31 protein-coding genes (1 of these 31 only partly in view) are annotated in these 48,449 nt (G+C 71.5%); 19 read left to right on the plus strand and 12 right to left on the minus strand.

Annotated elements, in window-relative coordinates:
* Positions 1 to 728 carry the 5' portion of a type VI secretion system baseplate subunit TssK gene (tssK, locus tag H0E84_RS19690; protein WP_180680361.1) on the minus strand. Its footprint begins 682 nt before the window's first position, so the window shows 728 of its 1,410 coding nt (coding positions 1-728); it begins with the start codon at positions 726 to 728; its stop codon lies off the left edge, out of view.
* Positions 729 to 845: 117 nt separating this feature from the next.
* Positions 846 to 2,030 (minus strand): TraB/GumN family protein, encoded by a 1,185-nt coding sequence (locus H0E84_RS19695; protein WP_180680362.1) that lies wholly within the window; start codon positions 2,028 to 2,030, stop codon positions 846 to 848.
* Positions 2,031 to 2,125: 95 nt separating this feature from the next.
* Here H0E84_RS19695 and H0E84_RS19700 point away from each other — a divergent pair, with 95 nt between their 5' ends.
* The 5 genes from H0E84_RS19700 (at position 2,126) to tssH (ending at position 10,085) form a co-directional block, all read left to right on the plus strand.
* Positions 2,126 to 2,797: a response regulator gene (locus tag H0E84_RS19700; RefSeq protein WP_180680363.1), complete on the plus strand. Its 672-nt coding sequence runs from the start codon at positions 2,126 to 2,128 to the stop codon at positions 2,795 to 2,797.
* Positions 2,798 to 3,101: 304 nt separating this feature from the next.
* Positions 3,102 to 4,151: a phosphate/phosphite/phosphonate ABC transporter substrate-binding protein gene (gene phnD, locus H0E84_RS19705; protein ID WP_180680364.1), complete on the plus strand. Its 1,050-nt coding sequence runs from the start codon at positions 3,102 to 3,104 to the stop codon at positions 4,149 to 4,151.
* A gap of 147 nt (positions 4,152 to 4,298) precedes the next feature.
* Positions 4,299 to 6,134 (plus strand): type VI secretion system baseplate subunit TssF, encoded by a 1,836-nt coding sequence (gene tssF / locus H0E84_RS19710; protein ID WP_180680365.1) that lies wholly within the window; start codon positions 4,299 to 4,301, stop codon positions 6,132 to 6,134.
* A gap of 2 nt (positions 6,135 to 6,136) precedes the next feature.
* Positions 6,137 to 7,363 carry a type VI secretion system baseplate subunit TssG gene (gene tssG, locus H0E84_RS19715; protein WP_180680366.1) on the plus strand — a complete coding sequence of 409 codons (1,227 nt, stop codon included), beginning with the start codon at positions 6,137 to 6,139 and terminating at the stop codon, positions 7,361 to 7,363.
* Between the two features lie 70 nt (positions 7,364 to 7,433).
* On the plus strand, positions 7,434 to 10,085 hold the full coding sequence (gene tssH / locus H0E84_RS19720; protein WP_219339850.1) for a type VI secretion system ATPase TssH: 2,652 nt from the start codon (positions 7,434 to 7,436) through the stop codon (positions 10,083 to 10,085).
* Between the two features lie 163 nt (positions 10,086 to 10,248).
* Here the strand turns inward: tssH and aspS are convergent, their stop codons facing one another.
* The 3 genes from aspS to H0E84_RS19735 all read right to left on the minus strand — a co-directional run bounded on the left by aspS (position 10,249) and on the right by H0E84_RS19735 (position 13,458).
* Entirely contained in the window at positions 10,249 to 12,009 is a 1,761-nt protein-coding gene (gene aspS / locus H0E84_RS19725) for an aspartate--tRNA ligase (RefSeq protein WP_180680367.1), read from the minus strand.
* Positions 12,010 to 12,115: 106 nt separating this feature from the next.
* Positions 12,116 to 12,475, minus strand: a complete 360-nt coding sequence (locus tag H0E84_RS19730) for an FmdB family zinc ribbon protein (RefSeq protein ID WP_180680368.1) — start codon at positions 12,473 to 12,475, stop codon at positions 12,116 to 12,118.
* A gap of 299 nt (positions 12,476 to 12,774) precedes the next feature.
* Positions 12,775 to 13,458, minus strand: a complete 684-nt coding sequence (locus tag H0E84_RS19735; protein WP_180680369.1) for a hypothetical protein — start codon at positions 13,456 to 13,458, stop codon at positions 12,775 to 12,777.
* Between the two features lie 433 nt (positions 13,459 to 13,891).
* Between H0E84_RS19735 and H0E84_RS19740 the strand changes: the two genes are divergently transcribed.
* From H0E84_RS19740 to H0E84_RS19785, 10 genes are all read left to right on the plus strand, one after another.
* On the plus strand, positions 13,892 to 15,595 hold the full coding sequence (locus tag H0E84_RS19740; protein ID WP_180680370.1) for an alpha/beta hydrolase-fold protein: 1,704 nt from the start codon (positions 13,892 to 13,894) through the stop codon (positions 15,593 to 15,595).
* Between the two features lies 1 nt (position 15,596).
* A complete protein-coding gene (locus tag H0E84_RS19745; protein WP_180680371.1) occupies positions 15,597 to 16,343 on the plus strand; it encodes a hypothetical protein in 747 nt (248 codons plus the stop codon).
* A 91-nt stretch (positions 16,344 to 16,434) separates the two neighbouring features.
* A complete protein-coding gene (locus H0E84_RS19750; RefSeq protein WP_180680372.1) occupies positions 16,435 to 17,004 on the plus strand; it encodes a sigma-70 family RNA polymerase sigma factor in 570 nt (189 codons plus the stop codon).
* A complete protein-coding gene (locus H0E84_RS19755; RefSeq protein WP_180680373.1) occupies positions 16,979 to 17,959 on the plus strand; it encodes a FecR family protein in 981 nt (326 codons plus the stop codon). Before H0E84_RS19750 ends, H0E84_RS19755 begins: the two co-directional genes overlap by 26 nt.
* Before the next feature lie 75 nt (positions 17,960 to 18,034).
* Positions 18,035 to 21,370 carry a TonB-dependent receptor domain-containing protein gene (locus H0E84_RS19760; RefSeq protein WP_180680374.1) on the plus strand — a complete coding sequence of 1,112 codons (3,336 nt, stop codon included), beginning with the start codon at positions 18,035 to 18,037 and terminating at the stop codon, positions 21,368 to 21,370.
* Positions 21,371 to 21,471: 101 nt separating this feature from the next.
* Positions 21,472 to 23,478 (plus strand): S9 family peptidase, encoded by a 2,007-nt coding sequence (locus H0E84_RS19765; protein WP_180680375.1) that lies wholly within the window; start codon positions 21,472 to 21,474, stop codon positions 23,476 to 23,478.
* Positions 23,475 to 25,301 carry a DUF885 family protein gene (locus H0E84_RS19770; RefSeq protein ID WP_180680376.1) on the plus strand — a complete coding sequence of 609 codons (1,827 nt, stop codon included), beginning with the start codon at positions 23,475 to 23,477 and terminating at the stop codon, positions 25,299 to 25,301. The genes H0E84_RS19765 and H0E84_RS19770 overlap by 4 nt, the downstream gene beginning before the upstream one ends.
* Before the next feature lie 122 nt (positions 25,302 to 25,423).
* Positions 25,424 to 26,863 (plus strand): M28 family peptidase, encoded by a 1,440-nt coding sequence (locus tag H0E84_RS19775; protein ID WP_219339851.1) that lies wholly within the window; start codon positions 25,424 to 25,426, stop codon positions 26,861 to 26,863.
* On the plus strand, positions 26,860 to 28,239 hold the full coding sequence (locus H0E84_RS19780) for a metal-dependent hydrolase family protein (protein ID WP_219339852.1): 1,380 nt from the start codon (positions 26,860 to 26,862) through the stop codon (positions 28,237 to 28,239). Before H0E84_RS19775 ends, H0E84_RS19780 begins: the two co-directional genes overlap by 4 nt.
* Complete coding sequence (locus H0E84_RS19785; RefSeq protein ID WP_180680377.1) at positions 28,215 to 29,540, plus strand: gluzincin family metallopeptidase; 1,326 nt, start codon at positions 28,215 to 28,217, stop codon at positions 29,538 to 29,540. Before H0E84_RS19780 ends, H0E84_RS19785 begins: the two co-directional genes overlap by 25 nt.
* Before the next feature lie 99 nt (positions 29,541 to 29,639).
* On the opposite strand, the gene H0E84_RS19790 is transcribed toward H0E84_RS19785, so the two are convergent.
* The gene (locus H0E84_RS19790) at positions 29,640 to 31,652 is read right to left on the minus strand and encodes an ABC-F family ATP-binding cassette domain-containing protein (RefSeq protein WP_180680378.1); all 2,013 of its coding nucleotides are present in this window, start codon (positions 31,650 to 31,652) and stop codon (positions 29,640 to 29,642) included.
* Positions 31,653 to 31,952: 300 nt separating this feature from the next.
* On the opposite strand from H0E84_RS19790, the gene H0E84_RS19795 reads away from it, so the two are divergent.
* The 3 genes from H0E84_RS19795 to H0E84_RS19805 all read left to right on the plus strand — a co-directional run bounded on the left by H0E84_RS19795 (position 31,953) and on the right by H0E84_RS19805 (position 37,130).
* On the plus strand, positions 31,953 to 34,355 hold the full coding sequence (locus tag H0E84_RS19795) for a TonB-dependent receptor plug domain-containing protein (RefSeq protein WP_180680379.1): 2,403 nt from the start codon (positions 31,953 to 31,955) through the stop codon (positions 34,353 to 34,355).
* 300 nt (positions 34,356 to 34,655) lie between these two features.
* The gene (gene ybaL / locus H0E84_RS19800; RefSeq protein ID WP_180680380.1) at positions 34,656 to 36,356 is read left to right on the plus strand and encodes a YbaL family putative K(+) efflux transporter; all 1,701 of its coding nucleotides are present in this window, start codon (positions 34,656 to 34,658) and stop codon (positions 36,354 to 36,356) included.
* A 6-nt stretch (positions 36,357 to 36,362) separates the two neighbouring features.
* A complete protein-coding gene (locus H0E84_RS19805; protein ID WP_180680381.1) occupies positions 36,363 to 37,130 on the plus strand; it encodes an SIR2 family NAD-dependent protein deacylase in 768 nt (255 codons plus the stop codon).
* Between the two features lie 49 nt (positions 37,131 to 37,179).
* On the opposite strand, the gene H0E84_RS19810 is transcribed toward H0E84_RS19805, so the two are convergent.
* Complete coding sequence (locus H0E84_RS19810; RefSeq protein ID WP_180680382.1) at positions 37,180 to 38,082, minus strand: TIGR01777 family oxidoreductase; 903 nt, start codon at positions 38,080 to 38,082, stop codon at positions 37,180 to 37,182.
* Between the two features lie 163 nt (positions 38,083 to 38,245).
* Here H0E84_RS19810 and H0E84_RS19815 point away from each other — a divergent pair, with 163 nt between their 5' ends.
* A complete protein-coding gene (locus H0E84_RS19815) occupies positions 38,246 to 39,502 on the plus strand; it encodes an MFS transporter (protein ID WP_180680383.1) in 1,257 nt (418 codons plus the stop codon).
* A gap of 137 nt (positions 39,503 to 39,639) precedes the next feature.
* On the opposite strand, the gene clpB is transcribed toward H0E84_RS19815, so the two are convergent.
* The 5 genes from clpB to H0E84_RS19840 form a co-directional block, all read right to left on the minus strand.
* A complete protein-coding gene (clpB, locus tag H0E84_RS19820) occupies positions 39,640 to 42,225 on the minus strand; it encodes an ATP-dependent chaperone ClpB (protein ID WP_180680384.1) in 2,586 nt (861 codons plus the stop codon).
* 540 nt (positions 42,226 to 42,765) lie between these two features.
* Positions 42,766 to 43,302, minus strand: a complete 537-nt coding sequence (gloA, locus tag H0E84_RS19825) for a lactoylglutathione lyase (RefSeq protein ID WP_180680385.1) — start codon at positions 43,300 to 43,302, stop codon at positions 42,766 to 42,768.
* Between the two features lie 4 nt (positions 43,303 to 43,306).
* Positions 43,307 to 43,924: a DUF4166 domain-containing protein gene (locus H0E84_RS19830; RefSeq protein WP_257644322.1), complete on the minus strand. Its 618-nt coding sequence runs from the start codon at positions 43,922 to 43,924 to the stop codon at positions 43,307 to 43,309.
* A 45-nt stretch (positions 43,925 to 43,969) separates the two neighbouring features.
* Positions 43,970 to 45,577 (minus strand): SulP family inorganic anion transporter, encoded by a 1,608-nt coding sequence (locus H0E84_RS19835; protein ID WP_180680386.1) that lies wholly within the window; start codon positions 45,575 to 45,577, stop codon positions 43,970 to 43,972.
* Between the two features lie 144 nt (positions 45,578 to 45,721).
* Positions 45,722 to 47,986, minus strand: a complete 2,265-nt coding sequence (locus H0E84_RS19840; protein WP_180680387.1) for a TonB-dependent receptor — start codon at positions 47,984 to 47,986, stop codon at positions 45,722 to 45,724.
* Positions 47,987 to 48,449: the final 463 nt, after the last annotated feature.

Below are 48,449 nucleotides of genomic sequence, written 5' to 3' on the forward strand. Positions count from 1 at the left end.
TGCGCGCTGGTGGACGCTGCGCGGATGCCGCGCTGGCGCTTGGTCGCGGCGAAGTCCTGCCCGCGGGAGACCAGCAGATCGCGCAGGCCGCGCGTCCAGCGCGCCAGGTTGGGCGAGGCCTGCAGCGCCAGCAGCGGTGGGACGTAGTCGCCGGACGACTTGAACTTGCCCGGACCGGCCGGCACGATCTCGGCGAACTTGTAGGCCTCGCACGAACGCACCAGCGCCTCCGCGTTCTCGTCCAGCGAGGTGACGATCATCGGCTGGTACAGCAGGAAATCGACATCGGCCGCCGGGGCCTGCGGATCGAACGGGTCCTCCAGGCTGTCGCTGGCCAGCAGGTGCCGCTCGCTCAACCGGCCCGAGGCGCCGAGGCCGTGCACGGTGCGCTCGCGATTGAGCACCAGCCACAACGCGATCGGCGCGTTGTCGCGCGGCGCCAGGTCCTGCAGCGCGCGCTGCTGCACCCGGGTGTTGCCTGCGGGCAGATCCGAGCCGCCGCACAGGCGCTCGCCGTCGCGGGTGAACAGCACCAGCTTCTCGATATCGACCATGCCGCTGCCGAGCGCATCCTCGCGCAGCTGCAGCACCTCGAAGCCCCAGGGAAAGGGCGTGACGCGGCGCTGCACGCCCTGCCGCAGCGCCTGGTGCCAGGCGTCCTGCGCCTGCAGGTGCTGGGGGCTGAGAAAGGCGCCCTGGCCCCAGAAGACCTGCCTGTCACCGATCATCTCGACCTCCGGCCGGGATCGCTGCGGACCGGGCCGCTTCCCGCCCGGCACCGGCTCCCCGTGCTCGCAAGCGTGGGAGGGATCGTGGCCAACGCCGCGATGTCCGCTTCGTGCCGGTCATAGTTCCTGGGCCTCCACCCGATAGCCGGCGCGCACCAGCGCAGCCAGCAGTCCATGCTCGCCGACGAGATGGAGCGCACCGACGGCGAGGTAGCAGCCGCCACCGTCGAGCAGCGGCAGCAGCGCGGGCAGCCAGCGCGCGTTGCGCTCCTCGATCAGGCATCGGCGCGCGCGCGTCTCGATCGCCTTGCCCTGCTCGCCCAGGCCGACCATCCGGTCGAGGTCGGCGAGCCAGGCGCCCAGATTCCGCTCGCGGTAGTGGCCCAGCGCACGCTCGGACATCTCGCGGACGATCCACGGCGCCTTCAATCGCTCGTCCAGCACCAGCGCCTGCGCCTCCACGGGCACGCAGTCGAGCGCGCGCAACTGGTCCTCGGGCGTTTCCAGGTGCACCACCCGCAGGCCGCGCGCTTCGGCCAGGCGCTGCAGGCGCAAGTCCAGGGTGTGCTCGCCCGTCCGTTCGCCGCGCGCCTCCAGCAGCGCCAGCACCATCCACGGCTTCATGCGTTCCAATACCGGGGCGGGGACCTCCGGCAACAGCGAGCGGGCCATCGTGAAGCCGTCGGCGCTGATCAAGGTCGAAAGCGGCTGCTCCGGCGGCAGCCAGCGATAGCGATCGAGCAGCGTACCCGGCAGCGGCATCGGGTCCGTCTCGTTGACCAGCGTGGTCGCCGGCGACAGGGATGCGGCGAGCGACTCCTGGGACACGCCCAACTCCTCGTCGCTGCCGAAATGAATGGTGCCGAACAGATAGCTGGGCGCGGGCGCGGAGAGGGAGTGCGGCACGTCGGCTCCGACGGCCACGGTCGCCTCCTCCGCCACGGGCGCAACGACACGGAACAGGATTCCGCGCGGCGACGCATCCATCCCGGTCCGGTCCTGGTCCGGCACGGCGATTCCCGTCCCCGGGTCCGCCGTCTCGCCCGTCTGGGGGTCGGCAGTCGCGGGCGCCGCTTCGGCGGCGGGCACGACCGGTGCGGACTGCGGCACCGGCGGCACGGTCTCCGGCTGTCCGACCGTCCACACGGCCGGCAACGCCGCCGCCGGCGCGACGGGCGCGAGCGCGCCCACGCCGCAGGCGCACACGAGCAGCGCGGATCGTGACCAGGACAACAGCGGCATCATCGCGACCGGGAAAGCCAGGGACACCGCATCTTTCGCGAGCGTCGCGGCGGCGGCCATACCACGTTGGAGCTAGACCGTTCGTGCAGCATGCGCTATTGCCCGGGCGACGCACGCGGACTATCGTCGCCATGCGCTTCGCCGAGAGGTTCCACATGAAAGTCCTGATCGCCGACGATCACCGCCTGATCGTCGAGGGCGTCAAGACCAAGCTGTCCGAGCTGGGACCGGACGTCGAGTTCGTCGTGGCCATGGACATCGGCGAGCTCGACGCCCTCGTCAGCCAGCCCGACGGCGCGCCGGACCTGGCGATCATCGACATCGCCATGCCCGGCGCCCGCGGCCACGACCACATCTCCGAGATCCGCCGCGCCGCCCCGAACGTGCCGGTGATCGTCCTCTCGGGATCGGAGGACACCGGGCTGATCCGCACCCTGCTGGATCTCGGCGTACAGGGCTTCATCCCCAAGGCGTACTCCCCCGACGTCATGCTCTCGGCGGTGCGGCTGGTGCTGTCGGGCGGCGTCTACGTGCCGCCGATGCTGCTGGCGGGGGTGCAGGCGCAAGGCTGGACGCCGCCGCCGTCGGCGAGCCTCCGCGCCGCGGCCCCGGAACCTTCGCTGGACGGTCTGCGCCAGATTCTCACCGAGCGCCAGATCGACGTCATGCGCCTGCTGTCGCAAGGCAAGCCGAACAAGCTGATCGCACGCGACCTCGGAATCAGCGAGGGCACGGTCAAGATCCACCTGGCCGCGATCTTCCGCGCGCTGAACGTGCGCAACCGCGTCGAGGCCGTCGTCGCTTCCCGACGCCTGGTCGAATCCTGAGCGTCTGCGGGATCTTCCGCCACGGCGGCCTTTCCGGGATCTTCTGCTGCGGCTGCCCGCGATCCCGTGGAGTCGAGCCCGGCCCGGCTGGTCCTGCCCGCAAGAGGGCGAAGCCGGAAGATCGGCCGGGCGCGCTCGGCGCTACGGGACTCGGGAATGCCCAGGCACCTGCCCTCGCCTGCCGCGGGAGCCGCCGCGAGTGCGGGCCCACGCCCCTGCGTCGCAGATCGGCGAGCCCGAGGTGACCCGGGGCGCACGCTCGGTGCTATAACCGAACCCCGCGCGTCTCTTCCCCTCGATCGCGATGCCCCTGCAGTCCCCCATTCACGCCCTCCCCCGCGCGGCGCGCACGCTGGCGTCGCTGCTGGTGCTGCTGTGCGGCAGCTGCTTCGTGCCGGCGCGCGCGGCGGACACCGACGCCGCGCCGCCGCTGCGGTTCGGCATCCTGCCTACCGGCGGCCCGGCCGAATCGCGGCAGGATTGGCAACCCCTGCTCGACGACCTGGCCAAGGCCCTGGAGCGCCCGGTGGAGGGCGTCTCGGTCAGCACCTACGAGGGCATGTATCGCGCGGTGGCCGATCGCCGCGTCGATGTCGCCTTCCTGTCCGGAAAGCTGGCGCTGGATGCCGTGCTCAAGAACGACATGCAGGTCGCCGTCCAGCTCGAACGCACCGACGGCTCGCCTGGATACCGCGCGGTGCTGGTCTCGCGGCGCGGCGGTCCGGTCCGCACCCCGCACGACGTCTTCGCCAATCCTGGGCGCTGGACCTATGCGCGCGGCGAGACCCTGTCGGTGTCCGGCTACCTGGTGCCGGAGGCGCAGCTGTTCGCACGCCGCGGGGTCAACTCCGACCTGCACTTCAAGGCCGTGCACATCGACAACCACCAGAACAACGCACTCGCGGTCGCCAACGGCGAAGTCGACGTCGCCAGCAACAACAGCGCAGACCTCGAGCGCTTCGCCGTGCGCTTCCCGCGTCAGTTCGCCGAGCTCCACGTCCTGTGGCGCTCCGATCCGATCCCGCACGCGACACTGGTCGTCGCGCGCGAGCTTCCGGACGAGGTCAAGGCCGACATCCGCCGCTTCCTGCTCGACTACGGCCGCGGAGCCCAGGCCGGAAGCCAGCGCCGCAACCTGCTGAAGATCCACGAACTGTCGGGCTTCGTCGCCGCGGACGACCGGGCGCTGCTGCCGTTCGCCGAAATCGAGTACGCGCTGGCGCGGCAACAGGCGGAGTCGGCGCGCTGGGTCGATGCGGCGGCCAAGCGCGCCCGCATCGAGCGCCTGCGCGCCCGCCACGAACGCACGAAAGGACAGCTGGCGCGCAGCGCGGCCGACGGCGAACGGCCGTGAACGGCCGTGAACGGCCTCAAGGCGACCCGTCGGGCGCCGCCACGGCGCATCCGTAGGGCATAGCCCGTTCGGCGAATGGCCCGCAAGGCACGGCGCTCCTAGCCTGGGGGTCCAGTCCGCCTGCGGCGGAGATCGCGCGCACCCGCCATGCTCGACGAGCTGCTGCCCTACTACGAGAACGAACTGACCTACCTGCGCAGGCTGTCCAGGGAGTTCGCCGGGCGCTATCCCAAGATCGCCGCACGACTGATGCTCGAGGGCGAGGTCTGCGAGGATCCGCATGTCGAGCGGATGATCGAATCGTTCGCCTTCCTCACCGCCCGCATCCACAAGAAGCTGGACGACGAGTTCCCGCAGGTCACCGAGGCGCTGCTGTCGGTGCTCTACCCGCACTTCCTGCGGCCGGTGCCCTCGATGTCGATCGCCGAACTGCGCCCGAGCGCCGGCGCCGAACTGAGCGCGGCGCAGCGCATCCCGCGCGGGACCATGCTGCTGACCCGGCCGGTGCAGGGCGTACCGGTGCGCTATCGCACCGCCTACCCGGTCGAAATCTGGCCGCTGCGCGTAGCCGATGCGAGGCTGGAGCCGGCCGAGCGCTCGGCGTTCGCGCTGCACGGAGCCGGAAGCGTGGCGACGCTGCGGATCCGCCTGGAGGCGGAGGGCCAGGCACCGCTGTCGCAGCTGGACGTGCGCAGGCTGCGCTTCTACCTGGACGGCGAGAGCCCGCTGGTGCACGCGCTGTACGAGATCCTGCTCAACTCCACGAGCACGATCTCGCTGCGCGCGCCCGAGGGTGCGCCTGCGGCCGAGCCCGCCATGCTGCCGGCCGGCGCGCTGCGCGCGGTCGGCTTCGGCGAGGACGAGGGCCTGCTCGACTACGACCCGCGCTCCTTCCTCGGCTACCGGCTGATCCAGGAGTACTTCGTGCTGCCGGAAAAGTTCCTGTTCTTCGAACTCGACGGCCTGGACTTCTCGCGCTTTCCGAGGGCTGCCGAGCTCGTGTTCGAGATCCGGCATTTCGGCCGCCCGGAACGGCTGCAGCGCCTGGAGCAGGCCGTATCGGCCGACACCTTTCGCCTGAACTGCACGCCGATCGTCAACCTGTTCAAGCAGCAGGCCGAGCCGATCCGCCTGACCCAGGAGCGCCACGAATACCCGGTGGTCCCGGACGTGCGCCGCCCGCTGGCGCTGGAGGTGTACTCGGTGGATTCGGTGCGCAAGTTCAGCCGCACCGCCGAAGGCGCCGACCTGACCGGCTTCGCGCCGTTCTATTCCATCCGTCACGGCCTGCACGACGAAGGCGACGGCTGCCACTGGTACGTGCAGCGGCAACCTTCGGTGCGGCGCAACGACGAGGGGACCGAACTGTCGATCGCCCTGGTCGACCGCGACATGGGCCCGAAGGTGCCGGCGGTGGAAACCCTTTCGCTGTCGCTCACCTGCACCAATCGCGACCTGCCCTCGCAACTGCCCTTCGGCGGCGACGAGAGCCTGCTGCAGGTCGAGCACGGCGGGGTGATCGCCCAGGCGCGGCTGCTCAAGAAGCCGACCGCGACCTGGCGCGCGCCGATGCGCATGGCCAACCAGTGGCGGCTGATCTCGCACCTGGCGTTGAACCACCTGTCGATCGTCGACGGCGGCCGCGAAGCGCTACTGGAGATCCTGAGCCTGTACAACTACGCCGATTCGGCCAGCCTGCGCAAGCAGATCGCCGGCATCGTCGAGGTCGGCGGCCGTCCGTCGGTGACGCGCGTCGGCCGCGCGCCGCGGCAGGCCTTCGTGCGCGGCACCGACGTCGAGCTGACGTTCGACGAAAACCAGTACGTCGGCGGCGGGGTGTACCTGCTGGCGCGGGTGCTCGACGTGTTCTTCGGGCTGTACTGCACCGCCAATTCCTACACCCGCCTGAGCGTGCGCTCGCGGCAGCGGGAGGGCGTGCTGGCCGGCTTCGCACCGCGCGCCGGCGCGATGCCGCTGGTATGAGCATGAGCGAAGGCGCCGCGACCGAGGTCCACGCAGCGCCGCACGTCGTGCCGGGCCGCGAGCCGCCGACCGCCGCGATCGAGCGGTTGCGCGCGGATCCGCAGGCGTTCGGATTCTTCCAGGCGGTCCGCCTGATCTATGTCGCGCACGGATTCGATGCGCGCGGAACGGCCGCGCGGCCGGGGCCCCTGCGTTTCGCCACCCAGGCATCGCTGAACTTCCCGCCCGCCGAACTGGACACGCTCGAAGGCGACAGCGACGGCGGCTGGCGCATGAGCGTGCGCTTCTTCGGCCTGACCGGGCCCTCCGGCGTACTGCCGCGGCACTACACCGAATGGCTGATCGCCCGGCGACAGCGGCGCGACCGCGCCGCGCAGGATTTCCTGGACCTGTTCAACCACCGGCTGATCACGCTGTTCTGGCGCGCCTGGGCCAAGTACCGGCCCGATATCGGCCAGGAGTTCGGCTTTCCCAACTCGCCGCTGCGCTACATCCACCATCTGGTCGGGCTCGGTACTCCGGCGCTGCAGGCACGGCTGCGGGCGAGCGCGGGCGCCTCCCGTCGGCAGCCCGGCATGCCGACCCCCGCGCCCGCGGACCCGGCACGGGGGCCGGGCGGGGCGGAAACGCCGAGCGATCCCGGGCCGCCGTCCGCGCGCCGCGGGAGCGAGCGGCCGCTCCCGGGCGCGGCGCTCGCCTATTACGCCGGACTGATCTCGCAGCGTCCGCACGGCGCCGGCGCGCTGTCGCAGGTGGTCGGCGACGTGGTCGGCGCGCCGGTCGCGGTCGATGGCTGCCTGGGCACCTGGCAGCGCGTGCCGGCGGCCGATCGCACGCGGCTGGCGCGCGCCAGCGCAAGGCTGGGCGACGGCTGCCTGCTCGGAGGGCGCTACTGGGACCGCCAGACCACCCTGCGACTGTGCATCGGTCCGCTGGACCGCGCCCGCTTCCGCGGCCTGCTGCCGCGCGGCGACCCCGGATCGAACGGCGGGCGCACCCTGCTCCCGGACGTGGTCGAGCTGACCCGGTTCCTCACCGGGCTGGCGCTGGACCTGCACGTCAAGCTGGCGCTGCGCGCGGACGCCGTGCCGCCGCTGGCGATCGGCGACCGCGGCCGGGACCGCCCGCGACTGGGCTGGAACACCTGGCTGTCCGGGCGCCGCAGCGCACGGCCCGCCGACGAGTGCGAGTTGCATTTTTCGGCCATGGGAGGCCAGTCGTGGCGCTGAGGAAACCACCCGTCCCCGCAGGGGCGGCTCCAGCCGCCCGCGCACGTCGTCTGCCCAACGGAGAGCCGTCATGGCACTGAACCTGCGATCCCTGGTGGGACGTCTCGACACCACCTGCCGCGGTGCGATCGAGGGCGCAGCCGGCCTGTGCCTGTCGCGCACCCACTACGACGTCGAGATCGAGCATCTGCTGCTGAAGCTGCTGGAGGTCGACAACAGCGACGTGCAGCGCATCCTGCGCCAGTTCGAGATCGCCCCGGAACGCGTCGAGCGCGCGCTGGCGCAGGTGCTCGACGGCCTGAAGTCGGGCAACCAGCGCACGCCGGCGCTGTCGGCGCACGTGCCCCTGCTGCTCGAGCGCGCCTGGGGCTGGGCGTCGATCGAGTTCGGCGAATCCAGGGTGCGCAGCGGCCATCTGCTGGTGGCGCTGCTGGCGGATGCCGAGCTGCGGCGCCTGCTGGGCAGCGTCGCGTCGACGCTGGAGCCGATCAACCTGGAAACGCTGCTGCAGAACTTCCACGCCATCGTCGCGGCCTCCGTCGAGGCGCGCGATGCGCGCGCGCTCGGCGATACCGCCGCCGCGCCCTCCCCCGGCGATGCGTCGTCCGCCCCCGACGGCCGGCCCAGCGCCACGCCGAACCTCGATCAGTATTGCCAGAACCTCACCCAACGCGCGCGCGAGGGCCGACTCGATCCGGTGCTCGGCCGCGACGGCGAGATCCGGCTGATGATCGACGTGCTGACGCGCCGCCGGCAGAACAATCCCATCCTCACCGGCGAAGCCGGCGTCGGCAAGACCGCCGTGGTCGAGGGCCTGGCCGCGCGCATCGCCGCGGACGACGTGCCGCCGCCGCTGCAGGGCGTGGAGCTGCTCTCGCTCGACCTGGGCCTGCTGCAGGCCGGCGCGAGCGTCAAGGGAGAATTCGAGAACCGCCTCAAGGGCGTGCTGGAGGAGGTGAAATCCAGCCCCAAGCCCATCGTGATGTTCATCGACGAGGCGCACACCCTGATCGGCGCCGGAGGCGCGGCCGGGCAGAACGACGCCGCCAACCTGCTCAAGCCGGCGTTGGCGCGCGGCGAGATGCGCACCATCGCCGCCACCACCTGGAGCGAATACAAGAAGTACTTCGAGAAGGACCCGGCGCTCACCCGACGTTTCCAGGTCGTCAAGGTGGACGAACCCGGGGACGACAGGGCGGTGGCGATGCTGCGCGGCGTCGCCCGGGCGATGGCCGCGCACCATCGCGTGCGCATCCTCGACGAGGCGGTGCGCGACGCGGTCAAGCTGTCCTCGCGCTACATCGCCGGCCGCCAGCTGCCGGACAAGGCGGTCAGCGTGCTCGACACGGCCTGCGCCAGGATCGCGATCGGGCAGAGCTCGACGCCGGCCGCGGTCGAGGACGCGCGCAGGCGCCTGGAGGAGCTCGCCGCCGAACGCACGCAGCTCGAAAGCGAGGCCGCCGGCGGCGGCGATCACGCCGCCCGCCTGGCCGAGATCGCGGGCGAGGAAGAATCGCTGCAGCAGCGGCAGGCCGCGCTCGACACGCGCTGGCAGGGCGAGAAGGAGCTGGTGGAGAAGATCCACGCCGGACTCGACGCGGCCGAGGCGCAAGCCGCCGACGCGCCAGGACGCGCCGCCGCGATCGCCGCGCTCGATGCGCTGCGCGCCGAGCTTCGCACCCTGCAGGGCGACTCGCCCATGGTGCTGCCGGTCGTCGACGGCACCGCGGTGGCGCAGATCATCGCCGGCTGGACCGGCATCCCCGTCGGGCGCATGGTCGCCGACGAGATCCAGACCGTACTCAACTTGCGCGAACACCTCGAGCGGCGCGTGATCGGCCAGGGCCATGCGCTCGAGGCGATCGCGCAGCGCGTGCGCACCTCGCGCGCCAATCTCGAGGATCCGGACAAACCGAAAGGCGTGTTCCTGCTGGTCGGCACCTCGGGCGTCGGCAAGACCGAGACCGCGATCGCGCTGGCCGAGATGCTGTACGGCGGCGAGCGCAGCATGATCACCATCAACATGAGCGAGTACCAGGAGGCGCACACCGTCTCCAGCCTGAAGGGCTCGCCGCCGGGCTACGTGGGCTACGGCGAGGGCGGCGTGCTGACCGAGGCGGTACGGCGGCGTCCCTACTCGGTGGTGCTGCTGGACGAAGTGGAGAAGGCGCACCCGGACGTGCTGGAACTGTTCTTCCAGGTCTTCGACAAGGGCCGCATGGAGGACGGCGAGGGGCGCGAGATCGACTTCCGCAATACCGTGATCATCCTGACCTCGAACGTCGGCACCGATTCGATCATGGTCGCCTGCCGGGACGGCGCCGCGCTGCCGTCGGTGGAGCAGCTCAACGAACTGTTGAAGCCCGAGCTCAACCGCGCGTTCAAGCCCGCCTTCCTCGGCCGCACCACGGTGATCCCGTTCTATCCGCTGCGCGACGCCGACATGCGCAAGATCGTGCGCCTGAAGCTCGGCAGGATCGCCAGGCGCATCCAGGCCAATCACGGTGCGCGCTTCGACTACGACGACGCGCTGGTGGACGCGGTGGCGACGCGCTGTACCGAGGTCGATTCGGGCGCCCGCAACATCGATCACATCCTCACCGGCACCCTGCTGCCGGAGATCGCCGCCGAGGTGCTGGCGCGGATGGGCGACGGCGGCGGCATCGCCCGCATCCGCGCCGGCATCGGCGACGACGGCCGCTTCGCCTACACCGTGGAGTAGGCAGCGGTCTCGACTGCCTCCCGGAGGAATCCGGACGCATGGGCCGCGTCGCGGCGGACCCGGACAGCCCACGTCCGGGACTCCACTCGCGGCCGAAGGCGGGGCGAGGCCTTGCGGGCGACGGCATCCGGAGACATCGCCGGTCGGCGCATGGCGTCGGCGGCTACTGCTTCCTCCGCACCTGCACGTGCACCTCGGCCAGCTGCGACTCCGGAACGGTCGACGGTGCGCCGGTCATCAGGCACTGCGCGGTGGTGGTCTTGGGGAAGGCGATGACGTCGCGGATCGAGTCGGTGCCGGCCATCAGCGCGGCGATCCGGTCGACGCCGAAGGCGATGCCGCCGTGCGGCGGCGCGCCGTACTTCAGCGCGTCGAGCAGGAAGCCGAACTTGGCCTGCGCCTCGTCGGCGCCGATGCCGAGCAGCTCGAACACCGCCGACTGCATGCTCGACCTGTGGATGCGGATCGAGCCGCCGCCGATCTCGTTGCCGTTGAGCACCATGTCGTAGCCGCGCGAAACCGCGCTGCGGGCGTTGGCGCGCAGCGCGGCCTCGTCGTCGACCGCGGGCGCGGTGAACGGATGGTGCAGGGCCACGTAGCGCCCGGCCTCCTCGTCCCATTCGAACATCGGGAAGTCGGTGACCCACAGCGGCGCCCAGCCCTCGGCCACCAGGCCGAACTCGCGCCCGGCCTTGAGCCGCACCGCGCCCATGAAATCGCTCACCGTCGCGTAGTTGCCGGCGCCGAAGAACACGAGATCGCCGCCGCCCGCGCCGACGTGCGCCAGCAGCGCCGCGAACGCGCCATCGGCGAAGAACTTGGCGATCGGCGAGGACACATCGCCGTTCTCCGCGAGCTTCGCCCAGGCCAGTCCCTTGGCGCCGTACTTGGCGGCGTGGGCGGCGTACTCGTCGATCTGCTTGCGCGAGAGCGACGCGCCGCCCGGAACGCGCAGGGCGCAGACGCGGCCGCCGTCGACGCCGGCCCAGTCGGTGAAGACCTTGAACTCGGAGTCCTTCACCAGGGCGTCGACGTCGACCAGCTCCAGCGGGATGCGCAGGTCGGGCTTGTCGGAGCCGTAGCGGCGCATCGCCTCGGCGTAGGTCATGCGCGGGAACGCGCCCAGCTCGACGTCCGCCACCTCGCGGAACACCGCGCGGATCATCGCCTCGGTGGCGTCCTGCACGTCGCGCTCCCCGACCCAGGCGCACTCGATGTCGAGCTGTGTGAACTCGAGCTGGCGGTCGGCACGCAGCGCCTCGTCGCGGAAGCAGCGCGCGATCTGGTAGTAGCGGTCGAAGCCGGCCATCATCAGGATCTGCTTGAACAGCTGCGGCGACTGCGGCAGGGCGTAGAACTCGCCCGGGTGCATCCGTGCCGGCACCAGGAAGTCGCGCGCGCCCTCCGGCGTGGCCTTGGTCAGGATCGGGGTCTCGATGTCCTGGAAACCGGCCTCGTCCAGCCAGCGCCGCAGCGCCCGCACCAGCTTCGTGCGCACCCGCATGCGCCGCTGCATTTCCGGCGTGCGCAGGTCGAGGTAGCGGTACTTGAGGCGGACGTCCTCGCCGGCGTTCTCGTGGGAATGGAACGGCAGCGGCTCGGCCTTGTTCAACACCTCGATGCGGCGCGCGACCACTTCCACCTGCCCGGTCGGGATCTTCGCGTTCGGCGCTTCGCGCCTGCGCACCTCACCGGTGACGCGCAGGCAATCCTCGTAGCCCACCGCGGCCGCGGCCGCGATCACCTCCGCGTTGCCTTCCGTCGCTGCCTCCGGCTCGGCCACCACCTGGACGATGCCCTCGTGGTCGCGCAGGTCGATGAAGCACAGCCCGCCCAGATCGCGGGCGACGTCGGCCCAGCCGCAGAGGGTGACGGTCTGGCCGATCAGGGCCTCGTCGACGAGGCCGCAATAGTGGGTACGCATGGACGCTCCGTGGGGTGGTGCCGCCCGGACGCGGACGGAACCGCGCATTTTACCGGTTGGCGCACCGACATTCCCGGAGCGCGCGCGAAGCCGCCCCCGGCCGGCGTCAGGAGGCGGCGGCCGGCTTCTCGGCAGGCTTAGCCTTCGCCGGAGCCGCGTCCGGCGCGGGCTTGGCGGCCGCGTCTGGCTTGGCGCCGCCCGCTGGGGCAGCATCGGACTTGGCGGTCTCGGCCGATTTGGCGGCGCCCTCGCCGCCCTCCACCAGGTTGCGCTTCTTCTCGCCTTCCTTCTTGAAGTCGGTCTCGTACCAGCCGCTGCCGGCCAGGCGGAAGGACGGCGCGGTCAGCTGCCGCTGCACCGCCGCGGCGCCGCAGGCGGGGCAGGCGTCCGGATCCGGATCGGCGAGCTTCTGCAGGCGGTCGAAGGCGTGGCCGCAGGCGGCGCAGCGGAAGGCGTAGATGGGCATGGTGGCCGAATGCTCGGGAGACTGCCGCATTGTGGGGGCGGCGGCGCCCGATGCAAGCGGCGAGCGCTCCGATGACGGCCGGCTCCGCATTCGCGGTGGCCGCGAAGGCCGGCGCGCCGCTGCGGCCAGCCGCGCGGTAAACACCGGCATCGGCCGACCGCGCCGGCTTTCGCGTGCATGGCACGCTCCTACGGGGAGCCGGATCGTCTGTCCTGTGGGAGCGGCTCATGGCCGCGAAAGCCGCGGGCGGCTCAGGCCGCCGGGAAGGCCGCGCGCCTGGAGACCCCGAGCAGTGGGGCTCAGTAGCCCCAGGGGGTCGGCGGCGGGTCGATCGGCGCGGTCAGATCGAACTCGACCTGGAACAGGCGCCCGCCCGGCCGCGACAGCTCGTACAGGAAGCGCTGGCCCGGCTCGATCTCCATCGCCCAGGTATTGGTGACCGAGGCGGCCAGGCCCTCGCGCTCGAACATCGCGATCGATTCGGCGTCCACCGGGAATTCCTGGCGCCGCTCGGTGCCCGCGTCGGCGGTGTCGCCGCCGTACATGGTCACCGGGTCGTCGCTGCCGTCCTCCAGGCGATGGTCGTGCTTGAGCCGCAACCCGTCGCCGGTGCGGGTCAGCAGCCAGGTGCGGGAGTGGTTGTCGCCGACATGGAACGGGACCTGCAGTTCGCGGGCCGGGTCGTCGCAGCCGCGCACGTGCATCACCAGTTCCTGGCCCTCGAAGGCATCCGGTTCGGGCGATGCCGGCTCGTTGGCGACGATGCGTCCGGCGAAGGCCTGGCCGCAGTGCTGCGCCAGGCGGGCCAGGAACGCGTCGGCCGGGGCCGAACCCTCCGCGGCGCCCGCGTCGGCGACTTCCTCGGCGGCGGCATCGGCGCGCGCGGCGGCGCCATCGTCGGAATCGGAGTCGCCACCCACGCTGCAGGCGGAAAGGGCGAGCAGCAACGCGGACGGGGGCAGGCAGGCGAGGAGTCTGTTCATCGCGCCACCGTACCCGCACCGCCGCGGTGCGGCAAGCGAGGGCCCGCCGTCGCGACCCGCAACCATCCTCCAGGCTCTGGCTTGAATGGCTCGACGGCACGTGGTGCCAGCGGCCCGACTTCACCGCACCTCCAGAAGAGCAAAGCGCCCACGCGGCGAGACCTGCCCGCACCCTGCGCTCTCCGGCCCGATCGCCGCGCCGTTTCTAGGCGGGCCGGGGGATGCGTGACAACCAAGCGAGTATCGGGGAGCGACTTGTCACGTATCCCCCNGGCCCGCCCCCCCCGACGCACCACTGCCCCGCCGGCCCCTCGGACGCGCCCCCTGCCCCGCCACAAGCTTGGACGCCGGATGGCGGATTCGCCGCCCACCCGCCTCGTAGATGGGGAGGAGCCGGCAGAACCGGCCGCCGTTCCAGCCCCAGGAGCCGCCCATGCCCGGACCGCCATCCGCCCGCAACGTCCGGTCGCGCCCCGTCGCCCCATGGTTGCTGGCGCTGGCGCTGACGGTGCTGGCGCCCGTGGCCGCGGCCACCGGCTTCCGCGTGGCGCTGGATCCGGCTGTCGCGGACGGCCCGGTCACCGGGCGCCTGATCGTGGCCGTGGCACGGACCGACCAGCCCGAACCACGGCTGGCGATCGGCCTGAACGGGCCGCTCGTCCTCGGGATCGACGTCGAAGGCCTGGCCCCGGGCGGAGAAATCGCCATCGGCGCGGACGCCGCGATCTACCCCCTGGACAGCCTCGACGCGCTGCCTCCCGGCGAGTACCACGTGCAGGCGGTGCTGGTGCGCTACACCCGGCTCGACCGCGCCGACGGCCATCGCCTGTGGCTGCCGTTGACCCACCGCCGGGTTCCGTTCCACGCCAAGCCGGGCAACGTGTACAGCGCGGTCCAGCGGGCCGCGCTCGGCCCGGGCGCGGCCCCGGTCTCGCTGCGCCTCGCCTCGACGGTGCCGGAGCTGCCCGAACTGGAGGACACGCCGTGGATCCGCCGCGTGCGCATCCGCAGCGAGATCCTGAGCGACTTCTGGGGCGTGCCGATCGACATCGGCGCCAGCGTGCTGCTGCCGTGGGGCTTCGACGACGACCCGGATGCGCGCTACCCGGTGGTCTACGTCTTCGGGCACGGCGATGCCCCGTTCGGCTTCGACCCGGACCCGGACAACCATCACGAGGCGGCGGTGGCCAGGGCCCGCGACGCCAACGTCGAGACCGGCTACGCGTTCGCCCGGGCCTGGCAGGGCGAGGATTTCCCGCGCGTGGTCGCGATCACCTTCGAGCATCCGAGCCCGTATTTCGTCGAGTCCTACGCGGTCGATTCCGCGAACAACGGCCCGTACGGAGAGGCCCTGACCACCGAGATCATGCCGGAGCTGGAACGGCGCTTCCGCGGCATCGGCCAGCCCCACGCGCGCATCGTCGAAGGGGCCTCCACCGGCGGCTGGGAAGCGCTGGCGCTGCAGCTCCACTACCCTGACTTCTTCGGCGGCGCCTGGGTGTTCAACCCCGACCCGATCGATTTCCGCAACTACCTGCTCAGCGACATCTACGCCGACGAGAACATGTTCAGCGTGCCGGTCAACGACTGGCTGCGCAGCGAACGCCCGTTCCGCCGCACCCGCGACGGCCAGCCGCTGCTGGACCTGCGCCACCTGGCGGCGTTCGAAGCGGTGCTGGGCTCGCGCGGCCGCTCCGGCTACCAACTGGACATCTGGCAGGCCACCCACGGCCCGGCCGGCGAGGACGGCTATCCGCGGCTGCTGTTCGACAAGCGCAGCGGCGCGATCGACCGCGAGGTCGCGGCGTGGATGCGCGACAACGGCTACGACCTGAGCGCCTACGCGCACGACAACTGGGACCGGCTGGCCCCGCGCCTGCGCGGCAAGCTGCATCTGTTCGCCGGCGAGATGGACGACTTCTACCTCAACCTCGCGGTCTATCGCTTCGAGCGGATGCTCCGCGAGGTGGCCGGCGACGGCTATCCCGCGCGCTTCGAATACGGCCGGCCGATGAAGGGCCACAACTGGCACCACACCGACTGGGCCGGGGTGGTGCGCGAGATGGCCGCCCACGTCGACGCCAACGCCCCCGATGCGGCCGCGCCCGCCCCTGCCGACTCCAGCGAAGGACCCTGACATGACCATGACCCCCCGCGACCGGCTGCTGACCGCATGGCTGATCGCCGTGACCGCGCTCTCCGGCTGGACCGCCTGGGACCGGATCGCCGCCGGCGCGGCCGCGCCGGGCCCCGCCCCAGCCGGCGAGTTCGAGGAACTCACGGTGCAGCGGATCAACGTGGTCGAGCCGAACGGGCTCAACCGCCTGGTGATCTCCAACGCCGCGCGTTTCCCCGGGCTGTTCATGGAGGGCACCGAGTACCGCCACCACAGCCGCAAGGGAGGCGGGATGCTGTTCTTCAACGACGAGGGCGACGAATCCGGCGGCATGACCGTGGCCAGCGCCAGGCAGGACGATGCCCACGCGGCGTCGGCAGGGCTGTTCTTCGACCAGTACAAGCAGGACCAGACCGTGGGGATGGTCTACAACGACCAGAACGGCCGCCGCGTCGCCGGGCTGCGCGTCTGGGACCGCCCGGACTATTCGATCGCGCCGCTGATGGAGATGAGCGATCGCGCCGCAGGCGCGGAATCCGACGCCGAGCGCGACGCCATCCGCAAGGAGATGATGGACTACGCCATGGCGCGCGGCGGCGCCGGCGCCGAGCGGCTGTTCGCCGGCAAGGCGCTGGAGGACGCGGTGGTGCGGCTGGCCGATCCGGAGGGCCGGCCGCGGCTGCAGCTGATGGTCGATGCCGCGGGTGAGCCGCGGGTGGATTTCCTGGCGGCGGACGGCACCGTGCTGCGCAGCATCACCGCGAAGTGACGGGGGTCGCCGTGCGGGCAACGGGCCGGCAGCCGCAGGACGTGCTATGAAACAACGGTGATGGACATGCGCAGCGCCATGGATTCCGCCCGTGGAACATGAGAGCCGCATCCGCTGGTTCGCGCGCGAGGTGTTGCCGCACGAAAGCGACGTGCGCCGCTGGCTGTCCTCGCGCATCCGCGGCCTGGCCATGTGCGACCTCGACGAGGTGGTGCAGGAAACCTACGCCCGGCTGTGGGCGGTGGACACCGACGGCATCAACGACGCGCGGGCCTATCTGTTCGTGATCGCCAGGCGCGTGGTCGGCGAGACCGTCAGGAGGTCGCGGATCGTGCCGATCGAGACGGTGGCGGACATCGACGCGCTGCACGTGGCCGACGCCGGGCCCACCCCGGAGCGGCGCCTGAGCGGCCGCGAGGAGGTCGAGCGGCTGCACGCGGCGATCGCGGCGCTGCCGGTCAAGTGCCGGCAGGCGTTCGTGATGAAGAAGTTCGAGTCGCTGTCGCAGCGTGAGATCTCGGAGCGGATGAACATCTCCGAGAGCACCGTGGAAAAACACCTGGCCAAGGCCCTGAAGACGATCATGCGGGAAATGAGCAAGACGCCGGCCCTGCCGGCGCGGAGCAGCGGAAACGATGAGCGCCGGCAACGACAGCGCTGAGATCGACGGCATCGCCGCCGGCTGGGCGGTCAGGGCGTCCGAGGGCGCGCTGGCCGAACGCGACCGCGGCGAGCTCGAAGCCTGGCTGGCGCGCGATCCGCGCCATCGCGGGGCGTTCGTGCGCGCGCAGGCGGTCTGGCACGACCTGGATCGCGTCGCCGCGATGGCGAAGGGCGGCGGCAAGGAGGCCGCAGCGCCGCAGCGCCCCGCCCGCATGCGCGCGTTCGCCATCGCCGCCTCGCTGCTGGTGGCGGTGCTCGCCGGAGTCGGCATCGGCTACGACCACTATTCCGGGCGCCACGTGGCCGGCGTCGGCCAGATCGTGCGGCTCGCGCTGGATGACGGCTCCATCGTGGTGCTCAATACCGATTCGGAGATCCGCGTGCGCTACGGCGATTCCCGGCGCCGCATCCGCCTGCAGCGCGGCGAGGCCACCTTCCAGGTGGTGAGCGATCCGTCGCGGCCCTTCGTGGTCGAGGCCGGCGATGTCGCCGCGCGCGCGGTGGGGACCGAGTTCGCCGTGCGCCGCCTCGGCGACGCCGTGGCTGTGACCGTGCTCGAGGGCGTGGTCGAGGTCGAACGCCCCGGCTCCAAAAGCCTGGAGCAGCCGCGGCGGGCGCTGCGCAACGACCAGGTGGTCGCCGCACGCGCCCGGCCGATGGTCGAGAGCGCACTCACCGCCGAGGAGGTCTCGCGGCGCCATTCCTGGCGCGAGGGCTACCTGACCTTCGACGGCGAGCGCCTGGAAGCCGCGATCGCCGAGATGAACCGCTACTCCTCCATTCCGATCCGCATCGTCGATCCCGAACTCGCGGCAGAACACTTCGTCGGGGTGTTCCGCATCGGCGACACGCGCGCCTTCGCGCGCTCGGCGGCGGCGACCTTCGATGCACGCGTGGTCGAGGAATCCGGCGCGATCGTCCTGACTCGCGATTCTCCCCCGCGCAGGCAATAGAGGATTCGCGGCGCACGCGCCTCGTACTCTGGGAGGGCATGCATCGCGCATGCGATACCGGGGAGTACGGGGACCGTGAACAGCTTCGGATCACGCAGGATTCCGCAACGCAGCGGGTTGTGGCTCGCCATCGGCCTGGGCTGCGCGCTCGCCGCCGCGCCGGCGCTCGCGCAGGACCGCAGGCAGTTCGACCTGCCGCCGCAGGAGGCCGCCCAGGCGATCCGCGCGGCCGCGGAGCAGTCCGGGCTGCAGATCATGGCCCCGGAAGGCGACCTGCGAGGGGTCCGCACCCGCGCGGTGCATGGCGACTTCGACGCGATCGAGGCCGTCCGGCTGATGTTCGAGGGCACCGGCCTGGAAGTCGTGGCCAGCGGCGACGACACCGTCACCGTACGTCGCCCGCGCGCCCCGGCGCCGCAGCCGCGACCGATCGCCCGGGCGGCCGCGCTCCCCGACGAGACCGTGGAGCTGGGCCGCATCGAGGTCACCGGCACCCGCATCAGTCGCACCGGGTTCGACACCCTGCAGGCCGCGCTGGTGACCAGCGCCGAGGAGATCGATCGCCGCGGCTATACCAACATCGGCCAGGCGCTCGAGGACACCCCGGGCTTCGGCACCTCGGCGTCGAGCCCGGTGGGCGCCGAGCAGGCGACCCTCGGCATCGCCCAGACCTTCGTCAACTTCTTCGGCCTGGGATCGCAGCGCACGCTGACCCTGGTCAACGGCCGGCGCTTCGTCTCGTCCAATACCGTGGCCGGCGCGGGCGGGGCGGCGGCGCCCGGATCCCAGGTGGACCTCAACGTCATCCCCGCCGGCCTGGTCGACCGGGTCGAGACCGTCGCCATCGGCGGCGCGCCGGTGTACGGCTCGGACGCGATCGCCGGCACCGTCAACGTGATCCTCAAGGAGGATTTCGAAGGCGCCCAGGCCTCCGTGCAGTACGGCATCACCGACCGCGGCGACGGCGAGAGCTACAGCGTGCGTGGGCTGTTCGGCGGCAACTTCGCCGACGGCCGCGGCAACGCGGTGATCGGCACCGAGTATCACCGCCAGCACGGCTTGCGCCTGTCGGACCGGATGCCGTTCCGCTACGACCAGGTAGCCAACCCGGCCGACACCGGCCCCGACGACGGCATCGCCGCGCGGATGGTGGTCGACAACCTGCGCTACGCACTGTTCACCGAAGGTGGACTGCACTACGACACCCAGCTGGCGCCGATCCTGGGCTTCGACCTGCCCGGAGCGGTCCTGCCGCCGATCTACACGCGCGGCAACTACATCTACGATTCGAGCGGCACCCCGCTCCAGTTCGGCGCCGACGGCGAACTGGTGCCCTACGTGCCCGGTCGGGTGGTCCAGGAAGCGCTCGGTGCGCCGATCCTGACCGACGGCGGCGACGGCATCGATCCGGCCGACCACTTCGGCCTGCTGAGCCCGACCGAGCGCACCATCTTCAACGCGCTCGGCCATTTCGACCTGATCCCTGCGGTGCGCGCCTTCGTCGAGACCACCTATGTGCGCACCGAGGGCGTCGAACAGAGCCAGCTGTACCAGTACGCGGCGCCCCTGCTGGGCGGACCGGCGCTGAGATTCTCCGCCGACAACCCCTACCTGAGCGATCGCTCGCGCGCGATCCTGGCCGAGAACGGACTCGATGGCTTCAACCTGAGCCGCAACCTCAACGACGTGGTCGACCGGACCCCGGGCGAGACCCAGCTCGACCTGTATCGCTTCGTCGGCGGCCTGAAGGGCGATTTCCAGGCCTTCGACGACACCTGGTCCTGGGACCTGTCGTACAACTACGGACGCAGCGAGAGCGTCTCTTCCGAGACCCACATCGATCCCGTGCGGCTGCTGCGCGCCATCGACGCGGTGCGCGACGGCAGCGGCAACGTCGTCTGCGCCTCCGGCGGCGACTGCGTGCCGATCAACCTGTTCGGCGCCGGCAACGCCAGCGCGGAAGCGATCGACTACATCACCGACCGCGGCCGCGCCATCAGCCTCAACACCCAGAAGGTCCTGACCGGCAACCTGACCGGCGCGCTGCCGGTCGGGCTGGCCGAGCCGCTGCAGTTCAACCTAGGCGCGGAGCGCCGCACCGAGAGCGGCTCGTTCGAACCAGACGCCACCCTCCAGGCAGGCAACGTGCTGGTCGGCACCGGCGTCGGCAGTTTCGCCGGCATCGAAGGCAGCTACCGCACCACCGAGTTCTACGGCGAGGTGGTGGCCCCGCTGATCGCGGAGTCGCAGGAGCTGCGCTTCGCCAAGGCGCTGAGCCTGGAAGCCGCCGCGCGCCATGTCGACAACTCCCTCGCCGGCAGCGACCTGACCTGGTCGGCCGGCGCACGGTTCGCCCCGCGCCTGCCCGGCTGGGGCGATGGTCTGGTCTTGCGCGGGGTCTACACCCATGCGATCCGCTCGCCGGCGATCACCGAGCTGTTCCTGGGCTCGGCCCCGGTCTCGGGCTCGATCAACGACGTGTGCAATGCGCAGAACTACAACCGCGGGGCCAATCCCGCGGTACGCGAGGCCAACTGCCGGGCCGCCCTGGCGGCGGTCGGCGTCGACGACCCGGCGGCTTTCGCGTCCACCACCGGCGCGGTCTCGGCGTTCGGCACCCGCTCCGGCAACGTCGACCTGATGAACGAGACCGCCGACTCGTGGTCGCTCGGGTTCGTGTACCAGCCGACCGCCCTGCCCGGTTTCCGCCTGGCGATGGACTGGTCCGAGATCTCGCTCGAGAACGGCATCCAGAACCTGGGCATCGGCGCGCTGCTGGCGGCCTGCTACGACAGCGCCAACTTCCCCAACGAGCCTGCCTGCGCCAACTTCGAGCGACTGACCGCCGAGCAGGCGGCTGCGCAGCCCGGGCCGGCGCGCACCGCCGGCGACATCGCCAACGGCTACCGCACCGGCTTCGTCAATACCTCGACGCTGGACTTCTCCGGGCTGATCGGCGCCGCCGAGTACCGTTTCGACCTCGGCGCGGGCAGCATGCGCGTCGGCAGCAAGCTGTCCTACACGCACAGGTACGAGTTCGTCTCGCAGCCCGGCGTGCCGGCCCAGGACAACGTCGGCAGCGTGGGCGTGCCCGAGTACCGGGCGAACCTGTCCACCGGCTACACCCGCGGCGACCTGGAGCTGGACCTGCAGGCGCTGTGGACCAGCTCGGTGGTCCGCGACCTCAACGCAACCGAGGAAGACCTGCCGCGCGAAGCCAACCACATCGGCGACTACTGGCGCTTCAACGCCACCGTCGGCTACTGGTTCGGCAGCCATGTCAAGGCGCAACTGGCGGTGAACAACCTGTTCGACCGCAAGGTGCCGTATGCCGCCCAGGTGGGCCGCAGTTTCGGCGCGTACGACCCGATCGGCCGGACCTACCTGCTGCGCCTGAGCGCGAGCTTCTGAACGCCGGCGCAAGCCGCCGGGCGCCGTCCCCGGCGGCGCGCGATCGCCAGCGCATTCCCACCGGCCAGCCGATCGCCCCGGCCGCATCGAGGAGTTGCATATTGAAGTCCCTGTCGTCCATGGCCCCGCCGCCGATCGCCCCGCTGTCGATCGTCCTGGCGTTCGTCGTCCAGCTGTCGCTGCTGCCGGGGTGCTCGCCGGCGCCGCCCGGGGCGGCCGTCGCCCCCGCGGAGACCGCGGTGGCCCCGCCGCCGCGCCACGACATCGAGCGGCTGATGGCCTTCGACGAGATCGCCGGGCCGGACTTCTCGCCCGACGGCGAGCTGCTGCTGTTCACCAGCAAGCGCAGCGGCGTGGCCAACCTGTACGTGATGCCGGTGGCCGGGGGCGCCGCGGAAGCGCTGACCGACTCGGACGAGACGGTGCTGGCGATCGGCTGGTTTCCCGACGGCGAACGCGTGCTCTACGCCAGCGACCGCGGCGGCGACGAGCTGTACCGCCTCTTCGTGCGCGAGCCGGATGGCGCCACCCGCGACCTGACCCCCGGCGAGCGGCTGCGGGCGAGGTTCGTCGCCTGGGCACCCGACGGCGCCTCGTTCTTCGCCACCACCAACGAGCGCGATCCACGTCACTCGGATCTGTACGAATATTCGACCGCGGACTACACCCGGCGGCGCCTGTTCACCAACGACGACGCGTACCAGGTGCACGCGGTGAGCGCCGACCGCCGCCTGGTGGCGCTGAGCCGGATCCACGACAACGCCCACACCGACTGCTTCGTCTACGAGGTCGGCAGCCGACGCCTGCGGCGGCTCAACGCGCAGGGCCGCAGGATCGCGTGCGTGCCGCAGGAGTTCTCGCGCGATGGCCGGCACCTCTTCCTCACCAGCGATGAGGACCGCGAGTTCGCCCGCCTCGAGCGGCTCGACCTGGCCAGCGGCGAACGTACAACGGTCCTTTCCCTGGACTGGGACGTCACCGGGGCGCGCCTGTCATCCGATGGCGGGCGCCTGGCCGCGTTCGTCAACCACGATGCGCGCACCGTGGTCCATCTCTTCGACGCCGCTACGCTCGAGCGGCAGCGGGTGCTGGATGCTGCGCCGGCCACGGTCGCGGATTTCGCGATGTCCTCCGCCGGGGCGATCGCCACGGTCGAGAGCGCGGGCGACATGCCCGGCGACCTGCGCCTGTATCCCGCCGGCGCCGGCGCGCCGGCCCGGCTGGTCGATTCGCTGCCGCCCGGCATTGCGGCGGGCGACCTGGTGCAGGGACGGGTGGTGCGCTTCCACTCCCACGACGGGGTAATCGTACCCGGCATCCTCTACGTGCCCAGGGGCATCGGCGAGGGCGAGACGCGGCCGGCCGCGGTCTGGGTGCACGGCGGCCCGGGCGGCGAAAGCAGGATCGGCTTCAAGCCGATGGTGCAGTACCTGGTCAACCACGGCTACGTGGTCTACGAGATCAACAACCGTGGCTCCTCCGGCTCCGGCAAGACCTTTTACCATCTCGACGACGGCCGCCACGGCGAGGCCGATCTCGACGACGTGGTCGCCTCCAGGCAGATGCTGATCGACACCGGGCTGGTGGATCCGCACCGCATCGCGGTGATGGGCGGCTCCTACGGCGGCTTCATGGCGCTGGCGGCGCTGGCGTTCCGGCCCGACGTGTTCACCGCCGGGGTGAACGTCTACGGCATCTCCAACTGGACCCGGCTGCTGGCGAACACGCCGGCATGGTGGGAGGACCTGCGCCGCCTGCTCAAGAGCGAGATGGGCGACTGGGAGGCCGACCCGAAACGCTTCGAGGCGATCTCGCCGGCCTTCCACGCCGGCACCATCCGCAGGCCGCTGCTGGTGCTGCAGGGCGCCAACGACCCGCGCGTGCTGCCGGTGGAGTCGGAGGACATCGTCGAGCGGGTGCGGGCCAACGGCGTGCCGGTCGAGTACCTGGTATTTCCCGACGAGGGCCACGGCTTCCGCAGGAAGGCGAACCAGGTCGTCGCCTACCGCACCATTCGCGAATTCCTCGACCGTCACGTGCGCGATGCGGCGCCCCCGGCGGCCGCGCAACCGGACACGACGGGCGGCGAGACCGCGGAACGGCCGTGACCGCATCGGGCCCCAACCTCGGCCGCCGTGGTTTCCTTGCCGGGGCCGCCGCGGGCGCCGCGCTCACGGCCCTGCCCGCGCTCGGCGTCGGCACGGCCGAGCAGCCCCGGCGACTGACCGAACTGTTCGAGCGCAGTTTCGCGCGGCGCCTGCGCCGGAGTCCGCTGCTGCAGGCGGCGCTGGGGCTGAACACCGATTGCCACCGTTGGGACGATGTCGGTGCGCAGCACCGGCAGGAGGACATCGACCTGTTGCGCAGCGACCTCGTCCAATTGCGCGCCATCGACCCGAGCGCCCTGCCGCAGGCCGCGCGGCTCGATCATCGCCTGTTCCGCGACGACACCGGGCAGGCGCTGTGCCGGCTGCACTGGCGCAGCCACCACTACCCGGTCTGCCAGATGCGCGGACCGCAGCGGATCGTGCCGCAGACCCTGATCGACCGGCACCCCATCGCCAGCCGCGAGGACGCGCAGTCCTACGTCGCGCGCCTGCGCGGCGTGGATGGCTACCTGCGGCAGGTGGTGGACGGCCTGCGCGGACAGCAGGCGGCGGGCGTCTGCCCGCCCGCCTCCACGCTGGCGCCGGTGGTCGACACCTGTACGAGACTCCTGCGCGGGGCTCCCTTCGACGGCGAGGGCGACAACGTCATCCTCGCCGACTTCGACGCCAAGCTCGCAGCCGCCGGGCTGGAGGGCGCGGATGCGCTGCGGCGCGACGCCATCGCCGCGATGCAGGACGGCTTCGCTCCCGGGTTCCGCCGTCTCATCGCCTGGCTGCAGGCCGCGCAGCGCGATGCCCCGGCGGCCGCCGGCGTCTGGGCCCTGCCGCAAGGCGATGCCTACTACGCGGCGATGCTGCGCACCGAATCGACCCTCGCGCTCGACGCGGACCGCGTTCACGCCATCGGCCTGGAAGAGACCGCACGCCTGCACGGCGAGATCCGCGCGTTGATGCCCCGCCTCGGCCATCGCGGCACGCTGCGCGCGCTGATCGAGCGGATGCGCTCGGACCCCGACGCCCGCTATCCCGATACCCACGCCGGCCGCAGCGGCTACCTCGTCGCCGCCGGTGCCGTGATCGAGGCGGTGTCCACGCGCCTCGGCGCGCTGACCGGATTCCGGCCCCCCGCCCGGGTCGAGGTGCGGCGGGTGGAACCGTGGCTGGAAGTCTCGGCCGGCATCGCCGGCTACTTCCCGCCGTCGCAGGACGGCGCGCGTCCGGGGATCGTGCGCTACAACCTGCGCGAGATGGGCAACCTGCCCCGCCACGAGCTGACCGCCCTGGCCTGCCACGAGGGCGTGCCCGGGCATCACCTCGAGCGTTCGGTCTCCTCCTCGCTGCAGAACCTGCCGGACTTCCGCCGCCACGGCGGCTATACCGCCTTCAGCGAAGGCTGGGCCCTGTACGCCGAACAGCTTCCGGTCGAGTTCGGCCTGTACGAAGACCCATGGCAGGACCTGGGGCGGCTGTCGAGCGAACTGATGCGCGCCGGCCGGCTGGTGGTCGACACCGGTCTGCACGCGCACCGCTGGAGTCCGCAACGGGCGCTGCGCTGGCTGGACGACAACACCTTCGACGCGCCGCCCGCCAACGCCATCGCGGTCCGGCGCTACCTGGTGACCCCCGGGCAGGCCACCGCCTACCAGCTCGGCAAGCGCAGCCTGGCCGAACTGCAGGCGCGGGCGCGGCGCGAGCTCGGGGCGAACTTCCGGCTGCGCGATTTCAACGATGCGCTGCTGGGCGAGGGTCCGCTGCCGTTGCCGCTGCTCGAAGAGCGGACCGGACAGTGGATCGCCGACCGGGCCGAGGGCCGATCCGCATGATTTCGCCGGCAAGCGCCACGACACGCTGGGCCGTGATTTTGCTGGCCTGCGCATGGGCCGGCACCAGGGGCGAGGTGGTCGCTGCGTGGATCGACCGGCGGCTGCAACCAAGGAGACCCAGAATGAGCCCATCCCGGTTCCGGATGCGATCGGCGCTTCGGCTGCTGTGCTGCCTGGCCGCGCTGATCGCCGTCGCCCCGTCGGTGGCGGCAACCGAGGATCCCGAAGCGATCGCTGCGCAACTGCGCGATCGCGCCCTGGCCGGCGACGGGATCGCCTACGACTTCGTCAGCGAACTCACCACGCGCTTCGGGCCGCGCCCGGCGGGCTCGTCGGCCGAGCACGCGGCCGCGGACTGGGCAGCCGCGCGACTGCGCGCGCTCGGGTTCGACGGCGTCGAGATCCAGCGTTTCCCGCTGGTCGGCTGGATCCGCGGCGAGGAGTCGGTGGAGATCGTCGGCGCGCACCCGCAGCGCCTGGCCGCGGCGGCGCTCGGCGGTTCGCCGGCCACGCCGGAGGACGGGATCGAAGGCGAGGTGGTGCCGTTCGACAGCCTGGAGGCCCTGCGCGCCGCGCCCCCGGGCGCGCTCGCGGGCCGCATCGCCCTGGTCAACCAGCGCATGCCGCGCATCGCCGGCGCCTACGGCGCGCTGGTGCCCGGGCGCCTGTTCGCCCCCGGGGAGGCCGCCGACCGCGGCGCGGTCGGCCTGCTGCTGCGTTCGATCGGCACCGGCAGGGCGCGCTTCGCCCACGTCGGTTCCACCCGCTACCGCGACGGCCGGGTGCCGCTGCCGAGCTTCGCGCTGGCCGGCGCCGACGCCGACCAGGTCGAGCGCCTGCTGGCGCTGGGGAAGACGGTGCGCGTGCGCCTGCACTCGCAAGCCGGGCATGTCGATACCCACTCGCAGAACGTGGTCGCCGAACTGCGCGGCCGCGAAGCGCCCGACGAGGTGATCGTGCTGGCGGCGCACCTGGACAGCTGGGATGCCGGTACCGGCGCGATCGACGACGGTGCCGGGGTGGCGATCGTGGTCGCCGCGGCGGAGCTGATCGCGCGCCTGCCGCAGCGGCCGCGCCGCAGCCTGCGGGTGGTGCTGTACGGCGCCGAGGAAGTCGCCCAGCCGCACACGCCGGAGACCGGCGGCGCCGCCTATCTCGAACGCCACGCCGCCGAGGTCGGGAATCACGTGCTGGCGATGGAGAGCGATTTCGGCGCCGGCGCGGTGCAGGCGCTGTCGCTGCCGGGCGGGGTTGCGGAGAGCGAGTTCGGCCGGGCGCTGTACCGGGTGCTGACGCCGATGGCGGTGGTGCCCTCGCGCGAGCCGCCCGGGCGCGGCGGCGTCGACATCGCGCCGCTGGTCGAGGCCGGGGTCCCGGCGTTCGTGCTGCGCCAGGACGGCAGCCGCTACTTCGACTTCCACCACACCGCCGACGACACCCTGGACAAGATCGATCGCGCCGAGCTCGACCAGAACGTCGCCGCCTGGGCCGCGCTGGCGTGGCTCGCGGCGGAGACCGGGACCGACTTCCGCGCACTTTCCGCTGCCGAGGTGGACCAGTGAACCTGCACGGGCCCGCTCGCGCGCTCGCGCCCTGGCTCGTGCTGGCAGCCTGCCTGATGGTCGCGCCCGCCCTCGCCTCGCCGCCGGCGCACGACGGGCCGCGCTACCTCCATGCCGGCCGCCTGCTGGCCGATCCGGCCAGCGGCCAGGTGCTGTCGCGGATGACCGTGGTGCTCGAGGGCGGGCGGGTCGTCGACCTGCGCGATGGCTTCGTCGGTACGCCAGGCGAAACCATCGACCTGTCCGACCGCTTCGTGCTGCCCGGTCTGATCGACAGCCACGTGCACCTGGGCCACGAGAACGGCCCCGACGACAAGCTGTTGCGCACGGTGCGCAGCGCCGCGGACCTCGCCATCAACGGCGTGCGGTTCGCGCGCCGCACCCTCGATGCCGGGTTCACCACGGTCGCCGACCTCGGCGCCGAGAACGAGGCGATCTTCGCGCTGCGCGACGGCATCGCCGCCGGCAAGCTGCCCGGACCGCGGATCCTCGCCGCCGGCAACGTGCTCAGCCCGCACGGCGGCGAGGGCGACCTGTTCGGCTACCGCGACGACGTGACCCGCGCGCTGCAGCGGCCCAACCTCTGTTCCGGCGCCGACGACTGCCGGCGCCTGGTCCGCCAGCAGGTCCAGCGCGGCGCCGACTTGATCAAGATCGTCGCCACCGGCGCGGTACTGTCCGACGCCGATGCCGGCGTCGACCAGCAGTTCACCGACGCCGAACTGCGGGCGATCGTCGAGACCACGCACGCGCTCGGCCGCCGCGTCACCGCGCACGCGCTCGGCCGCCGCGTCACCGCGCACGCGCACGGCGCTGCCGGCGTCAATGCGTTCCTGCATGCGGGCGGCGACGCGATCGAGCACGGCACCTGGCTGGACGACGAATCGGTGGTCCTGTTCAAGCGCGGCGGCACCTGGCTGGTGCCTACCCTGCTGGCGGGCGAGACCGTGGCCGGCTGGTCGGCCGATCCCGATTCGTTCTTGAGTCCGGCGGCGAAGGCCAAGGCCGCGTCGGTGGGCCCGGCGATGCTGTCCATGGCGCGGCGCGCGCACGCGGCCGGCGTGCCGATCGCCTTCGGCACCGACTCCGGCGTCAGCCGCCACGGCGACAACGCGCGCGAGTTCGGGCTGCTGGTGGCGGCCGGATTGACCCCGCTCGAGGCGATCCGCACCGCAACGGTGAACGCCGCCGCGCATCTGGGCCTGGCGGAGCAGATCGGCCGCCTCGCTCCGGGCATGACCGCCGACCTGATCGCGGTCGACGGCGATCCGCTGCAGGACGTGGGCGCGCTGCGGCGGGTGCGGTTCGTGATGAGGGCCGGCGTCGTCCACAAGGATCAACGGGAGGTCACATGCACGGTTGGAGATTTCTGCTAGCGGCGCTGGCGCTGGCGCTGGTCGCGTGGCCGGCATCGGCCGACGCATCCGCAGCCGAGGCTGCACCGGAGACCGCACCTGCGCACTACGCGCTGCGAGCGCGGATCGATGCCGACGGCACCCTGCACGCGCGCGTCGCGATCGAGCTGACGGCGGAAGCGGCCGCGGCGCCGCTGTCGTTCCTGCTCGCAGAGCGTTTCGCGATCCAGCGTACGGATGCCGGAACCGGCGGCACGGTGGCGATCGCCGCCACCGACCAGCCGATCGCCGGGCTCCAGAAGATCACCGCGCAGTTCGCAGGTCCCGGGCCGGCGCGCCTGGAGCTGGACTACAGCGGCCCGCTGACCGGCGGCGAGAACAGCGTCGCGGCATTCGCCGAGGACCGGATCGAGCTGTCGGTCGACAACATGTGGTTTCCGGTGCGCGAGGACATCGGGCTCCGGTTCACGGTCGATGCCGTGTTCGAGGGCATCCCGGCGGACTACGTGGCGGTGTCGCAGGGCGAGGTGACGCGCACCGAGGACGGCGCGGTCCGGATGATCCGCACCCGGTCGGACGTCGACCTGCCGCTGATCGCCGCGCGCGGGCTGCGCAGCGAGGCGCTCTCCGGCGCCGGGTTCCACGCCACCGACCCGGACGGCGTGCTGACCTCGCTGTTCCGCAAGCACGCGGCGCAGGCGGGCGAGTTCTTCCGGGACTGGTTCGGGCCGATCCGCGAACCGTTCCGCATCGTGGTGCTCTCGCGCGAGCAGACCATGGGCTACGTGCGTTCCGGCTACATGGTGCTTTCGGACGGCGGCGCCGCCGGGCGCGAGGCGGCGAAGGAGGATTTTCCGGAGGCCAATCCGGCCAAGCACATCGCCCATGAATTCGCGCACGGCTGGTGGTCGCCGGCCGACCCGCTGACCGAGCACTACTGGCTGTCCGAATCGGTGGCCGAGTACGCGGCGATCCGCTACGTCGAGGCGACCTTCGGCATCGCCGACGCGCAGCGGATGATCGAGCGCCTGCGCGAGCGCGGCGAGGCCGCAGGCCCGGTGATCGGCCACGGCCGCCCGAGCGGCGACCAGCTCTACCGGCGCGGGCCGCTGCTGCTGTTCGAACTGGAGGAGGCGGTCGGCCGTGCCGCCCTGGACCGCACTCTGGCGACCCTGGGCCGCGACCCGCCGCGCGAGACCGCGCAGTTCCTGCAGGCGCTGACCGCCGAGGCGGGCGCGGAGGCGGCGGCGGGCTTCGACGCGGCGCTGCGCCGCGACGGCCCGCTCACCACCGAAGACGAAGCCAGCGAAGACACCCCGTAGGAGCGTGCCATGCGCGCGAAAGCCGGCGCAGCTGGCCGAGGCCCGGATTCACCGCCAGCCGTGCCGGAGCCTCCCGCGGCCGCCAGCGCGGCGTATCGATCAGGCGGCGTCGGCTTCGTACAGCGTCAGCAGCTCGGCCTCCGCCTGCGCCAGCGATTCCCGCAGCTGACCCTGCCGGCGCGCCAACTCCGCGGCGCGTGCATTGCCTGCCGCGTAGACCGCCGGATCGGCCAGTTCGGCGTCGAGGGCGGCGATGTCCGCTTCCAGCTCCTGCACCCGTGCCTCGGCGCGGGCGAGGCGATGCGGATTGACCTTCGGCTTGGCCGGCTTCGCGACAGCGCCCGGCGCTGCCGCGGCAGAGGATTGCGGCGCGGCAACGGGCGATGCCGCGCCAACGGCCGGCGGCGCGGGCTTCGCGCCCGCCGCCGGCCGCGAGCGCAGCCACGCCGCGTACTCGTCCAGGTCGCCGTCGAACGGCCGCACGGTGCCGTCGGCCACGCGCCAGAAGCTGTCGCTGACCAGCCCGATCAGGTGCCGGTCGTGCGAGACCAGCACGATCGCGCCCTCGAAATCGCTCAGCGCCTCGGCCAGCGCCTCGCGCATGTCCAGGTCGAGGTGGTTGGTGGGCTCGTCGAGCAGCAGCACGTTGGGCTGGCGCCAGGCGATCAGCGCCAGCGCCAGCCGCGCGCGCTCGCCGCCGGAGAAGGTGTCGATGCACTCGAAGGCGCGATCGCCGGGGAAATTCCATTTGCCGAGGAAGTCGCGGAACGCCTGGACGGCGGTATCCGGCGCCAGTTCGCGCAGATGGTCGATCGGCGAGGTGCCCGCCTTCAGCGCCTCCACCGTGTGCTGGGCGAAGTAGCCGATCCGCAGGTCCGGATGCGCGGCGCGCTCGCCCGCGAGGAGCGGCAGCTCGCCTACCAGCGACTTCACCAGGGTGGACTTGCCGGCGCCGTTGGCGCCGAGCAGGCCGATGCGGTCGCCCGGTTCCAGGCCGAAGCCGACGCCGTCGAGAACGACGACGTCGTGATTGGCGAGTGGCGATTCGCGATTCGCGAAAGCCGGCGCCGTGCTCTTGGACGAACCACCAATCGCGAATGACGGCTCTTCGACAGCCGAAGGCTGGCCATCACGTCGCGAAGCGACATAGCCGCAACGGGCGTCGTTGAGCCGCAGCAGCGCGTGCGGCAGCTTGTGCGGCGCGGGCAGCTCGATGCGCAGCTCGCGCTCGGCGCGTACGGCTTCGGTGCCGGCCAGCTTGGCCAGGCGTTTGATCCGCGACTGCGCCTGCCGGGCCTTGGTGGCCTGGGCGCGGAAACGGTCGATGAAGCTCTGCAGGTGGGCGCGCTCGGCCTGCTCCTTCTCGTGGGCGATCTGCTGCTGGCGCAGGTGCTCGGAGCGCTGGCGCTCGAAGGCGGTGTAGTCGCCGACGTATAGCTTCGCCTTGCCGTCGTGCAGATGCAGGGTGTGGGTGGCGACGTTGTCCAGGAACTCGCGATCGTGCGAGATCAGCAGCAGGGTGCCGGGATATTTCAGCAGCCACTGCTCCAGCCACAGCACCGCATCGAGGTCGAGGTGGTTGGTGGGCTCGTCGAGCAGCAGCATGTCGCTGGGCATCATCAGCGCGCGCGCCAGGTTCAGCCGCACCCGCCAGCCGCCGGAGAACGCGCTGACCGGCCGCTGGTGGGCTTCGGCCCCGAAGCCGAGCCCGTGCAGCAGCTTGCCGGCGCGCGCGGTGGCGTCGTAGCCGTTGACCTCGGCCAGGCGGTGATGCGCCTCGGCCACCGCTTCCCAGTCCTCGGCGGCGGTGGCGTCCGCCTCCGCACGCAGCGCGGCGGCGACCGCGACGTCGCCGGAGAGCACGAAGTCGATCGCGGCGTCGGGCAGCGAGGGGGTTTCCTGGGCGACGCTGGCGATGCGCACCCGTCCGGGCACGTCGAGATCGCCGCGGTCCGCCTCGACCTCGCCGCGGATCGCCGCGAACAGCGAGGATTTGCCGGTGCCGTTGCGCCCGACCACGCCGACGCGCCAGCCCGCGTGCAGGGCCAGGTCGACGTCGGACAGCAGCAGGCGCTCGCCCCGGCGCAGGGCGAAATTGCGGAAGGAGATCATGGACCGCGCATTGTACCGGGAGCGCCAGTGGGACGTAGGACGTGCCATGCACGCGAAGACCGGCGCGGGCGGCCATGCCCGGAAACGCCGCCAACCCGGTCGGAGCCACTCGGAACCACCGCCGCCCCGACGGAGCCACCGTTGCAGGAACTCGCGAAACCCCGTGTTCCCCGCCCCGGATTGTGAACTGCCTCTCATCCGCGAACAGTTGAGGATGCAACCGTTGACCCGTTCAGAATGAGGTGTTACAGCGGGATGACGCCCCGAAACACCACGATACGCAAAGGAGTCTTCCCCCTCATGCAACGCCGCCCCCTCGCGCTTGCCCTCGTCCTTGTGCTCGCCTCCCCCGCCGCACTGGCGCAGTCGTCCACGGCCGACGAACCCGCGCCGCGCGACCGCGCCACCACCCTCGACACCCTGATCGTCACCGGCACCCGCGTGGCCGACCGCACCGTGGCCGAGTCGTCCTCGCCGATCGACATCATCTCCCCGGAGACCCTGGAAGCCACCGGCACCGTGGAGCTGGCCACCGCGCTGTCGCGGGCCCTGCCCTCGCTCAATTTCCCGCGCCCGGCGATCACCGACGGCACCGACGCGGTGCGCCCGGCGCAGCTGCGCGGCCTGGCCCCGGACCAGGTGCTGGTGCTGGTCAACGGCAAGCGCCGCCACACCACCGCGCTGATCAACCTCAACGGCAGCCAGGGCCGCGGCTCCTCGCCGGTCGACCTCAACGCGATCCCGATCTCCGCGATCGAGCGGGTCGAGGTGCTGCGCGACGGCGCCTCGGCGCAGTACGGCTCCGACGCCATCGCCGGCGTGATCAACGTGGTGCTCAAGGGCAGCGACGCCGGCGGCGGCATCGCCGCGCGCTACGGCCAGCACAGCGCCGGCGACGGCGAGCAGTACCAGTTGTCCGGCGACGGCGGCATCGCGCTGGGCCAGGCCGGCTTCCTGCACCTGGCGGCGCAGGCCGGCCACCAGGACCAGACCGACCGCGCGCGGCCGTTCCAGGGCACGGTGACGCCCAGCTCGGCCCCGGCCGGCGTGGTGGTGCAGCGCTACGGCGACCCCGAGGTCGACAGCCGCGCCGCCTCCTACAACCTGGAGATCAGCCCGGCCGAGGGCGTGGTGTTCTACTCCTTCGGCACCTACAGCCGCCGCGACGCGCTGTCGAACGGCTTCTTCCGGCCGGCCGGAGACAACCGCAACATCCCGGAGATCTATCCGGACGGCTTCCTGCCCAACATCCGCAACATCGCCGACGACCGCGCCGGGGTGCTCGGCATGCGCGGCACCACCGCCGGCGGCACCGGAATCGACATCAGCTTCAACCACGGCATCAACCACCTGACCTTCGACGTCGAGAACAGCCTCAACCGCAGCCTCGGGCCGACCTCGCCGACGCGCTTCCATTCCGGCGCGCTCGAAGTCACCCAGAACGTCCTCAACCTCGACTTCAACCGCCCGGTCGACATCGGCCTGGCCTATCCGCTGGCGCTGGCCTGGGGTGCCGAGTGGCGCGGCGAGAAGTTCAACCAGAGCCCGGGCGACCCGGCCTCGTACGCCGACGGCAACCTGATCCTGCCCGACGACAGTCGCGCGCCGCCCGGCGCCCAGGTGTTCCCCGGCTTCCGCCCCGCCAACGCCGGCCAGCACGACCGCCACAGCTATTCGGCCTACCTGGATGCCGAGGCCGACTTCGGCGAGCGCTTCAGCGCCGGCCTCGCCGTGCGCTACGAGAACTACAGCGACTTCGGCAACACCACTTCGGGCAAGCTGTCGGGGCGCTACGCCTTCAGCGATGCGGTGGCGCTGCGCGGCACGGTGTCGACGGGCTTCCGCGCGCCGTCGCTGCAGCAGCAGCACTTCCAGTCCACCGCCACCAATTTCATCGGCGGGGTGCCGTTCGAGGTCCGCACCTTCGCGGTCGACGATCCGATCGCCGTAGCGCTGGGCTCCGAGCCGCTGAAGGCCGAGGAGTCGACCAACTTCAGCCTCGGCCTGGTGCTGCAGCCGGTGGAGGCGCTGTACGTCACCGTCGACGCCTACCGGATCGACATCGACGACCGCATCATCCTGTCGGAGAACCTGATCGGAGACGCGGTCACCGAGTTCCTCGAGGATCGCGGCATCTTCGGCGTGACCGGCGGCCGCTACTTCACCAACGCCATCGATACCCGCACCCGCGGCATCGATCTGGTCGGCACCTACCGCTGGGGTCTGGCAGCCGGCAATCTCGACCTGACCGCCGGCCTGAACTACAACGACACCGACATCGAGGCGATCGCCCCGAACCCGCCGGAACTCGAAACCGGCGATCTCGACCTGGAACGCATCGGCCGCGTCGAGCGGGGCCGTGTGACCGTGGGCGCGCCCTCGGACAAGTTCTTCCTGTCGGGCACCTGGCATACGGGACCCTGGCGCTTCGCCGCCGCGGCCACCCGCTACGGCGAGTTCGAGGTGCTCAACACCGATCCGGCCCGCGACCAGACCTTCGGCGCGGAATGGACCCTGGACGTGTCCGCCAGCTACGCGATCGACGGCTGGGACTTCACCCTCGGTGCCGACAACGTGTTCAACGAATACCCGGACGAGGTGATCTTCGTGAACTCCAACGCCGGGCAGCTGCCCTACAGCGCGGCCTCGCCGTTCGGCTTCAACGGCGCGTTCGTCTACGCGAGGGTCGGCTATACCTGGTGAGGGCGGGCCAGTCGGGCGGCCATCCCCGCCCGTAGGCGCGGCCCATGGCCGCGAAGGCCACGGGCGTCTCCGGCCGGGTTGGCGGTGATGCCGGGTGTGGCCAACCGCGCCGGCCTTCGCGTGCATGGCACGCTCCTACGCACAGCGCGCGCGGACGTGGCCTGCACCGCACGAATCGGTCCGGGCGACACCGGTCGGGCCGTGCACCGGGCGGTTACAGTTTCCGTGTCACGATGTCCGTAGCAGCCGCCCAGCCGCGCGCGGCGGCGCTGCGTTTCCCGCCCGCTTCCCCGAGCCCGGATGCCGCACGACATCTCCCTCATCTCCATGCTGTGCGTCGGCTTCGTGCTCGCCTTCGTGCTCGGGCTGGCCGCGCAACGGCTGCGGCTGTCGCCGCTGGTCGGCTACCTGGCCGCCGGGATCATCGCCGGACCCTACACGCCGGGATTCGTCGCCGACCAGGAGCTGGCGCCGCAGCTGGCCGAGATCGGCGTGATCCTGCTGATGTTCGGGGTCGGGCTGCATTTCTCGCTGCGCCAGCTGATGGCGGTGAAGGCGATCGCGCTGCCGGGCGCGGTCGTGCAGATCACCGTGGCGACGCTGCTGGGCCTGGGGCTGGGCGAGTACCTGGGCTGGTCGCACGGCGCCTCGCTGCTGTTCGGGCTGGCGCTGTCGGTGGCCAGCACCGTGGTGCTGCTGCGCGCGCTGGAGGACCGGCGCCTGATCGAGAGCGAACGCGGCCGGATCGCGGTCGGCTGGCTGATCGTCGAGGACCTCGCCATGGTGCTGGCGCTGGTGCTGATCCCGGCGCTGTCGGGCGCGCTCGGCGGACAGGACAGCGCACCCGGGTCCAGCCTCTCCGCCACGCTGCTGATCACCCTGGTCAAGGTCGGCGGGTTCGTGGCGCTGATGCTGCTGGTCGGACGCCGGGTGATCCCGTGGATCCTCGAGCGCGTGGCCGGCACCGGCTCGCGCGAGCTGTTCACGCTCGGTGTGCTGGCCATCGCCATGGGCGTGGCGTTCGGCGCCGCGGAGCTGTTCGGGGTGTCGTTCGCGCTCGGCGCGTTCTTCGCCGGCATGCTGCTCAACGAGTCGGAGTTCAGCCACAAGGCCGCCAACGATTCGCTGCCGCTGCGCGATGCGTTCGCGGTGCTGTTCTTCGTGTCCGTGGGCATGCTGTTCGATCCGGGCATCCTCCTCGAGCGGCCCCTCGAGGTGGTAGCGACCTTCCTGATCATCGTGTTCGGCAAGTCCGCCGCCGCGTGGGCGATCGTGCGCCTGTTCGGCCGCCCGAACTCGACCGCGCTGACGATTTCCGCGAGCCTGGCGCAGATCGGCGAGTTCTCCTTCATCCTCGCCGGGATCGGCCTGTCGCTGGAGATCCTGCCGCCGGAGGGCCACGACCTGGTGATCGCCGGCGCGCTGCTGTCGATCATGGTCAACCCGTTCCTCTTCACCCTGCTCGACCGCTGGCAGGCCCGCGAGGACGCCCGCGCCGCAGCGCTGCGCGTGCCGGAGCCGAAGGCGCCGCCGCTCGACATCGAGGGCCACGCGATCCTGGTCGGATACGGCCGGGTCGGCAGCCAGCTCGCCGGCCTGCTGGCCGAGCGCCAAGTCCCGCTGGTGGTGGTGGAGGAGGACGCCCACCTCGCCGCGAAGGCGCGCGAGGCCGGCCTGCTGACCGTCCGCGGCAACGCCGCGTCCGAGCAGGTGATGGCCGAGGCGCTTCCGGAACGCGCGCGGATGGCGATCTTCGCCATTCCCCGGGCGCTGGAGGCCGGCGAGACCATCGCCCGGCTGCGCGCCGCCAATCCCGAGCTGAGCATCCTCGCCCGCGCCCACAGCGATGGCGAGGTGCGGCACCTGCTCGAGCACGGCGCCGATGCCGCGGTGCTGGCCGAGCGCGAGCTGGCGTATTCGCTGTCGGAGATGGTGATGGCGACGCCGCCATTCCGCGCGTTGCGCGCGGCGCCCTACCGCACCACCCCGGCGCCGTCCTGACCCGCGATGCGCATCGCCTTCCTCACCGGCGCGGGCATGTCCGCTGAGAGCGGCGTCCCCACCTTTCGCGATGCACTGACCGGCCTGTGGGCTCGTTTCGATCCGCAGCGCCTGGCCACGCCGGAGGCGTTCGCCGAGAATCCGGCGCTGGTGTGGGGCTGGTACCGCTGGCGCGCGGCGCGGGTGGCCGCGGCCCTGCCCAATGCCGGCCACGCCGGCATCGCGCGGCTCGAAGCGCTGGGACACCGGGTCGAGGTGATCACCCAGAACGTCGACGACCTGCACGAACGCGCCGGTTCCTCGCGCGTCCATCACCTGCACGGGCGGCTGCTGGCATCGCGCTGCGCGGCCTGCGGCGCGCGCCGGGCGCCCGATCCGATCCTCGACGGGTCCGCGATGGAGGACGGCGGCGCACGCGAAGCGCCGCCGCAGTGCACGGACTGCGGCGGCAGCTACCGTCCGGACGTGGTGTGGTTCGGCGAAGCCCTGCCGCAGGCGCCGTGGGAGAAGGCCTGTGCGGCGATCGACGGCTGCGAGCTTGCGGTGGTGATCGGCACTTCTGGACTCGTGCAGCCGGCCGCTTCCCTGCCCGCGCTGGCGCTGGCGCGCGGCGTGCCGGTGCTGGAAATCAATCCCGACGCCACTCCGCTCTCGACGCGCGTCGACGCCCTGTGGCGGGTGCCGGCCAGCCGCGGTATCGCCGCCCTGCTCGAACGTCTCGAGGCCGCAGCGCGGACGGCCCCCCGCGACCTCATCGCAGCCGCCCCCCTGTAGGAAGAAGCTGCCGCCCCGCCGGACGACCTCGTGGGAGCGCGCCCGGCGGCTACGACAGCTGGGCGCGCAGCGCGTCTTCGAGACGCGGATGCAGGAACCGGAATCCGGCCTGCGTCAGACGCTGCGGCAGCACCCGCTGGCCGTCCAGCAGCAGGGTCGCCATCTCCCCGAACCCCAGCCGCAGCAGCGGCGCCGGCAGCGGCAGCAGCGCCGGCCTGCGCAGTGCCCCGGCCAGCGCCGCGGTGAACTCCGCGTTGGTCGCAGGCTGCGGCGCGGTGAGGTTGACCGGCCCGTCCGGCGCCGCGGCGTCATCGTCGAGATGCCTGTGCAGCAGCGACCGGACCGCCTCCACCCAGTCCTCCCTCGCGATCCAGCTCAACACCTGACGTCCGTCGCCCAGGCGCCCGCCCAGTCCGAGCCGGAACGGCGTCAGCAGGCGCCGGACCATGCCGCCGTCCGGGTGCAGGACGACGCCGGTACGCAACAGCACGACCCTCACGCCGAGCGCTTCCGCCTCGAGCGCCGCCTCCTCCCAGCGCGCGCACAGCCGGTGCACGAACTCGTCGTGGAACCCGCTCTCCTCGGTCAGCGGCTCGTCGCCACGGGCGCCGTACCAGCCGACCGCGGAACCGCTCAGCAGCACGCGCGGGCGCCGTGCGCAAGCCTCCATCCACGCGAGCAGCCGCCGCGTCGGCTGCAGCCGGCTGTCCAGCAGTTCGCGCTTGCGTGCCTCGCTCCAGCGGCGTTCGGCGATTCCGGCGCCGGCGAGGTTGACCACCGCATCCCAGGCGTCGTCGCTGGCCAGCGCGTCGTAGCCGCGCACTTCCACCGTCTCGGGATGCGCCGCCTCCGGCGTGCGCGACAGCCAGGTCACCGCGGCGCCGTCGTCCACCAACCGGGCGCTCAGCGCGCGCCCCAGGAAACCGCTGCCGCCCGCGATCAGCACGCGCATATCGCACCTCCTCGCCCGTCCGCGGCGCTCGGGCGCCGCCTGCGCGCCGCACCGCCGCGCCACTACAGCAGATCCGCGATCAACCCGGCGTCATGGCGCGGCGCGCTCCGGGTCACGGACGCGATCGGGCACTCGCGTTAGGCTTGCAAGGATGCTGCAAGCCATGCGCCCCCTCCTCTCGCTGCTGTCCGGAGTCGCGCTGCTGCTGCTGGGCAGCGGCCTGCTCAATACCCTGATCCCGCTGCGCGGCAGCCAGCTGGGATACTCCGAAACCCTGATCGGCGGCTTCACTTCGGCCTACTTCGCCGGTTTCTTCGTCGGCACCTACCTGGCGCCACGCCTGATCCGCCGCATCGGCCACATCCGCGCCTTCGCCTTCTACACCGCGTGCAGCGCCTGCGTGGTGCTGCTGCACGCGCTGAGCGCCGATCCGCTGCTCTGGCTGGCGGCGCGACTGGGGCTGGGGATCGCCCTGGTGGGGCTGTACACGGTGATCGAAAGCTGGCTGGGCGCGCAGGCCGAACCGCAGCAGCGCGGCCGCGCTTTCGCCACCTACATGGTGGTCAACCTGGGTGCGCTGGCGCTGGCGCAGCAGCTGCTGCGCATCGAAGCGGGTGCCGACTTCGTGCTGTTCGTCGTGGTGGCGCTGCTGATCTGCGCCGCCAGTCTGCCGGTGCTGCTCACCACGCAGGCGCTGCCGCAGCTGCAACCTGCGCCGCGGCTGCACCTGCGCCGGCTGTTCGCGGCCGCGCCGACTGCCGGCACCGGCGCACTGCTGTCCGGTCTGGCGATGGGCGCATTCTGGGGCCTGCTGCCGGCGTTCTTCATCCAGCGCGGCATGGGCGCGGTGGACATCGGCACGCTGATGAGCGTGGCGATCCTCGGCGGCGCCGCCCTGCAGTTGCCGCTGGGGCGGCTCTCGGACCGCCACGACCGCCGGTTCGCCCTGGCGCTGGTCTCGGCCGCCGCCTGCGTGTTCGCCGCACTGATTCCGGTGCTGATGCCCTGGCCCGGGGCGACCACGGTGCTGATCTTCCTCTACGGCGGGATGGCGTTCTCGATCTATCCGATCGTGGTGGCGCATCTGCTCGACCACCTTCCGCCGGAGGACATGCTCTCGGCCAGCAGCAGCGTCCTGCTGCTCAATGGCGCCGGCTCCGCGATCGGCCCGCTGGCTGCAGGCCTGCTGATGGCAGCGACGGCGCCTGCGGCGCTGTTCGGCTGGTTCGCGCTATTGCTGGGCGCCCTGGCGCTCTACGCCGGCTACCGCTACCAGGCCTTCCGCCGCGTGCAGACCCATGGCCCCGCGTTCGTACCGATGCTGCGCACCACGCCGGCGTCGCTGGAGATGCTGGCCACGGAGGCCGGCGAGCAGGCGGCGGAAGTGGAGGAAGCGGCGCAAGACCGGAGCGCCCCGTAGGAGCGGCCCATGGCCGCGAAGGCCGCGGAGGACTCCGGCCGGGTGGCGGTGATTCCGGGCTCGGCCGCCGACGCCGGCCTTCGCGTGCATGGCACGCTCCTACGCAAACTGGCGGCGGGGCTTCTGCAGAAGGGCCGTCAACCCTTGGCGAACACGATGCGGCCGCCGTCGACGTCCACCAGCACGGTATCGCCGTTGCCGAAGGCGCCGGACAGGATCTGTTGCGCCAGCGGGTTCTCCAGCTGCTGCTGGATCGCCCGCTTCAGTGGCCTTGCGCCATACACCGGATCGAAGCCGACGTTGCCCAGCAGCTCGAACGCCGGCTCCGTCACCTCGATGCGGATGCCCCGCTCGCCCAGCCGCTTCTCCAGCCCGCGCATCTGGATGCGCGCGATCTCGCGGATCTGGGTCTTGTCCAGCGAGTGGAACACCACGATGTCGTCGAGCCGGTTGATGAACTCCGGGCGGAAGTGCGACTGCACCACGCCCATCACCGAGGCCTTCATCCTGGTATACGCCTCCGGGCTGTCGTCGCCGTCGAACTCCTGGATCATCTGGCTGCCCAGGTTCGAGGTCATCACGATCACGGTGTTGCGGAAGTCCACCGTGCGCCCCTGGCCGTCGGTCAGGCGGCCGTCGTCCAGCACCTGCAGCAGGATGTTGAACACGTCCGGGTGGGCCTTCTCCACCTCGTCGAGCAGGATCACGCTGTACGGGCGCCGGCGCACCGCCTCGGTGAGGTAGCCGCCCTCCTCGTAGCCGACGTAGCCCGGAGGCGCGCCGACCAGGCGGCTGACCGCGTGCTTCTCCATGAACTCGCTCATGTCGATGCGCACCATCGCGTCGCCGCTGTCGAACAGGAACTCGGCCAGCGCCTTGCACAGCTCGGTCTTGCCCACACCGGTGGGGCCGAGGAACAGGAACGAACCCGACGGCCGATCGGGATCCGACAGGCCGGCGCGCGAACGCCGCACCGAGTCCGACACCGCCTTGATCGCCTCGTCCTGCCCGACCACGCGCGCGTGCAGCGCGTCCTCCATCTTCAGCAGCTTCTCGCGCTCGCCCTCGAGCATCTTCGACACCGGGATGCCGGTCCAGCGCGCCACCACCTCGGCGATCTCCTCCGCGGTCACCTTGTCCTGCAGCAGGGTGAAGCCCTGGGTCTCGGCCTCCTGCGCGGCGGCCAGCTGCTTTTCCAGTTCCGGCAGGCGCCCGTACTGGATCTCGCTCATCCGGGTGTAGTCCTGCTTGCGCTGCGCGGCCTCCAACTCCAGCCGGGCCTGCTCGATCTGCTCCTTGATCCGGGTCGCCCCCTGCACGGTGGCCTTCTCGGCCTTCCACACTTCCTCCAGGTCGTTGTACTCGCGCTCCAGCCCGGCGATGTCGGTTTCCAGATCCGACAGGCGCTGTTTCGATTCGGCGTCCTTCTCCTTCTTCAGCGCCTCGCGCTGGATCTTGAGCTGGATCAGCCGGCGCTCCTTGCGATCGAGTTCCTCGGGCTTGGAGTCGATCTCCATGCGGATCCGGCTGGCGGCCTCGTCCATCAGATCGATGGCCTTGTCGGGCAGCTGGCGGTCGGCGATGTAGCGGTGCGACAACGTGGCGGCGGCGACGATCGCGGGATCCGTGATCTCGACGCCGTGGTGCACCGCGTAGCGCTCCTTGAGTCCGCGCAGGATCGCGATCGTGTCCTCGACGCTCGGCTCGCCCACGAATACCTTCTGGAAGCGGCGCTCGAGCGCGGCGTCCTTCTCGACGTACTTGCGATACTCGTCCAGCGTGGTGGCGCCGATGCAGTGCAGCTCGCCGCGCGCCAGCGCCGGCTTGAGCATGTTGCCGGCGTCCATGGAGCCCTCGGCCTTACCGGCGCCGACCATGGTGTGAAGCTCGTCGATGAACAGGATGATCTGGCCCTCGTTCTTGCCGAGATCGTTGAGCACCGCCTTCAGCCGCTCCTCGAACTCGCCGCGGAACTTGGCGCCGGCGATCAGCGCGCCCATGTCCAGGCTCAGCAATCGCTTGCCGCGCAGCCCTTCCGGCACCTCGTTGTTGACGATGCGCTGCGCCAACCCCTCGACGATCGCGGTCTTGCCCACGCCCGGCTCGCCGATCAGCACCGGGTTGTTCTTGGTGCGCCGCTGCAGCACCTGGATGGTGCGGCGGATCTCCTCGTCGCGGCCGATCACCGGGTCGAGCTTGCCGGCCTCGGCGCGCGCGGTCATGTCGATGGTGTACTTCTCGAGCGCCTGGCGCGCCTCCTCGGCGTTCTCGTCCTGCACCTTCTCGCCGCCGCGCATCGCGTCGATGGCGGCGCCCAGGCGGGCCTGGTCGGCGCCGGCGGCCTTGAGCGCGCGACCGGCCTCGCCGCCGTCCTCCAGCGCCGCCAGCAGGAACAGCTCGGAGGCGATGTAGGCATCGCCGCGCTGCTGCGCCAGCTTGTCGGTGACGTTGAGCAGCCGGCCGAGGTCGTTGCCGACCGAGATGCTGCCGGCCTGGCCGGACACCTTGGGCAGCTTCTCCAGGATCTCGCCCAGCCGTTCGCGCAGCAGCGGCACGTTGACCCCGGCCTGTCCCAGCAGCGGCCTGGTCCCGCCGCCGGACTGGTCCAGCAACGCCACCAGCAGGTGCACCGGCTCGATCAGGTTGTGGTCGCGCCCGACCGCCAGCGACTGGGCGTCGGCGATCGCCTGCTGGAAGCGCGAGGTGAGCTTGTCCATCCGCATCGGGTGGTCCTCCGGAATGTGCGGGGCGCCCGGGGATGTCCGGCGGGACGCCGTGATGTCCCGTCAATGCGGGTCGCGCCCCCCGGATTCAAGTCGCGGACCGGCCCCACGGGCCCTGCCCCCCGGCGCGTTCCCGGCAGCCCGGCCATGAACCGTCTACCACTGTTCGAACGAACGGCCCGAAGACAGCGGGGCCATCGGGCGGGGGTGGCGCCGCAAGTCGCTCCCCGATACTCGCTTGGTTGCGACGCCACCCCCGCCCGATGGAGCGACATCACCGGCGCTTTCAGAAGAGCAGGAGCCGACGCGGCTGAATCCGTGGCCGCGACCCCCGCTCTCCAGTCCGATCGCCACAACGTCCCCAGCGGGCCGGGGGATGCGTGACAACCAAGCGAGTATCGGGGAGCGACTTGTCACGTAGCCCCCGGCCCGCCCCCGGGCTTTTCTCGGCTACCTGACGACCTGCACCCACACTGTCGACCCGCTTCGCGATCGAATCGCCAGAAGCACCTGGCGTCATCGGACCGGGCGGCCGGTGCGTCAATCCAGCGGCGCGGGCTGGATGATCTCGACCCAGTAACCATCGGGGTCCTTGATGAAGGCGATGCTCTTCATGCTGCCGTCGGACAGCCGCTTCTGGAACGGCACGGCGAGCGCCTCGAAGCGCGCGCAGGCAGCGCGGATGTCGGGCACGCTCACGCAGATGTGGCCGAACCCGCGCGGCTCGCTGTTGCCGTCGTGGTAGACCGGCCCCTCCTGCGCCTCGGTGCCGTGGTTGTGGGTCAACTCCAGCACGCCGCGCTGCTGGGCCAGCCACTCCCGGCGCGCCTCGTCGGCGTCGGGAAGCGCGGCGGCGGCGTCCACCAGCACCAGGAAATACAGCGAGAAACCGGCCTGCTCGAAATCCACCTTGCGCGCCAGGGTGAAGCCGAGCACCCGGGTGTAGAAATCCAGCGATGCCCGCGGGTCCTTGACCCGCAGCATGGTGTGGTTGAAGACGAAGTCGCGGGTGGCGGCATCGCGGTCGGAGGCGACGCCTGGGACTTCGGCGAGTTCGGCACGGGTGCGAACGGTCATGTGATCACTCCTGGGGGGAGGCGCCCATGATCGCCGATTCCGGCACCGGCGGATCGGCGGGCGCATCCACGTCCGCGGGCAGCAGCCAGCCCTCGTAGCGCACCACCCGCCCCAGCAGCGGCAGCACCGCCTCCACCAGGAACTCGTAGCGCTCGCCGTTGGCGCGCTCCCGGCAGCGCACTCCCTCGAACAACCGCGCCGGCAGCGGCAGCAGCCCGAACAGGCGTACGCCCACCGTGTTCCAGAACACCATGCCGTCGTTGACGTGCAGCGCGAAGCGGAACTGCAGCGGACCGCGGCGTTCGACCAGCCGGCCGTTGCGCGCCTGCAGCCGCGACGCCATGCGCATGCCGCCGAAGTCGCGCTGCCAGTGCTCGGCACCGCCATCGGCGACGAAATCGACCGTCAGCGGCACGTCCGCAGCCGCCCGCGGCAATCCGGCGAAGCGTGCGCACAGCCGCGCCAGCGGGCCGGCACCGCCCTGGATCGAAGCGCGCCCGGCGCAGCGCAGTCGGCCGCGGTTGGAATGCAGCAGGCGTACCGCGTCGGGCAGGGTGAAGAACGGCGCGCCCAGCAACTGCTGGTACAGCGTCGGCGCGACCGGGCTCGAGGGCGTGGACATCGGCGGCATCCCTGCGGACGGGCGGGCGCGCAGCATAACCCGCGCTCAGGCCCCGGCCGGCGGCCGGCGCTGCAGAGCCAGCAGGCCGAGCGCGGCGGCCAGCGCCAGGTAGGCGCCCGCGAACTGCCAGACGATGGCCTGGCGCAGTCCGTCCAGCCGCCAAGGCAGGTAGATCGCCCCCTGCGGATGCGCCGAATGGATGATGCCGAAGGCGGTCAGCGCAGCGGCCAGCAGCAGGCAGCAGACCGCGCGCCACGGCCGCGCGTCGATCATCGCCACCAGCATGGTCGCCCACAGCATCGCCGTGATGATGAAGCCATTGCCCAGCACCACGATGGTCGCCAGCTCCGGCAGCCCGTGGCCGTTGCCGGTGGCGTACAGCTCGGCGAAGCGCCCCGGCTCGATCCACGCCGGATTACCCAGCTTGATCGTCAACAGGTAGGCCACCGCCGGCAGGAACGCCAGCGCCACCGCGATCGCATGCTCGCGGCGGGTGTCGTGGAAGGCCTGCACCGCGATGTCGATGCCGACGTAGACGATGATCGGCGCCAGCACCGCCAACGGCAGCCACTGCACCAGCCCGGCGATCAGGCCGAGCATGCCGCCCAGGCCGACGAACAGCCCGGTCAGCAGGGTGTAGCCGCTGCGCGCGCCCATGTGCTTGTAGGCCGGCTGGCCGATGTAGGGCGTGGTCTGCGCCACCCCGCCGCAGGCGCCCGCCACCAGGGTCGCCACCGCCTCGACCAGCAGCACGTCGCGGGTGCGGTAGTCGTCGCCCGCGGCGCGCGCGCTCTCGGCCACGTTGATTCCCCCGACCACCATCAGCAGGCCGAACGGCAGCAGCAGCGACAGGTAGGGCACGGTGGCCGGCAGGCCCTCGATGGCACCGAGCGTCGGCAGCGGCAGCACCGGCACCGGCGCGATCCAGGCCGGCAGCGCGAATCCCGGCAGCGCGCCCGACAGGCCGAGCGCGTAGTACAGCGCGGTCCCGACCAGGAAGGCGAACAGCACCCCGGGGATGCGCAGCGGCAGCCGCCCGCGCGCCACCAGCGCGTACAGCAGCAGGCCCAGCGTCACCAGCCCCACCACCGGCGAGCGCAGCGTTTCCACCAGCGGCAGGAATCCCAGCAGCACCAGCGCCGCGCCGCCGATCGAGCCGAGCAGCGCCGCGCGCGGCACCATCCGGGTGATGGCATCGCCGGCGAAGGACAACACGAACTTGAGCGCGCCCATCACCAGCAGCGAGGCCATGCCGAGCTGCCAGGTGGCGATGCCTGCCGCCTCCGGGTCCATGCCCTGCGCGCGATAGCCGGCGAACGCCGGGCCCAGCACCAGCAGCGCCATGCCGATGCTGGTGGGCGCATCCAGGCCCAGCGGCATCGCGGTGACATCGTCGCGTCCGCTGCGCGCGGCCAGACGCCGCGCCATCCAGGTGTAGAGCAGGTTGCCGACCAGCACCCCGAGCGCGGTGCCGGGGAACATCCGCCCGAACACGATCTCGGCCGGCATCCCGAAGATCCCGATCAGCGCCGCGGCGATGAAACCGAGGATCGACAGGTTGTCGACCACCAGGCCGAAGAACCCGTTGAGGTCGCCGGGGACGAAGAGCGGGGATTGGCGATTGGTGATTCGCGATTGGTCGGCGGGCGGCATCGGCAGCTTCCGGAGTCAGCGGGTACAGGCCGCAATGTCGCGGCGAAGCGAGCGCCGCAGCCGCCGACGCTCTTGCGAATCACCAATCACAAATCACGAATCACCAGTTCCCAATCACCAATCACGAACACCGAATCACGGCCTTCAGAACCGCACCGTGTACTCGACGCCCCAGGTCCGCGGCTCGTTGAGGAAGCCGGTGAGGTTATTGAAGTCGATCGCGCCCACCACCCGCGTGGTGTCGGTGATGTTGCGGCCGAACAGCGCCAGCTCGTGGTCGCCCTGGTTCCAGTTGTAGCCCACGCGCAGGCCGCCCTCCACCATCGACTTGCCGGTGAACTCGATCGACTCGTAGAGGAAGAAGTTCACCTCGCTGCGGTAGGCCCAGTCGGTGAACACGAAGAATTCCCCGTTGTCGCCCATCGGCACGCCGTAGCGCAGGGTCAGCGCATGCACCCATTCCGGCGCCTGCGGCAGGCGGTTGCCGTCGATCAGGTACAGGCCCGAACCCGGGGAGGTCTCCGGGTCGGTCACGGTGCAGCCGCCGCCGCAGCCGGGCACCGCGAGCCCCGCATCCTCGATCTCGGTGTCGTTGTAGCTGCTGCCCAGGGTCACCAGCAGGTGGTCGGTCAGGTAGGCCTCCAGGTCGAGCTCGAAGCCCTGGCCACGGGTCTTGTCGGCGTTGAGCAGCGTGGCGGTGTTTGCACCGCCGCCCACGGCGATGATCTGCTGGTCGTCGACGTCGTAGCGGAACACGTTCAAGCCCAGGCGCGCGCGGCGGTCCCACAGGTCCGCCTTGACGCCGGCCTCCCAGGAGATCGCCTCCTCGGAGTCGGCGGTGGAGACCCCGCCGAACGCCAGCCGCCCCTGGATCGACGGCGCGCGGAAGCCCTTGGCCACGCGCGCGTAGACGTTGACCTCGTCGTTGAGCGCGTAGACGCCGCTCAGGTCCCAGCTGACGTCGTCGACGTCGGTGTCGACCAGGTAAGGCCCGCTGACCGGCGTACCGAACGGCACCGCCTGCAGCACGCTGGCCGAGAACTCCTTCTCGTCCTTCGTGTAGCGCAGGCCGCCGCGCAGGGTGAAGCGCTCGCTGACCTCGAAGTCGCCGGAGGCGAACGCCGCCCAGGCCTTGTTGCGCTGGTCCTGCACCGCCAGGCCGGTCTGCGGGTTGCCCGGCGCCAGCGAGTCGTAGTTGAAACTGTGGATGGTGATGTCCTCGTCGAACCAGAACAGCCCGGCCTGCCAATCGAAACGCCCCCACTCGTTGGACTCGAGGCGGAATTCCTGGGTGATCTGGCGGTGATCGGGCAGGCCGTCGGCGGACTCGGCCGCGAACGGGATGAACCCGGGGCCGTAGTTGCCCTCGCCGAGGAAGGCGGCGCCGTAGCCGCCGTCGATGTCGCCGCGGTTGAGCGACTCGGCGCTCTCGTAGCCGGTGATGGAGTACAGCGTCACCCGCCCCAGGTCCCAGCGCAGCCGCGCGCTGCCGCCCCAGGTCTCCAGGTCGGAGAAGTTCACGCCGTCGGTGCTGACCACGTCGCGATCGAAGCCGGGCACCAGGTCGTTGGTGCCGGGCGCGATGATGTTGGCGCGGAACAGCCGCGCGGTGCCGTTCATGTGGCGCTTGTGCAGATTGAACAGCCCCTCGAAGGCGTCGCCCTCGTAGAGGAACTGCACCCGCGCGGCGGACTCGTCGTAGCCCTCGAACCCGTCGTTGGGGCCGTCGAAGGCGTTGTCCACCGAGTCGTCGCGACGCTGGTACAGCGCCGAGGCGCGCGCCGACCAGCGCTCGGTGAGCGGGCCGCCGTAGGCGCCCTCGAAGTTGAACATGCCGTCGCTGCCGGCCGCGGCCTGGACGTAGCCACCGGCATCCTGCGAGGGCTTGGCCGATTCGAACTTGACCACGCCGGCCGGCGTGTTGCGCCCGAATAGCGTGCCCTGCGGGCCGCGCAACACCTCCACCCGCTCCAGGTCGAACACCGGGAAGCCCTTCAGCAGCGGGCTTTCCTGCACCACTTCGTCGTAGACCAGCGACACCGGCTGCGAGGCGTTGAGGTCGAAATCGGTATTGCCCAGGCCGCGGATATAGAAGCGCGGGAATGCGCGTCCGTAGGAGGATTCGATGTTGAGGCTCGGGACGCGCCCGGAGAGGAAGCGCACGTCGCCCCCTCCGGAGCCGAGCACGTCGAGCTTCTCGCCGCCGACCGCGGTGATGGAGACCGGCACGTCCTGGATGTTCTCCACCCGGCGCTGCGCGGTGACCTGCACCGCGTCCAGGGTGGTGGCGTCGGGTCCGGCCGGCTGCGGGACGGATTGCGCCGCCACGGGCGTGACCATCGCCAACAGGGCGGTGGCGAGGGCGGCGGGAAGCAGGGCAAGGGCGGGGCGCGGGGCGGAGCTCGGCATGGGAGGGCGTCCGGTAGGCGGGAAGGGTCCAGCACGCGGATGTTGCAGCACAGCAACAGCAGGAGCAAATCCCTGTGACAGGGGCCCGCCGAATCCGCGGCCCGGTTGCGGCGCCCGCCACCCCGATGGTCCGGATTTCACCGGTGCCTCCTGGAAGCGAGAGACCCAAAAATGCGGCGCAAGCGTCCCGCGGCCGCTCTCCGGCCAGATCGCCACATCGTCTCCAGCGGGCCGGGGGATGCGTGACAACCAAGCGAGTATCGGGGAGCGACTTGGCACGGATCCCCCGGCCCGCCCCCAGGCGCGTTCCCGGCAGTCCAGGCCGACCACCGTCCACAGCTGTACGAACGAGCGGCCCGAAGGCGCCTGGGGCCATCGGGCGGGGGTGGCGCCGCAAGTCGCTCCCCGATACTCGCTTTGTTGCGACGCCACCCCCACCCGATGGAGCGACATTCGCCGGCGC

Source organism: Luteimonas salinisoli (assembly GCF_013425525.1).
Classification (GTDB): Bacteria; Pseudomonadota; Gammaproteobacteria; order Xanthomonadales; family Xanthomonadaceae; genus Luteimonas; species Luteimonas salinisoli.

What these genes read in the sequence shown, in the direction of transcription:
- H0E84_RS19735 (WP_180680369.1), bottom strand. Translation starts at nt 13,458, where the DNA reads ATGAACAGACTCCTCGCCTGCCTGCCCCCGTCCGCGTTGCTGCTCGCC.
- H0E84_RS19815 (WP_180680383.1), top strand. Translation starts at nt 38,246, where the DNA reads ATGCGCCCCCTCCTCTCGCTGCTGTCCGGAGTCGCGCTGCTGCTGCTG.
- H0E84_RS19700 (WP_180680363.1), top strand. Translation starts at nt 2,126, where the DNA reads ATGAAAGTCCTGATCGCCGACGATCACCGCCTGATCGTCGAGGGCGTC.
- ybaL (WP_180680380.1), top strand. Translation starts at nt 34,656, where the DNA reads ATGCCGCACGACATCTCCCTCATCTCCATGCTGTGCGTCGGCTTCGTG.
- H0E84_RS19835 (WP_180680386.1), bottom strand. Translation starts at nt 45,577, where the DNA reads ATGCCGCCCGCCGACCAATCGCGAATCACCAATCGCCAATCCCCGCTC.
- H0E84_RS19695 (WP_180680362.1), bottom strand. Translation starts at nt 2,030, where the DNA reads ATGGCCGCCGCCGCGACGCTCGCGAAAGATGCGGTGTCCCTGGCTTTC.
- H0E84_RS19740 (WP_180680370.1), top strand. Translation starts at nt 13,892, where the DNA reads ATGCCCGGACCGCCATCCGCCCGCAACGTCCGGTCGCGCCCCGTCGCC.
- H0E84_RS19840 (WP_180680387.1), bottom strand. Translation starts at nt 47,986, where the DNA reads ATGCCGAGCTCCGCCCCGCGCCCCGCCCTTGCCCTGCTTCCCGCCGCC.
- H0E84_RS19795 (WP_180680379.1), top strand. Translation starts at nt 31,953, where the DNA reads ATGCAACGCCGCCCCCTCGCGCTTGCCCTCGTCCTTGTGCTCGCCTCC.
- H0E84_RS19805 (WP_180680381.1), top strand. Translation starts at nt 36,363, where the DNA reads ATGCGCATCGCCTTCCTCACCGGCGCGGGCATGTCCGCTGAGAGCGGC.
- H0E84_RS19830 (WP_257644322.1), bottom strand. Translation starts at nt 43,924, where the DNA reads ATGTCCACGCCCTCGAGCCCGGTCGCGCCGACGCTGTACCAGCAGTTG.
- H0E84_RS19810 (WP_180680382.1), bottom strand. Translation starts at nt 38,082, where the DNA reads ATGCGCGTGCTGATCGCGGGCGGCAGCGGTTTCCTGGGGCGCGCGCTG.
- clpB (WP_180680384.1), bottom strand. Translation starts at nt 42,225, where the DNA reads ATGCGGATGGACAAGCTCACCTCGCGCTTCCAGCAGGCGATCGCCGAC.
- tssF (WP_180680365.1), top strand. Translation starts at nt 4,299, where the DNA reads ATGCTCGACGAGCTGCTGCCCTACTACGAGAACGAACTGACCTACCTG.
- H0E84_RS19785 (WP_180680377.1), top strand. Translation starts at nt 28,215, where the DNA reads ATGCACGGTTGGAGATTTCTGCTAGCGGCGCTGGCGCTGGCGCTGGTC.
- tssG (WP_180680366.1), top strand. Translation starts at nt 6,137, where the DNA reads ATGAGCGAAGGCGCCGCGACCGAGGTCCACGCAGCGCCGCACGTCGTG.
- H0E84_RS19790 (WP_180680378.1), bottom strand. Translation starts at nt 31,652, where the DNA reads ATGATCTCCTTCCGCAATTTCGCCCTGCGCCGGGGCGAGCGCCTGCTG.
- phnD (WP_180680364.1), top strand. Translation starts at nt 3,102, where the DNA reads ATGCCCCTGCAGTCCCCCATTCACGCCCTCCCCCGCGCGGCGCGCACG.
- gloA (WP_180680385.1), bottom strand. Translation starts at nt 43,302, where the DNA reads ATGACCGTTCGCACCCGTGCCGAACTCGCCGAAGTCCCAGGCGTCGCC.
- tssH (WP_219339850.1), top strand. Translation starts at nt 7,434, where the DNA reads ATGGCACTGAACCTGCGATCCCTGGTGGGACGTCTCGACACCACCTGC.
- H0E84_RS19745 (WP_180680371.1), top strand. Translation starts at nt 15,597, where the DNA reads ATGACCATGACCCCCCGCGACCGGCTGCTGACCGCATGGCTGATCGCC.
- H0E84_RS19755 (WP_180680373.1), top strand. Translation starts at nt 16,979, where the DNA reads ATGAGCGCCGGCAACGACAGCGCTGAGATCGACGGCATCGCCGCCGGC.
- aspS (WP_180680367.1), bottom strand. Translation starts at nt 12,009, where the DNA reads ATGCGTACCCACTATTGCGGCCTCGTCGACGAGGCCCTGATCGGCCAG.
- H0E84_RS19775 (WP_219339851.1), top strand. Translation starts at nt 25,424, where the DNA reads ATGAGCCCATCCCGGTTCCGGATGCGATCGGCGCTTCGGCTGCTGTGC.
- H0E84_RS19730 (WP_180680368.1), bottom strand. Translation starts at nt 12,475, where the DNA reads ATGCCCATCTACGCCTTCCGCTGCGCCGCCTGCGGCCACGCCTTCGAC.